This is a genomic window from Pseudoalteromonas sp. NZS71, assembly GCF_015864715.1.
Lineage (GTDB): Bacteria > Pseudomonadota > Gammaproteobacteria > Enterobacterales > Alteromonadaceae > Pseudoalteromonas > Pseudoalteromonas arctica.
On the sequence record NZ_JADYWS010000024.1, the window covers coordinates 1 to 57,671 of the forward strand.

At 39.4% G+C, this 57,671-nt stretch carries 45 protein-coding genes and 1 pseudogene (1 of these 46 running past the window's edge); 25 read left to right on the plus strand and 21 right to left on the minus strand.

Going from position 1 to position 57,671, the window contains the following annotated elements; all coding sequences use genetic code 11:
- Positions 1–149: 149 nt before the first annotated feature.
- Positions 150–1,370 (minus strand): alkaline phosphatase family protein, encoded by a 1,221-nt coding sequence (locus I6E85_RS15325; protein WP_024591549.1) that lies wholly within the window; start codon positions 1,368–1,370, stop codon positions 150–152.
- A 163-nt stretch (positions 1,371–1,533) separates the two neighbouring features.
- Between I6E85_RS15325 and dgt the strand changes: the two genes are divergently transcribed.
- Entirely contained in the window at positions 1,534–3,000 is a 1,467-nt protein-coding gene (gene dgt / locus I6E85_RS15330) for a dGTPase (RefSeq protein ID WP_101163538.1), read from the plus strand.
- A 70-nt stretch (positions 3,001–3,070) separates the two neighbouring features.
- Positions 3,071–4,738 (plus strand): hypothetical protein, encoded by a 1,668-nt coding sequence (locus I6E85_RS15335; RefSeq protein WP_024591550.1) that lies wholly within the window; start codon positions 3,071–3,073, stop codon positions 4,736–4,738.
- A 317-nt stretch (positions 4,739–5,055) separates the two neighbouring features.
- Here I6E85_RS15335 and I6E85_RS15340 read toward each other — a convergent pair whose 3' ends face one another.
- From I6E85_RS15340 to I6E85_RS15350, 3 genes are all read right to left on the minus strand, one after another.
- Positions 5,056–5,934 carry a bile acid:sodium symporter family protein gene (locus I6E85_RS15340; RefSeq protein WP_024591551.1) on the minus strand — a complete coding sequence of 293 codons (879 nt, stop codon included), beginning with the start codon at positions 5,932–5,934 and terminating at the stop codon, positions 5,056–5,058.
- Positions 5,935–6,191: 257 nt separating this feature from the next.
- Positions 6,192–6,773 (minus strand): uracil-DNA glycosylase family protein, encoded by a 582-nt coding sequence (locus I6E85_RS15345; RefSeq protein WP_024591552.1) that lies wholly within the window; start codon positions 6,771–6,773, stop codon positions 6,192–6,194.
- A 150-nt stretch (positions 6,774–6,923) separates the two neighbouring features.
- Complete coding sequence (locus I6E85_RS15350; protein WP_024591553.1) at positions 6,924–7,280, minus strand: VOC family protein; 357 nt, start codon at positions 7,278–7,280, stop codon at positions 6,924–6,926.
- Between the two features lie 232 nt (positions 7,281–7,512).
- Between I6E85_RS15350 and I6E85_RS15355 the strand changes: the two genes are divergently transcribed.
- The 3 genes from I6E85_RS15355 to I6E85_RS15365 are packed head-to-tail and all read left to right on the plus strand — an operon-like array spanning position 7,513 to position 9,784.
- Positions 7,513–7,854 carry a hypothetical protein gene (locus I6E85_RS15355; protein ID WP_024591554.1) on the plus strand — a complete coding sequence of 114 codons (342 nt, stop codon included), beginning with the start codon at positions 7,513–7,515 and terminating at the stop codon, positions 7,852–7,854.
- Positions 7,851–9,452, plus strand: coding sequence for a PepSY domain-containing protein (locus tag I6E85_RS15360; RefSeq protein WP_024591555.1), 1,602 nt, complete (start codon positions 7,851–7,853; stop codon positions 9,450–9,452). Before I6E85_RS15355 ends, I6E85_RS15360 begins: the two co-directional genes overlap by 4 nt.
- Positions 9,449–9,784, plus strand: coding sequence for a DUF3325 domain-containing protein (locus I6E85_RS15365; RefSeq protein WP_007583595.1), 336 nt, complete (start codon positions 9,449–9,451; stop codon positions 9,782–9,784). Before I6E85_RS15360 ends, I6E85_RS15365 begins: the two co-directional genes overlap by 4 nt.
- Before the next feature lie 222 nt (positions 9,785–10,006).
- Here the strand turns inward: I6E85_RS15365 and I6E85_RS15370 are convergent, their stop codons facing one another.
- Positions 10,007–10,537, minus strand: a complete 531-nt coding sequence (locus I6E85_RS15370) for a lipocalin family protein (protein WP_197237107.1) — start codon at positions 10,535–10,537, stop codon at positions 10,007–10,009.
- Positions 10,538–10,667: 130 nt separating this feature from the next.
- On the opposite strand from I6E85_RS15370, the gene I6E85_RS15375 reads away from it, so the two are divergent.
- The 4 genes and pseudogenes from I6E85_RS15375 to I6E85_RS15390 all read left to right on the plus strand — a co-directional run.
- Positions 10,668–11,123: a YaiI/YqxD family protein gene (locus tag I6E85_RS15375; protein WP_007376692.1), complete on the plus strand. Its 456-nt coding sequence runs from the start codon at positions 10,668–10,670 to the stop codon at positions 11,121–11,123.
- Between the two features lies 1 nt (position 11,124).
- The gene (locus I6E85_RS15380; protein ID WP_197237108.1) at positions 11,125–11,688 is read left to right on the plus strand and encodes a hypothetical protein; all 564 of its coding nucleotides are present in this window, start codon (positions 11,125–11,127) and stop codon (positions 11,686–11,688) included.
- A gap of 19 nt (positions 11,689–11,707) precedes the next feature.
- On the plus strand, positions 11,708–12,100 hold the full coding sequence (locus I6E85_RS15385) for an ACT domain-containing protein (protein ID WP_197237109.1): 393 nt from the start codon (positions 11,708–11,710) through the stop codon (positions 12,098–12,100).
- A 140-nt stretch (positions 12,101–12,240) separates the two neighbouring features.
- Positions 12,241–13,614, plus strand: a pseudogene (locus I6E85_RS15390) (P-loop NTPase fold protein); the annotation flags it as partial.
- Between the two features lie 213 nt (positions 13,615–13,827).
- Here I6E85_RS15390 and I6E85_RS15395 read toward each other — a convergent pair.
- The 4 genes from I6E85_RS15395 to I6E85_RS15410 form a co-directional block, all read right to left on the minus strand.
- The gene (locus tag I6E85_RS15395) at positions 13,828–14,484 is read right to left on the minus strand and encodes a class I SAM-dependent methyltransferase (protein WP_010552879.1); all 657 of its coding nucleotides are present in this window, start codon (positions 14,482–14,484) and stop codon (positions 13,828–13,830) included.
- Between the two features lie 28 nt (positions 14,485–14,512).
- On the minus strand, positions 14,513–18,163 hold the full coding sequence (locus tag I6E85_RS15400) for an AAA family ATPase (RefSeq protein WP_197237110.1): 3,651 nt from the start codon (positions 18,161–18,163) through the stop codon (positions 14,513–14,515).
- On the minus strand, positions 18,160–19,407 hold the full coding sequence (locus I6E85_RS15405; RefSeq protein ID WP_197237111.1) for an exonuclease SbcCD subunit D C-terminal domain-containing protein: 1,248 nt from the start codon (positions 19,405–19,407) through the stop codon (positions 18,160–18,162). Before I6E85_RS15405 ends, I6E85_RS15400 begins: the two co-directional genes overlap by 4 nt.
- Before the next feature lie 78 nt (positions 19,408–19,485).
- Entirely contained in the window at positions 19,486–19,722 is a 237-nt protein-coding gene (locus tag I6E85_RS15410; RefSeq protein WP_002959190.1) for a hypothetical protein, read from the minus strand.
- 579 nt (positions 19,723–20,301) lie between these two features.
- Between I6E85_RS15410 and I6E85_RS15415 the strand changes: the two genes are divergently transcribed.
- The 4 genes from I6E85_RS15415 to I6E85_RS15430 all read left to right on the plus strand — a co-directional run bounded on the left by I6E85_RS15415 (position 20,302) and on the right by I6E85_RS15430 (position 25,053).
- Entirely contained in the window at positions 20,302–22,749 is a 2,448-nt protein-coding gene (locus I6E85_RS15415) for a M1 family metallopeptidase (RefSeq protein WP_197173468.1), read from the plus strand.
- On the plus strand, positions 22,749–23,243 hold the full coding sequence (locus tag I6E85_RS15420; protein WP_165721981.1) for a DUF6702 family protein: 495 nt from the start codon (positions 22,749–22,751) through the stop codon (positions 23,241–23,243). Before I6E85_RS15415 ends, I6E85_RS15420 begins: the two co-directional genes overlap by 1 nt.
- 322 nt (positions 23,244–23,565) lie before the next feature.
- Complete coding sequence (locus I6E85_RS15425) at positions 23,566–24,183, plus strand: HAD family hydrolase (RefSeq protein WP_007583617.1); 618 nt, start codon at positions 23,566–23,568, stop codon at positions 24,181–24,183.
- Between the two features lie 144 nt (positions 24,184–24,327).
- Positions 24,328–25,053, plus strand: a complete 726-nt coding sequence (locus I6E85_RS15430; protein ID WP_101216042.1) for a YebC/PmpR family DNA-binding transcriptional regulator — start codon at positions 24,328–24,330, stop codon at positions 25,051–25,053.
- Between the two features lie 199 nt (positions 25,054–25,252).
- On the opposite strand, the gene I6E85_RS15435 is transcribed toward I6E85_RS15430, so the two are convergent.
- The gene (locus I6E85_RS15435; protein ID WP_197237112.1) at positions 25,253–27,442 is read right to left on the minus strand and encodes a malate synthase G; all 2,190 of its coding nucleotides are present in this window, start codon (positions 27,440–27,442) and stop codon (positions 25,253–25,255) included.
- A 241-nt stretch (positions 27,443–27,683) separates the two neighbouring features.
- Here I6E85_RS15435 and I6E85_RS15440 point away from each other — a divergent pair, with 241 nt between their 5' ends.
- The gene (locus I6E85_RS15440; RefSeq protein ID WP_007583624.1) at positions 27,684–29,285 is read left to right on the plus strand and encodes an isocitrate lyase; all 1,602 of its coding nucleotides are present in this window, start codon (positions 27,684–27,686) and stop codon (positions 29,283–29,285) included.
- A gap of 815 nt (positions 29,286–30,100) precedes the next feature.
- Here I6E85_RS15440 and I6E85_RS15445 read toward each other — a convergent pair.
- The 4 genes from I6E85_RS15445 to I6E85_RS15460 form a co-directional block, all read right to left on the minus strand.
- Complete coding sequence (locus I6E85_RS15445) at positions 30,101–32,119, minus strand: S9 family peptidase (RefSeq protein WP_197237113.1); 2,019 nt, start codon at positions 32,117–32,119, stop codon at positions 30,101–30,103.
- 153 nt (positions 32,120–32,272) lie between these two features.
- On the minus strand, positions 32,273–33,007 hold the full coding sequence (locus I6E85_RS15450; RefSeq protein WP_165721985.1) for a 5-oxoprolinase subunit PxpA: 735 nt from the start codon (positions 33,005–33,007) through the stop codon (positions 32,273–32,275).
- Position 33,008: 1 nt separating this feature from the next.
- Positions 33,009–34,820, minus strand: coding sequence for a glycoside hydrolase family 3 protein (locus I6E85_RS15455; protein WP_197237114.1), 1,812 nt, complete (start codon positions 34,818–34,820; stop codon positions 33,009–33,011).
- 812 nt (positions 34,821–35,632) lie between these two features.
- The gene (locus I6E85_RS15460; protein ID WP_197237115.1) at positions 35,633–36,157 is read right to left on the minus strand and encodes a hypothetical protein; all 525 of its coding nucleotides are present in this window, start codon (positions 36,155–36,157) and stop codon (positions 35,633–35,635) included.
- Between the two features lie 149 nt (positions 36,158–36,306).
- Between I6E85_RS15460 and I6E85_RS15465 the strand changes: the two genes are divergently transcribed.
- Positions 36,307–40,329: a rhombosortase-dependent M36 family metallopeptidase gene (locus tag I6E85_RS15465; RefSeq protein WP_197237116.1), complete on the plus strand. Its 4,023-nt coding sequence runs from the start codon at positions 36,307–36,309 to the stop codon at positions 40,327–40,329.
- Positions 40,330–40,788: 459 nt separating this feature from the next.
- On the plus strand, positions 40,789–42,312 hold the full coding sequence (locus I6E85_RS15470; RefSeq protein ID WP_197237117.1) for a sensor domain-containing diguanylate cyclase: 1,524 nt from the start codon (positions 40,789–40,791) through the stop codon (positions 42,310–42,312).
- Between the two features lie 676 nt (positions 42,313–42,988).
- On the opposite strand, the gene I6E85_RS15475 is transcribed toward I6E85_RS15470, so the two are convergent.
- Positions 42,989–45,070, minus strand: a complete 2,082-nt coding sequence (locus I6E85_RS15475; RefSeq protein ID WP_024591572.1) for a TonB-dependent hemoglobin/transferrin/lactoferrin family receptor — start codon at positions 45,068–45,070, stop codon at positions 42,989–42,991.
- A gap of 140 nt (positions 45,071–45,210) precedes the next feature.
- Between I6E85_RS15475 and I6E85_RS15480 the strand changes: the two genes are divergently transcribed.
- The 4 genes from I6E85_RS15480 to I6E85_RS15495 are packed head-to-tail and all read left to right on the plus strand — an operon-like array spanning position 45,211 to position 48,570.
- Positions 45,211–46,020 carry a hemin ABC transporter substrate-binding protein gene (locus I6E85_RS15480; protein ID WP_024591573.1) on the plus strand — a complete coding sequence of 270 codons (810 nt, stop codon included), beginning with the start codon at positions 45,211–45,213 and terminating at the stop codon, positions 46,018–46,020.
- Positions 46,017–47,069 carry an iron ABC transporter permease gene (locus tag I6E85_RS15485; protein WP_197237118.1) on the plus strand — a complete coding sequence of 351 codons (1,053 nt, stop codon included), beginning with the start codon at positions 46,017–46,019 and terminating at the stop codon, positions 47,067–47,069. The genes I6E85_RS15480 and I6E85_RS15485 overlap by 4 nt, the downstream gene beginning before the upstream one ends.
- Complete coding sequence (locus tag I6E85_RS15490) at positions 47,066–47,854, plus strand: ATP-binding cassette domain-containing protein (RefSeq protein WP_010552894.1); 789 nt, start codon at positions 47,066–47,068, stop codon at positions 47,852–47,854. Before I6E85_RS15485 ends, I6E85_RS15490 begins: the two co-directional genes overlap by 4 nt.
- A complete protein-coding gene (locus I6E85_RS15495) occupies positions 47,851–48,570 on the plus strand; it encodes a HugZ family protein (protein ID WP_197237119.1) in 720 nt (239 codons plus the stop codon). The genes I6E85_RS15490 and I6E85_RS15495 overlap by 4 nt, the downstream gene beginning before the upstream one ends.
- Positions 48,571–48,636: 66 nt before the next feature.
- On the opposite strand, the gene I6E85_RS15500 is transcribed toward I6E85_RS15495, so the two are convergent.
- Positions 48,637–49,569, minus strand: a complete 933-nt coding sequence (locus I6E85_RS15500) for a ChaN family lipoprotein (RefSeq protein WP_197237120.1) — start codon at positions 49,567–49,569, stop codon at positions 48,637–48,639.
- Between the two features lie 281 nt (positions 49,570–49,850).
- Between I6E85_RS15500 and I6E85_RS15505 the strand changes: the two genes are divergently transcribed.
- Together I6E85_RS15505 and I6E85_RS15510 are read left to right on the plus strand one after the other, a co-directional pair.
- Positions 49,851–50,651: a TIR domain-containing protein gene (locus I6E85_RS15505; RefSeq protein WP_024591578.1), complete on the plus strand. Its 801-nt coding sequence runs from the start codon at positions 49,851–49,853 to the stop codon at positions 50,649–50,651.
- Between the two features lie 56 nt (positions 50,652–50,707).
- The gene (locus tag I6E85_RS15510) at positions 50,708–51,088 is read left to right on the plus strand and encodes a hypothetical protein (RefSeq protein ID WP_024591579.1); all 381 of its coding nucleotides are present in this window, start codon (positions 50,708–50,710) and stop codon (positions 51,086–51,088) included.
- 226 nt (positions 51,089–51,314) lie between these two features.
- On the opposite strand, the gene I6E85_RS15515 is transcribed toward I6E85_RS15510, so the two are convergent.
- Entirely contained in the window at positions 51,315–51,815 is a 501-nt protein-coding gene (locus I6E85_RS15515; protein ID WP_007583656.1) for a lactoylglutathione lyase family protein, read from the minus strand.
- A gap of 102 nt (positions 51,816–51,917) precedes the next feature.
- Between I6E85_RS15515 and I6E85_RS15520 the strand changes: the two genes are divergently transcribed.
- The gene (locus I6E85_RS15520) at positions 51,918–52,793 is read left to right on the plus strand and encodes a LysR family transcriptional regulator (RefSeq protein WP_197116924.1); all 876 of its coding nucleotides are present in this window, start codon (positions 51,918–51,920) and stop codon (positions 52,791–52,793) included.
- Positions 52,794–52,854: 61 nt separating this feature from the next.
- On the opposite strand, the gene I6E85_RS15525 is transcribed toward I6E85_RS15520, so the two are convergent.
- A complete protein-coding gene (locus I6E85_RS15525; RefSeq protein ID WP_002959247.1) occupies positions 52,855–53,532 on the minus strand; it encodes a haloacid dehalogenase type II in 678 nt (225 codons plus the stop codon).
- A gap of 80 nt (positions 53,533–53,612) precedes the next feature.
- Positions 53,613–54,389 (minus strand): class III extradiol ring-cleavage dioxygenase, encoded by a 777-nt coding sequence (locus I6E85_RS15530; protein ID WP_024609280.1) that lies wholly within the window; start codon positions 54,387–54,389, stop codon positions 53,613–53,615.
- A 106-nt stretch (positions 54,390–54,495) separates the two neighbouring features.
- On the opposite strand from I6E85_RS15530, the gene I6E85_RS15535 reads away from it, so the two are divergent.
- Positions 54,496–55,398: a LysR family transcriptional regulator gene (locus I6E85_RS15535; RefSeq protein WP_197237121.1), complete on the plus strand. Its 903-nt coding sequence runs from the start codon at positions 54,496–54,498 to the stop codon at positions 55,396–55,398.
- 36 nt (positions 55,399–55,434) lie between these two features.
- On the opposite strand, the gene I6E85_RS15540 is transcribed toward I6E85_RS15535, so the two are convergent.
- A complete protein-coding gene (locus tag I6E85_RS15540; protein WP_007583664.1) occupies positions 55,435–56,316 on the minus strand; it encodes a LysR family transcriptional regulator in 882 nt (293 codons plus the stop codon).
- Between the two features lie 90 nt (positions 56,317–56,406).
- Here I6E85_RS15540 and I6E85_RS15545 point away from each other — a divergent pair, with 90 nt between their 5' ends.
- Positions 56,407–56,835, plus strand: coding sequence for a PACE efflux transporter (locus I6E85_RS15545; protein ID WP_101163556.1), 429 nt, complete (start codon positions 56,407–56,409; stop codon positions 56,833–56,835).
- A 790-nt stretch (positions 56,836–57,625) separates the two neighbouring features.
- Here I6E85_RS15545 and I6E85_RS15550 read toward each other — a convergent pair.
- Positions 57,626–57,671 carry the final stretch of an aldo/keto reductase gene (locus tag I6E85_RS15550; protein ID WP_197237122.1) on the minus strand. The gene runs 1,121 nt beyond the window's last position, so the window shows 46 of its 1,167 coding nt (coding positions 1,122–1,167); its start codon lies off the right edge, out of view — the gene reads right to left on this strand; it ends in the stop codon at positions 57,626–57,628.

Sequence of the window (57,671 nt, forward strand, 5' to 3'; positions counted from 1 at the left end):
TAAATTCAGAAGCCTTTATAAACTAACCAGAAGATCGGTCAATGGATCGTTAAATATTTCTTAACTGATCGGCATTAGGCTAAATAGCCCACTTTAAAGTTTTAACATGTTCTTCCCTGCAGAGCGCTTACGCGCTCTTTTAGATTAAGCTAATGCACAACGATTTTTTGCTTAATTGCTGGCATTAATGTTTTACCATTGCCATCTACTTTGTTTAACAATTTAAGTCCCATCACTTTTGCCAGTACTGGGTAAATATCAAGATTATTTACTTCTTTAAGGCTTACACCTTGTTTAAATGCAGGGCCTACAGCAATAAATGATGCTGCCATATCCTCGGTATATGCATAACCGTGAGTCCCTAAATAGGTTGGTTTTTTACCATTGGTAAATACCGCTGGCGCTGTAGTTTGCACCACAATATCGCCTACGCGAGTGCCTTTATTGTAATGATACGCTGCTAATTGCTCGTCAGTTAATACTGTATAACGACCGTTTGACGCATCTCGTAAACGTGCTTTGTAACCTTCAATATCAGCGTTTTTAGCATCAGGCTGAGTATAAATAAGTAAACGTGGACCAGTATTTTTAACTAAAAAGTTTTCATCTTGAGGCAGTGTGGTTACATCAATGCTTTTATCTGGATCTATACTCGTCATACCATGATCCGACACAATAACTAAGTTTACCTCTTGCTCTAATTTACTTAAGCGAGTTTGTAATTGCCCCATTAATTCATCAAGCTGTTTAACTGCATCACGCGTTTGTGGTGCGTCTGGCCCAAATTCATGGCCCATGCTATCAACTAGCGAAAAGTAACTCGCAATAAAACGTGGGCGCTGTGCTTTTGGTAAACTTAACCACTGAATAATTTGATCAACACGGCTTTGGTAATCGCTGTATTTAGAATAGTGATAAAAGTAATCTGGTGTCATGCCGTTAAATAATGCATCTGACTCAGGCCAAAAATAAGTAGCCGATTTAAGCCCCTGCATTTTTGCTAAATTCCAAAGCGGAATACCCTTTACCCATGTGCTATCGCCTAATGCTTTGCCCATGCTGTAACAGTCGTTCTTACGCGCTTTATCACAAAAGCTATTATCAACAATGCCATGGTTTACCGGCAGTAAGCCCGTAATAATAGAAATATGATTAGGAAACGTTTTAGTTGGATAAACAGGTATTAGCTTTTGTGCGCGAACACCGCGCTCGGCCATTGCTTTTAAATTTGGCGCGCCGTGTTTTTCAATATAATCCCAACGCAGGCCATCAATTGATACAAGCACCACAGTTTGCTCTTTTGCAGCAAATGCGCTGTTCATTCCTAACATTAGGCAAATTGATACTGCCTTTAAAATCCACTGTTTCATTATAAACACCTATAAATGCACAACAATTACTCAAAAAATTATTTTAAAGCAAGTTGTTACTTTATGATACAAACTGATAGATTAAACCCTGTATATTAAAGACAAATGACTATGTGCTAAAAACTATGCCAGTCATCAATTGTAAAAAAGGACAAGTATAAAGATGACCATAGATTTTAGTAAAAAAATAACGCCAGCACGAATGTACCGCACAACCTCTAACTTACAGATGGCGCTAGAAAGCGACCGTGGACGTATTATTAACAGTGCCGCTATTCGCAGGCTGCAGCAAAAAACACAAGTGTTTCCGCTTGAGCGCAACGCAGCTGTGCGCTCTCGCCTTACCCATTCGCTTGAAGTACAACAGGTTGGTCGTTTTATAGTGCAACGTATTTTTGCTAATTTAAGCTATGAGCAACAAAAAGATTACGGCTTAACCGACCTAGAGCGCCCACTAGAAAGCTTAGTAGAAATGGCCTGCCTAATGCACGACATAGGCAACCCACCGTTTGGACATTTTGGCGAAGCGGCTATTAACCACTGGTTTAATAACAACCTAGCAAGCGTAACACCCGAACGCTGTAAAGAACCAAACACCGGTATAGGTGTTGTTTTTAAACACCTTGCGCTCGATATTTGTAACTTTGAGGGCAACGCTCAAGGCATACGTATAATTCATTCTTTGCAAACGCTTAATTTAACCTACAGCCAGAGTGCTGGTATTTTAAAATACACTCGCCCTGCTGGGCTTGATGTAAAAGACACTCCGCAAAATAAAAACTATTTAATGAAAAAAGTAGGTTACTACTACAGCGAAAAAAACTTTGTTGAAGCGCTACAAAAAGAGCTCACTATTGAGCCTTACTGCCGCCATCCTGCAAGTTACATAATGGAAGCCGCCGACGACATTTCGTATTGCCTAGCCGACATAGAAGACGCCGTAGAAAAAGACATAATAAGCACTGAGTTGCTGTGCGAAAAACTTAAAAGTAGTTACAAAAAAGTATTAATAAATCTATTAATCGACGACGCTCAACATCAAAATTTTGTAGACAAAGCCGTAGACTACGCACTAGAGCGTGCACAAGCACAACCCTATAATTTTAATAGTGAATTTTTTATATACCTGCGGGTTGCATTGCTACATCCGCTAGTAAATCACGCCGCAAAACGCTTTATCGAAAATATAGAACCTATTTACCATGGCGATTTTAACCAAGCGCTTTTAGAAGATAGAAGCCATCTACATGCAGTAACTAAAACACTAAAGCAGGTAGCGCTTGAGCATGTATTTTCAAACAAAGAAGTCGAAAAATTAGAGCTACAAGGGTATCGCATAATTAATGGTTTGCTCGATTGCTATAAACCATTACTGCTACTAAACAAGGATGACTTTAAGCGTGCACTAAATGGCGATTCACGTTTATTAATAGAGTCGCGACTTATTAAAAAGCTCTCTAAAAAGCACTTAAATAGTTACCAACACGCAATAGATGCGATGCAAGAAGAGCCCGATCACTTTGCGGCATACGAGTTTTATTATCGTTGTAGATTAATCCAAGATTATATAAGCGGTATGACCGACCAATTTGCTTACGATGAATATCGCAGCCTTATGGTTATTGATTAGTTGTATTACTCTGGATAATTTTTAATTTTGCGCTTAAAATCAAACTATTAATATTTAAGCGCATAACTTCATGATATCAAAACTAATTAGATTTACCCTTTGCTTTGCCTTATTTTATAGTGCGCAAAGTGCTGCATACAACGAAGCTATGTGCATTTTAATTAAACAAGAAATGCAGCAAAATAGTAATAATAAAGCGAGTCAAAAATATCGTAAAGCTGCGCGTGATTACAAAAACAACTGTAATAAGCCAAAAGAAATTCAAGCACAACCTAAGCCTCAAATAATAGAGCCTGAGCCGACTATTATTACTCAGCCACAACCTAAAATTGTTGAACCTGCCCCTGTAATTAAACCTACTGAAGAAGCTGTTAAAGAAAGCATCAACGAGCAAACCCTTAATTTAACTAATGATCAAAAACAACAAATAAACGATCAGCTAAATACCAACAGTAACGAAATAGTAATTGATGCAGAGCCAACAAAAGCAGCACCCGAGCAAGTAGTTACAGAGCAAAAAAACGAAGCTGTGATAGAGCAAGTAAAACCGGCGACGCCAGAGCAAAGCGTTCAACCTGCGTCTGAAAAGCCTGTACTTGTAAAACCAGCACCGGTGTTAACTAAACCAGCGCCTGTAATTGCGCCGCAACCTGTAGCACAAAGCCCAAGCTCGTTACTTTTACCCACTTTAATACTTGTTATAGTGGTACTTATTGGCGCTATGGTAGTCGTGCGCCTGCGCCGTGCAAAACAAAGTAAAACGATGGCAGAACCGACTATAGCGGCTCCACCTGAAGTTAAATCAGAAAAAATTGCTACGCCAGCTAAACCTGAAATTAAAGCAACAAAGCCAGTACAAACAACAAAAGAGCCAAAGATTGAGCCTGTCGTCATTAACGAAGCAACTCAAAATAATAAAGCAGTTGAGAGCAGCGTAGCGACAAATGAAGAGTCAGTGGAACCTACTAACACAGCGCAAAATACTGATATTGAACATACAACAACGCAGATCTCAGATGAGCAAAACAACGTAGTTACTCCATCGCAAACAAGTGAAATTGAGTCTGCACAAATGGAGCCAGCAGATACTTTAGAGCAAACAAGTACCGCTACGTTTAACGAAGTAAAACAAAAACCAGAGCCTAATACCGCCGAGTTTGAAGCCGCCGCTAAAACAACCTTAGAGCGCATTAAAAATGCCAGCAGCTTTAATGAGCCAGAGGTACGCGACTTTGACCCAGATGCAAAGCCAGTAAAAAAACAACGTAAGCACTATACAGCGCAAGTAACGGAATCTTCGCCAATAGAAGCCGAACATAACACTGTAGAGCCGGTTATTACTACTCCTGAGTCAGTAACAGCGAGTGAGCCGGTTATAGATTTACACGCTCCAGAGCAAATATCTGACGCTCAATCGACTACGTATACAACCGAGCAAGACTTTAAAGAACCAGAGGTGCGTACATTTAACCCAGATGCCCCGTTACCTGGTGAAAAGCCGATGCCTAAAAAAGAAGACGCGATACCTGAGCAAGCACAAACAACACCGCTAGTTAATGAGCCAGTAATTGAGCCTAAAAAAGCGGACAGTAACAATCCATTTGCTAACTTATCGTTGGACTCAAGCTGGGATCCTGACTCGGCTGAAAAGCCCAAAATAGAAGAGAAAAAACGCGCCCCTAAATCACAAGCATTAATAGATGCAGAAGAACGCGCTAAAAACATGCAAACCAAATAGTAAGTTTTAAAGTAGCGCATCATATTTGAGGCGCTGTTTTAGTAACCAAATAATTAACTGTTTTTCACCGTATTACTTACACTCTTATCCCATCCTAAAATGCGCCTTAGTAATTAGAAGCTTCACTCCTCGCGCAAACAAGCTCAGCCCCTAGTGCAATATTCAAGCTTGAGAGTCTTTTGTGAGCCTACAATTTGTTGACGCGATGGGTGCTGAGCATACATTTAACAGGTGGTATTTTTAGACTGGAGTTTACGGCTACGTTATCCGCAGCCATAAATTAAAGTAACTTGGTCAACATGCCCTAATTAAAAGTCCTAGTTAACAGCCCTAGCGGTACGTTTATTTTTAAGCTTTAACCCGCCAATTAATAGCAGTGGCCCTATAAACATAGCAAGGCCATACACGCCACCGGTAACCGCGTATTCTGGTTTATTCAAAAAGCTAATAGCAATTAAAATAGCTAACGATGCATTTTGAATTCCAACCTCAATTGAAAGCGTCAGCGAATCAGTTAAATTTAATTTTGAACACTTAGCAATTAACCAACCAACAACCATTGAACCAATATTAAGTGCTATGCACGCCCAAAATACATCGTTAAATGAGCTAACTAATAAATCGCGCTCTTTTATTACTAGTGCGGCAATCATCATAAGCATAAAAAACAACGAGAAGCGTCTAAAAAACGGCTCTGCTTTAATGGCAAAATCACTTTTAAAGTGACGTAACCAAATGCCTATAGCAACTGGCACTAAGGTAATAAAAAATAGCCCTAATGAAGTAGTTAAAATAGAAAAAGTAGCATCGTCTGCTGGGGCAAACTGACTCATAGCAAAGCCAATAATAAACGGTGTGGTTATTATACTAATTGCGGTAGAGGCAGCGGTTAAACTTACCGAAAGCGCTAAATTAGCTTTAGCAAGCTGGCTTACTACATTTGACATAGTACCGCCTGGGCAGGCAGCTAATATCATTAAACCAATAGCGATAGGCGTTGGTAGGTTAAGTAAATAACACAGCCCTAATGCTAATAAAGGCATTGCTACAAGTTGGCCTATTAAACCCATAACAATGGCAAGCGGGCTTTTAAATAGACGAGTAAAATCGTTTGTTGTGAGCCCAAGACCCATACCAAACATAATAAGTGCAAGAGCGAGCGGAAGTATTACTTCAGTTAATATAGATGCATTCAAATTAAACAGCCTCGTTTGTTATTGTTTTTAATTGGAGTGTTAATTTTTAAGTTAACTGTATACCAATTCGCTTAATTAAGTGATCTATTTTGAGGATGGAAAAACGTGTTGATAGCTAGGCAAAAAATTCGCTATTTAGTTGTTCTAAATGAGAATTTTTTAACACAGGTAGCGACACGTTTAGCCCCGCAAAATGATTAAGTATTATTGCGGATTGGTATAACGCCCCTTTACAATAAATCCTAATGCTAGAAGCATTACTTATTTAAAATAGTAGCAATGCGTTTACCCAGTTCTGGAAGTACATCTTGCTCAAACCATGGATTCTTTTTAAGCCATATATTATTACGCGGACTGGGGTGTGGAAGCACTAAATAATTTGGCCAATACTCACGCCACGATTTTACTAACTCCGTAAGTGGCATTTTTTTAGTCTCCGGTAAGTGATACGCCTGCGCGTATTTACCTAATACTATTGTCAGCTCAATATTTGGTAGTGCAGCCAATAATTGCTCGCGCCATGCTGGGGCACATTCTTTTCTCGGTGGTAAATCACCCGACTTCCCCCTACCCGGGTAGCAAAAGCCCATAGGTAAAATTGCTATATTATTAGCGTCGTAAAATTCATCACGTGTTAGTCCAAGCCATTCTCGTAGGCGGTTTCCGCTTGCATCGTTAAACGGCACGCCTGTTTCGTGAACTTTTATACCCGGTGCTTGGCCTGCGATTAAAATACGTGCGTTTGGGTTAAATTGTATTACAGGTCGAGCCCCTAAAGGTAAATGAGGATCACAGATCACGCATTTACTAACTTGGTCTATTAATTGGTGACTATTCATGTTTATTTGGCCTTAAATGCTTAATTTTCATCCTAAATGGCCATTTAGGATAAATGAGTTGGTAAAAAATCGGTTTATTTTATCTAAAATGGCGATTAGTTAGTAAAATCCTGATCTTTAAGCCTAAATGCCCTACAGCCCTTATAGTACCTAGTGTTCTTTCGCCCATACCGCAAATTCGTTACCACTTGGTTCTGTAAAGTGAAACCGACAACCGCCAGGAAACTCAAAAATAGGTTTTAATATTACTCCGCCAAATGTCTCTACTTTTTTAAAGGTTGCGTGTATGTCGTCGCTATAAAAAATAAGTAATGCTGCCCCATGCTGAGTTAGTGATTTTAATGGAGCCTGAAAAATCCCACCATCTAACCCCTGCTCACTAAACGCCGTGTATTCTGGGCCGTAGTCAGTAAACTGCCAATTAAATACATGACTAAAAAAGGCCTTAGTTGCGGGTAAGTCGCATGCAGGAAACTCTACGTAATTTAGTTTTTCGTGATCGCTCATCGTTATTTCACTCTTTATTTTTACTCAGTTTATTAACCTTAAGCTTTACATACAGCCTGTGCAATATCATTAAACAATAACAGATCAGTATTTTACTAAGTAATTAAGTAAGTAAGCATAATTTACTTAAAAGTTAATGACTACAAATGAGAATAGCTATCTTTTGTATTTGTAACATATATAATAGCGCCTTTGTTTTATCCTCAGCTTTAAATAAAGGGATTAATTAACTATGCAGGCACCTTTGCACAGTGCGCCATTCGATAAGGTTAACGTAATTGCGCTTATAGTAAAAAGCGTAAGCAGTTATCGAGTTTTGGTATTTTTACGTTTTTTTATTGCCATAATTGGTGGCTATGCCTTTACCTCTGCAAGTATTGCGTTATTAAGTTTTGTATTGCCAATAGCTAAGCAAGACGCTGTACTGTTTAGTGTTTCAATCAGCATTTTAATTTATGCCGTAGTATTTATTTATGCCTTTAGCGTTAAATCATTAAGAAAAGTGTGGATCAGTATTTTACTAAGTACAGGTGCGTTTATCGGATTGCTTGTATTACTAAAGGGTTGGGTATGAAAGACAGCTTTTTTAGATCGATGACTTGGTTACACACTTGGGTAGGGTTACTCGTTTGTTGGTTATTATATTTAATATTTTTTGCGGGAACACTTAGCTTTTTTAGAGATGAAATAACGCTGTGGAATCAACCTGCCATACATAATGTACAAGCCCAAACACAGCGTATAGAAGCGCAAAAGCAGCAAATAATTACAGGGTTCGATTACCTAGCTAGCCATGGTGCTAGCTCACCAAACTGGCGTATTACTCTGCCTGAGCCGCGTATTCCTTATTTAATTTATGGTTATGCAAAGCCAAAAGAGCCAGGCCAGCGCCGCAGCCAGTTTAAAAACACACAGTTAAACCCTAATACCATGAAAGAGCTTGAGCCCTTTGTAGATACTAAAGGTGGTAACTTTTTTTATCGGCTGCACTATGATTTACATTACATGGATGCAATAACCGCACGCTGGATTGTGTGCTTTGCTAGCTTTTTTATGCTAATTGCCATTATATCGGGTGTGGTTATTCATAAGCGTATTTTTAAAGATATGTTTAGTTTTAGACGTAATAAAGGTAGCCGTACATGGTTAGATGCCCACAATTTAAGCTCTGTGCTTGCCCTGCCTTTTCATTTAATGATTACTTACACGGGCATGATTACGCTCATATTTATGTTGTTTCCCTACCCTGCGCAAACGTCTTACGATAACGGCATGCGTGGCTTTTTTAACGATGTAACCCCTCGCAACACCATGACCGATAAAGCCGAAGGCGAATCATCAATGGTGCCGATTCAAAGCATTTTGGATCAGGTTTATACTAAGTGGCCTCATGCAGATATTACTCGCGTACAAGTTAACCAACCAAATATGGCAGCTTCAACAATTACCGTATTGGTAAGCGCAGGTAAAACACTGCGTGACCAAGCACCACGCTTAATATTTAGTGGTGCTACAGGGCAAATGGTTGCTAAAACTGATGACGAGCTAACTAGCAGCAAAGCGCTTTACGAATCACTTAATTCAATGCATACAGGGCGTTTAGCTACGTGGTTACTGCGTTGGTTATACGTATTAGGCGGTATTGCAGGCTGTGTAATGATTGGCTCTGGCTGTATTATGTGGGCTAAGCGAATTCGCGAGCGAACTAAAAATAACGTTAAACCTTCGTTTGGTTTAAAACTAGTTGAAGGGTTAAACCTAGCCACTATTATGGGACTTCCACTGGCAACGTGTGCATTTTTTATTGCTAACAGACTACTTAGCCCAACTACCGCAGAGCGCGCCGATAAAGAAATACTCGCGTTCTTTTTAACATGGCTAGCGGTTGCTCTTTTAGCACTTATAAAGCGCGACACACTGCAATGGCGAGTTATGGCAGCTATAAATGCTGTTGCATGTTTAAGCGTACCGGTTATTAATGCACTTACAACTAACGGTAATATAGTTAGCTATTTGATGCACAAACAGTGGGCTTTATTTACTTTTGATGCACTGTTTTTGTTATTTAGTATATTATTTTTTATACAAACCGAAAAATTACGTACTGCTAAAAACAACTCAAAAATAATCAGCCCTAGTCAATCTAATAACCTTAAAAGGCAAAAACCATGATTGATTTACTTGGGTTTAGCCTATGCCTGCTCAGTTTTAACTGTTTTGCGCTGGCTAAGTATAATCATTTTAAAGATGTATTTAAAAAACGCCCTACAGAATCCCAACGTAAAAAGCTGCTATTAGCTGCTTGGATCAGTATTTTACTAAGCTTGGTGCTTTGTATAGTTACTCAAGGTGGATATGGAACATTACTATTTTGCGGGTTTATGAGCCTAAGTGTCTTAATTATAATGGTTTTTTATAATTTTTTAGTAGGCTACGTAAAGTGGTTTAGTGTTTTAAATAGCGTGTTAGTTGTACTAAGTGGGTTGTTTTTAGCGTTAAACTAGCCTTAGTTAGTAAAAACGTGATCCGTTATTTTCTCATATATTAGGCAAAAAAAATGGCAAGCTATATAGCTTGCCAACAATAGGGGATATTCAGTGTTTCTAATACTTGCTGTCTCACGGCAAGTGCATACAATATAACCATAATATATGTAAGTTACTTTACAGTTAAATTACTCTTTTATTACTACTTTAAAAACGTATATAACTAACTGTAAACCCCCTTTACATAGTCTCTTGGTTTACCCAAATTATTTCATCGGTAGCAAAGCCCAACTCTTTAGCTTTAGTTAAAAAGTGTTCTTTAAGCTCTTTGCTAACCGTTGGTGTACGCGATAAAAACCACAAGTAATCTTTGTTGTAACTGGTTATAAATGCATATTGATAATCGGGTTGGTCAAGTTCAAAAATCACGTAAGCGCCATAAAATGGACCAAAAAACGAGACTTTAAAATGTCCGGTGTCAGTGCCCTCAACAAACTTGGCTAATCCTTCGGCGTCATTCCATTTTTTATCATCCGTTAAATACCCTTTGTTAAGGACCTTTACTGTGCCGTCGTCGTTAATTGAATAAGTAGCGGTAACTTGCTCCATACCTTCTTCAAACGAGTGATTAAGACGCGCTATTTCAAACCATTTGCCTTTATATTTTTGTATATCAAAGTTTTTAACGGGTGTTATTCCCTCAGGAGGGCTGGTGCAAGCACTAAGAAAAAATAGCCCTGTAATAAGTAAACCGTATTTAATAGCCTTCATGTAAGCTCCTTTTTAAATTACATAAATAGTACGTATTATCTAAATATAGATGGATATAAAGTTTGCTAGCCGATTAAAAAATTTTGCTATAGGATCATATTAATTCTAAAGCAATAAAAATGACCATAGCATGAAAATTTGGGTAGATGCAGACGCGTGTCCTGTTGTTATAAAAGAAATACTTTTTAGAGCTGCAGAGCGTATGAAAATCGAGACTATTTTAGTGGCTAATCACGCAATGCGTATTCCGCCGTCAAAATACATAAGCCGCGTTCAAGTATCGTCGGGGTTTGATGTAGCCGACGACGAAATAGTAAAACGTATTGAAAAAGGCGATTTAGTTATTACGGGCGATATTCCGCTAGCAAGTGAAGTAATTGATAACGGCGGGCAAGCACTCAACCCGCGTGGCGAGCTTTATACCACCGAGAATATCCGCTCAATACTTAACGTGCGAGACTTTATGGATACCATGCGCTCAAGTGGCGTAGAAATGAGTGGTGGGCCGCCGCCACTTAGCCAAACCGATCGCCAAAACTTTGCAAATAACCTCGACCGTATTTTAGCGCAAAACAAGGCTAACTAACTTGAATACCCAATTAGTTGGCTTAGGTGATACGCAATTTAGCGTGGCGGTATACGTAGCAAAAGCGCCGCCAATGCCGTTTTTTGAAACACTTGAATGCCTAGAACCGGTTATAAATGAGCAAATAAATACCATAAACCAGCACTGTGGTAATGGTTGGCGCAAAGTGTTTAACGTGTACGCAAAAGTGCTATTTGCCCTGCCAAGTGAGTATTACTCATTTGCTAAACAAGCCCCTACTTGGCAACAATATCGCGATGAGTATTTACTGCAAAAAAATAGTAAAAACGCCCTGCTATTTAGCGCGCCCAACATTACTATTACGTGTGCAAATAAAGCTACTAGCAATAAAAACCAGTTACACATAATTGCCGGTCGTACGCACGCTAAAAACTTATTACAACAAGGTAAGTTACATGCACAATTTGATTGGCTCGACGACGAGTTTGCAATAGACACCAGTAACAACATTATTGTGTGCCCATATTTTGATTATAGACAGTTAAGTAATGTAAAAATTGCGAGATTAAGCGAGCTAGTCGCGCAGCTAAAAGTCACTAAATAACACATAGTAGGGAACGACCATGGCCGGAATTTTAGAGTTAAACGAATTATTAAAATCAATGCAGCCAGAGCTTAAGCAAGGCGAGTATATTTTTTGTTGCTTAGCAGGAAAATTGGCTGATTATGTTCATTTAGAGCCACTTGCCACTTACGTTGAAGAAGAAGGGCTAACCCTTATTTTAAAAGCTGAAACTGCCGATAAAGCAGGTATTACTTACGAGGGTAAATATAATTTAATTACCCTTAACGTACATTCAAGCTTAGAGGCCGTTGGGTTAACGGCTGCGGTATCTGCAAAGCTGACTGAGCATAATATAAGTGCTAATGTGGTCGCTGCGTTTTATCACGACCATATTTTTGTACAAACAGATAAAGCACAAGCTGCAATGAAAGCGCTTGGAGAGATTGGTTAGGTTTTTTGTAAGCTATAGATACTATTTAAAAATATACGGAAAAATATATGGATGTTTCAAATCACGCTAGCAAGTTTAATCAATGGAAAGACACGTATAATTGAAATACATGTAAAACGAATAGAAAAGAATATGGTCAGTTCATAGCCCAGTTTTTAACTTCAGAAAGCCGGGTGCTCAATCTGAATGGTATTTATGGCTCTGGTAAAACAGAATTTATTAGACGCTTGTATGTAGAGCTTGCTCAACGTAACCATCCTGTTGTATACATTGATGTTTGGGAAAGTGACTTTTCAAATAATCCTCTTGCTGTTATTTGCAGTGAATTATTACAGCAAATTGAGTATGTTTTTAAGGAAAAGGATCCCACCGGAAAAGCTGTCGAGATCGGGAAAGCAAAAACCATATTTAATAAGTTAAAAAGTAAGTTAGGTATATGCTTAAAGTACGCTGAGCCAGCGACAGCTTTTACGGGGGATCCCTCTTTAATTTCAGGGGTGAAAGCTATCTCTAAAATTGTAGAGGTTACACCGGACTTAAACGACTCTAAGCAATTTCAGAAGTACACTGAAACGATTCAAAAAAACCATATAGAATCTATTCAGGCAGTTAAAGACATAAAAGAATATTTAACCTATTTATCTGAACTAATTGAAATCATTTATGCGTTGAATATACCAATAGTTATTTTGATCGATGAACTAGATAGGTGCCGTCCAAATTATGCTATTGAAATTTTGGAGGTTATTAAGCACTTTTTTGAAACAGAGGGGTTTACCTTTTTAGTTGCTACAAATACAGAAGTCCTAGAACATTCAGTGAAGTCAATATATGGGATTGACTTTGACGCACAACTTTATTTACGTCGATTTTTTGACCGAAAAATCACCTTACCCCAAGTGTCTATGATGAATTACTTAACTTCGAAAAATTTAGATTTTGATAAATATAAAAATAAGAAAGTACTTCTTTATCCATTTATTGATGATCAAACTATCAATCTAAGTGTGTTTGCGAGCTTATTTGAAAGTAACAAAATTGAGCTAAGGGGTATTGAACAAATATTAAATAGATTTTTTGTAAGCTTAGATTATGCGGTAAATCAACGAAAATCATCGGAAACCTTAATAAACACAGCTGTACTTATGCTTGGGTTAATAGAGCAGCATTTAGACAAAGTAGAGCAAGTTGAAAGAACGAATGCAGAAAAAGCTTATTTTTCAGTTGCAATTGAGCGCCCTATTAAAGATTTGATTGAGAGTATGTTTAACTGTGTAACGATTACTCAAGCTCTTCGATGCCATTCTAATGGCGGAAGAGTTACAGAGTTTGTACACCCGCAGACTATGCTTATTGTTGAATCAAGTAACTTTTCAAAAGTGAAGTCAACAAATCATCAGAGCTTAGAATCAGCAATTGCAAAAATGATAAGTTATTTTAATGATGATAATTTTAATTATTGGATGTGGGAAGACTACCAAAAAATAATTCTATTATCTGGTCATATTGAATAATAAAAAGTTCATCAGGTTAAACCGATTAGGTGCGGACTGATATAACAACAATCTGAGTAATATTAACATAAGCCCGTCGTGTAGCGCTTCGCTTAAACGACTTACGCTTAGAAAAAATGCCGAGCGTAGAGGGGTTTATATAAAAACACCGAGTTTGTTCACTCGGTGTTTTTATTGGTGCTGAATCGCGGGTGCTTGTTCAGCTTGTAAAACTTAAACTACATACCCACTAAAACCTAGCGCTTTAAAATACAGCTTCGGAATGCCAAATTTGCACTCATTTAGCAGTTCGCTAAAGCGCATTCTATCTAGCGGGTAAAACTCATTTTCTAAGTCGTGCCCTGTTTGTGTTTTACCTGTTTCGGTTAAACCCAATTGCGCGCACGTTGTAAGCTGGGCTTCGCGCTCAAATGAAGTTTCAGGGCGCATTAAATCTGCAATATAAAGGTTGGCGTCTTTTTTAAGGCTTCCTTTAATCGCTTTTAATAACTCTTTTTTATCGCCATTATCTTGTACAAAATGCATTACCAATAAACATAAAACGGCATCGGCTTTAACCGATAATTTATTAACAGGTCCGTTGTGAATATTGACGCGGCTTGCTATGCCTTGCTCATCAAATTGCTGCTTCGCGATAGCAAGCATATCGGCTGATGTATCTTGCGCGGTAAATTGCCATGTAGGGTTTAATGCAGCCAGTGCAAGTACTTCTTTGCCTGTGCCTGCCCCTACTACTAAAATATGCGCATTATCGCTTAGCGTTGCTTTTAGCTGTGCGTTAGTGAGCTGATGTAATAATTCATAACCAGGAACTAAACGGGTTATACGGCTATCGTATTGTGTTGCTTGCTCGCCTGTAAACGTTGGCATTGTATCTCCTTGTTTTCAGTAATGTTGCTTATAAAACTTCAACTGTGGAATATCCACCTGGCTTTTTGGCTACATGCACTTGAGTGGCTACACGCTCGCTCATTTGTGTTACGTGCGATATAACGCCTACTTTTCTGCCTTGTGCTTGCAAAGAATCCAAAGCGTCCATTGCAATGCTTAGGGTTTCGCTGTCTAACGTACCAAACCCTTCGTCAATAAACAAAGAATTGATTTGTACTTTGTTTGACGAAAGCGATGCTAAACCAAGTGCAAGTGCGAGCGATACTAAAAATGACTCCCCGCCTGAGAGTGTATTAACAGAGCGTTGCTCGTCGGCCATGTCGCGGTCAATAATTGCAATGTCGAGTGTTTGCGCTATGGCGGTTAATTCGTAGCGTTTATTGAGCGTTTTTAAATGGCTGTTGGCATAATGCAGTAATATTTTTAACGTTTGTGTTTGCGCTAAGTTACGCATGGTTTTACCCGTTGCATCACCCAAGACTTTATTAAGCAAATGCCACTGTTCAACCAGCGTTTTAAGTTTAGTTAACTCAGCCTGCTTACCTTCAAGCGCTTTTGCGTTTTGGTTGTGTTGCTCAATAGCGGTATTAGTTGCTAGTAATGAATTTTGCAGCTGCGTTTGTTGCTCGTTTAAGCTGCTTAGTTGCGTACTTAAAGCCTCTGCACTTTGCGTTGGTTTATCGCTACTGTTGTGTTTTTCAAGCGTAAGTTGCTGCTGTTTTAATGCGGCGTTTGCATCTGTTAGGGCTTGAGTTAACTGCTCGTGCTGAGTTAAATGCGCTTTAATAGTCTCGCTACTAAGCGTTAGTAAAATTTTGACCTGTTCGTGCGTTGCATTGCTATATTGCGCTTTAAAGTCAGTAAACCACTGGTTATAACGTGCCTCAAGCGTTGCTAGCTCTTGGCTGTTTTCAAGTAAGCGTTGCTCTACATTTTTAAGCGTTATGGCGTGCTCATCTCGTTGTTTTATCGCGTCGTCATATGCTTTTTGACTCGCTTGAACCTGCGATTGCAGTTGCTCTTGCGCACTTGTAAGTTTTGCTTGGTAGTCGTCTGCACTTATTTGCTCGTTATTAAATAAAGCTAAGCGCTCACTTTGTACAGTGCTTAGTAAATTTTTAGCTTTTACAAGCTCTTCATTAAGTGCTTTTAACGACTGCTCGTTGTTACTTATAAGCGGTGTGAGCTGCTTTATTTGTTCATTAGCTGTGTCTTGACGTTTTTGGCTTTGCTCAAGTTGCGTTTGAGTTTGCTGATACTGCGTAACCTGCTCGTGCAGCTCGCTAAGTTCAAGCGTATTGGCTTGTAGTTGCTGCCAAAAATCACTGTTTTCAAATTGATTATTGAGCGTTGTACCAAGCTCGTTAATTTGCACACTAAGTTCGCTATGCTTACTCGTTAACTGGTTTTGCTGATGTGTAAACTCAAGGTGTTTATTACTAAGTTGCTGCTGTACTTGCTGCTCTGCTTTAAGTGCTGCTAGTAGCTCATTTACTTTAGTTTGCAGTGTACGCTGGCGTTTTTGCTGCTCAAAGTATTGCGCTTTTTGCTCCGTTAACTGCTTATAAGTTACTTCAAGCTGATCAGGCGTTAAGTCGTTAAGCTCTGTGCGTGCGCCTTGCATGGTATTTTTAATGTCGAGCTGTTTAGCTTTTGCCGTTTGTATTACTTGCTCAAGTTGCCCGTGTTCAGCAGTTAATACGGCATGTTGAGTTTGGTGCTTATGCAGCTCGCTTTGTGCATGGTCAAATTGCTTTTTAGCTATATTAAAATCATTTTCAAAATCAGTAATTAAGTTATTTAATTGCTGATTTTGATTTACCGCATACGGGTGCTCAGTTGCACCGCACACTAAACAAGGTTCATTAGGGCGAAGCTCAGTGCGTAAATGCTCTACGTTCTCGCTGGCTCTTAAGCGCGCTTGGTTAAGTGCGTACTCGTTGCCTTTAAGCGCTTGCTCGCTGGTTATTAAATGCTGATTAAGTAAAGCATGGGCTTGCTGGCTTTCATTTAACTGCTGATTAAGCACTTGTTGGCGTTGAGTACTTTGTTTTAGTTCTGCGTTAAATTGCCCGTAGCGCTCTCGCTGCTCTTTTAAGTAATCAATACTTTTTAACTGCGCGTCGCAGTGCTCTGCATTAAATTCATTAAGCTGAGTATTTAATACCTGCAAAGCAGACTGCTCGCTCGTAAGTAACGCCTCGCACTGCTGCACTTTATTATTTTGTGTATTTAAACGCTCAGTCTGACTTGCAAGCTCCCTATTAAGAGTTTGGCTTTGTGCAAGGTTTGCGGTTAATTGCTGCTGTGCATTTAAGTAAGTATTAAAGCTTTGCTGATAGTAGCTCCAGTCTTTTGCTAAAACATGCAGCTGTGCATGTTCATTAAGCCATTGCTGGCTTTTAGTTGATTCGGTATTAGCGAGTTCAAGCTCGCTATTGCTTTGTTTAAGCTGCTGTGTGAACTCATCTAATTGAGATTGCTCTTTGGTTATTTGCGACTCAGTACCTTTTACAGCTTGAGTTTGCAACGCAATGCTGCTGTCGAGCTCTCTCGCTTTAGCTATAACGGGCGCTGCATTTTGTTTTTGCTCATTGGCGTTATTAAGCAGCTCGGTATGCTTAGCAAGCGCGGTATTACGCTCGTTAATTACCGCTAAATGATCAACACTTTTAAGCGATGTTATTTGCTGATCCAACGCCGTATTTTGATCGGTTAACAAATTAAAACGGCTGCGGTTATCTTTTATTTCAAGCGCTTGTTTAGCTTGTTTTGCCTGCTCGCTTTGCTCAACGATACTTTCAAGCGCTGAGCTTGCTTGTTGCTGGGTTTGCTGTGCTTGCAGTAAGTTTTGCTCAAGTACTGTAGCTTGCTGATACCAGTTAAGTGCTTTTTCGGTTTTGGATAGCTCTTTTTTAGTGTGTTCGGTTTGCGCTTTTAAATCGGTTAACTTGGTTTGTTGTAGCTCAAGTTCTTCTGGGGTTAACAAAGTATAGCTTTCAAGACCAGCTTTAAGCGCTTCAAGCTTTGCTACTTGCTCTTTATGGCGCTCAAAAATACGCACGCCAATACGGCTAAATTTATCGGTACCTGTTAAGCACTCTAAAAGTTGCGCTCGCTCATCGCCAGTGGCTTTTAAAAACGCAGCAAACTCATGTTGTGCTAAAAGTACGGCACGGGAGAACTGCTCAAAGTTAAGCCCTATTTTACTCTCGACTTCTTTTATTGTGTGGCTTTTGTCAGCTATAAGGGTTTCGTCTGGCAGGGTTACTAAAGTGTGCTCTGCTACTTTAAGTTTGCCTGTTACTTTTTTATGGGTTCGTGCAATTGTATAGCGCGCACGATAAAGCTGTTTATCTTGTCCTAAAAAGTCGACCTCGGCGTAGCCTTCCCATGTACCTCTGCGTAGCAAGTTTCGCGCATCATTAAGCTTAATGCTGTCGCCGTTAAACTCAATTAAGTTACCTTTATCACCGCGCAGCCTCGCTGTTTTTGTATAAAGGGCTAAACAAATGGCATCTAAAAAGGTACTTTTACCAGCGCCAGTATCGCCTGTTATCGCAAACAATCCTGCATCTTTTAATGGGGCTTTAGTAAAATCTATTTCAGCGTCAACTATTGAGGCTAAATTATGAATACGAACTGCGGTTATTTTCATAGTTGTTCTTGCTCCGTAAGCTCGTTTATCACGTCACTTAAAAGTGCTTTTAGCTCATCGGGTACGCTTTGCCCTGCCATGTCTTTATCGTTTGCGAACGCTTGTTCTAATAGGTTTAGTGGATTGAGCATTTCAACTTCGCTTAAATCTTCAAATACGGTGTTGTCGTCATTTTGCGCTGATTGCTCACGTACACGTTCAATACCACAAAATTTAATATGCTTGCCTTCAAGTGCTTGTTCTATTTGTTCTCTGAAAGTGGTGTCGGTATCGCTTGATTTAAGCTTTACCCGTAAATAAGGCGCTATTGTATTTTGTGCGGTGTCGAGCGCTTTAATTTGTTCGCATAGTTCGTTTAATGGTACACACTCCCCTTTTGGTAAAATAATTACATCGGCAGAGCGCGGAATGTAAAGGGGGTTTACAGTTGTACTAATATGTTGTTTTTCATCAATAATAAACTCAACAACATTTACTTGGTGCGTGTAGTTACGTTCTGAAAACGACATAGGGATAGGTGTGCCGCTGTAGCGAATAACATCACTTTTAGCGACTTGTTGCGCTTTGTGTAAGTGCCCAAGGGCAACGTAGTTGGCTTGTTTACCAAATACATTGGCTGAAATAGACTCTTCACCACCTATTACTAAGTTACGCTCAGAATCACTTGAGACATCCCCGCCCTTTGCGTGTAAATGCCCCATAACTATTAATGGTGAGTTTTGCTCATTCTCATTAAGAGCTTGCTTTAGTGCAAGCTCGTAAGCTTTTGAAACGCCTTGAGCATAACTAGGACCGTTTTCGGTTTGGCTAAGTAAACTTACATCACTTGCGCGTAAAAATGGCATAGCGACGATTACAGCGCGTTTACCATTGGTATTTATGGTAATAACAGTTTCATCGGGTGTTGCGACATCAAAGCGCCCTACTACGTGAGTATCAAACTGTGCAAGTAATGGCTGAGCTGCCAAAATACGATTTGCAGAGTCGTGGTTACCCGCAATAATCACTACGTGTAATAGTGGGCATGCTTTTTTGACGTCTTTAATAAATTGATAAAGCTGATTTTCGGCGCTAGCACTTGGTGTCGCTGTATGATAAATATCGCCCGCAACTAAAAGTAAGTCTATTTGTTGTTCAACAAGAGTGGCTAATAACCATGTAAAAAAAGCTTGATGTTCAACACGGCGATCGTGTTCGTAAAATTGTTGGCCAAGGTGCCAATCTGAGGTGTGGAGGACTTTCATGTCGCGCTCTTAATAAAACCGTAAGAGCGCCAATATACCCAAGGCTGTTAAAGATGCAAGCCTAAGGCATGCATTACGTTAGGTTAAACTGTACCAAGCTGAAAAAACAACCGGTAATGCTAAAAGTGCCATTAATAATGGAATTTTTAACGTTTTAGTTTGTTTTGCGTGTAGCGCCTTTAATGCATTAGTTTCGTTGCACGCTGCTACTTTATCGATATAAAAATAACCCGAATCGAGATACTGCTTACAGTTATTCTCACTTGCTGGAATCGCAATTAGTTCTTGTTGTTTTTTTAGGATGTAAAAATCCATAAGCCCACCGCATTTCTTGCTAGTAATCGATATTAATTTGAGGATAAATGTGACGAATTTATTTGCCTCAAATAAAAAGGTTGGCGATTTTAAATATAAACAGCACTAAAGATCAACCTAAAATTACACTATTTGTCATTTATCGTACAAATAGCGAATATTAATGAAGTTCGGCAATATTTGAGCCAATTATTTACTCATTTCACTGTGTTTTTGTTCAGTAGAAAGGGCTTTTAGGCTATTTTACTTGTTGCGCATTAGTAATACTTATACGTAGGATTAATGGTTTACCTGGTAATGCCAAAGCAATACTTTTTTAGCAATATGTATAAAATGAATAATATTTTTTTAAGTTCTGGGACTTTGTATTTAACTGATCAAAACCATTATTAAAACCCAATTTTGTAAACCCCCTTTACAGTTTTTATCTGTTCGTATTTTGTTACAAAATAATTGTATTTTTCAATCTAAAAAACTAAGTGAACATCACCCTAAAAATACGGTACTTGGTCGCTAATTTATTGAAGCTAACTGGTATATTTGTCAAAGTACGCTCACAAAATTATATTAGGACTAACAATGAAAAAAATAGGTCTTACGCTAAGTGCTTTTGTATTGCCGTTCGCAATATCGAGTGCAGCTATGGCGTCTTCGGTTGAGCAAACAAAAGGTTCTTTTGTTGATAAATTTCGTCAATTAGACGAAGCACTTCCTACACCCAATGTATATCGTAGTGCCGCTGGCGAACCAGGTGAAAAATACTGGCAGCAACGTGTAAATTACGATATTGATGTGAAGCTAGATGAAAAAAAGCACCGCATTACCGGTAGCCAAAGCATTGAATATAAAAATAACTCACCACATACGCTTAAATATTTATGGTTACAGTTAGATCAAAATATTTTTAAAAGCGATTCAATTGCCGAAACAACTAAAACATTTAAAAGCACTTTAGAAAGCCTACCAGCTCAAAAGCCCGCTAAATTAAGTTTAGGCGAATTACGTCGTCAGCAATTTATGAGCGACAACGAACTGGGTTATACAATCAGTGGCGTAAAAGATGACGATGGTAAAGAGCTACGCGTAACTGTAGTTGATACCTTAATGCGCATCGATTTAAACGAGCCGTTAAAACCAGGTAAAGAAGTCGAATTTAGCATGAACTTTGCCTTCAACATTGTTGAAGAAGATGCAGTGGGTGCACGTTCTGGTTACGAGCACTTTGAAGAAGACGGCAACGACATATTCTTAATTGCTCAGTGGTTTCCTCGTTTAGCGGCTTATACCGATTACGAAGCATGGACAAACAAGCCGTTTTTAGGCTCTGGTGAGTTTACGCTTGAGTTTGGTGATTACGATGTTGAGATTACTGTTCCGGCAGATCACATTGTATCGGCAACAGGTAAACTTGATAACGCGAGCAAAGTACTTACAAGTACTCAGCGCAAACGTTTAAAGCAAGCCGAAACATCTAAGCGTCCTGTGTTTATTGTTAACGCAGAAGAAGCGCTAGAAAACGAAAAAGAAGGCACCGACAAAACTAAAACGTGGCACTTTAAAGCGCAAAACGTACGTGACTTTGCTTGGGCGTCGTCTCGTAAGTTTATGTGGGATGCAAAGGGTTATCAGCAAGGTGGTGACGTTCAGCCTTTAGTTATGGCAATGTCGTTCTTCCCTAAAGAAGGTGGTGACTTATGGGAGAAGTACTCAACTGAAGCGGTAGTACACACAATGGAAGTGTACTCTAAGTATTCTTTTGACTACCCATACCCAACTGCGCAATCAGTAAATGGCCCTGTTGGCGGTATGGAATACCCAATGATTACCTTTAACGGCCCACGTACTAAGTTACAAGATGATGGTACACGTACTTATTCTCAAGCTGAAAAGCGCTTTTTACTTGGCGTAGTTATTCATGAAGTGGGTCATATTTACTTTCCAATGATTGTTAACTCAGATGAGCGCCAATGGACGTGGATGGATGAAGGCTTAAATAGCTTTTTAGATGGCGTTGCTGGTCGTGAATGGGATCCTACTATTCCTTGGGGTGTTGAGCCTCGCGATATAGTGAGCTACATGAAGTCTGAAAACCAAGTACCTGTTATGACTCAGTCAGACAGTGTATTACGCTTAGGTCCTAATGCTTATACTAAACCTGCAGCAGCCCTTAATATTTTACGTGAAGTAATTTTAGGTCGTGACTTATTCGACTTTGCATTTAAAGAGTATGCTCAGCGCTGGAAATACAAGCGCCCTACTCCAGCTGATTTTTTCCGTACAATGGAAGAAGCCTCTGGTGTTGATTTAGATTGGTTTTGGCGTGGCTGGTTTTACACCACAGACCATGTAGATATCTCTTTAGATAAAGTATATCAACTACGTTTAGACACTAAAAACCCTGATATTGATTACAGCCGTTTACGTGATATTGAAGCAGACAAACCTACTTCATTATTTGTTGAGCGTAACCGCGCACAAGGTAAAAAAACATGGGTTGAGAAAAACTCTGATGTTACCGATTTTTATGACGAAAACGACCGTTTTACTGTAACCAATAAAGAACGTAACTCGTACAATAAGTTTTTAAAAGGCTTAGAGCCGTGGGAGCGTAAAACGCTTAAGCGTGCTTTAGAAGAAGATAAAAACTATTACGTTATGGAATTTTCAAACCTTGGTGGTTTGGTAATGCCTATTTTATTAGAGCTAACATATGAAGATGGCACTAAAGAAGAGCGCTATATTCCTGCTGAAATTTGGCGTCGTAATTATAAAAACGTTCAAAAGCTGATTGTTACCGATAAAAACAAACCGCTTGTATCAGTTACTGTTGACCCAGGCTGGGAAACAGCTGACGTAGATGTTGAAAATAATAACTACCCTCGTCGTATTATTCCTTCACGTATTGAAGTGTTTAAAAAGGAAAAGAGTAAAGCTAAAGTAAGTCGCGATATCATGCAAGATATTAAAACTGAGCTTAAAACTGATGAGAAGAAAGACGAAAAGGATGACGGTGAGGAGCAGCAATAATGCGCTTTTTGCTTATTATTGTTTGCCTTTTAGTTGCTGCGCCAAGTATGGCGCATCAACTAAAGTCGTCAGTTACAACCGTGCTTTTTAATAAACGAACGCATAATGTTGAATTAATGCATCGCTTTTATTTACATGATACCGAACACGCCGTAGGAACATTATTTAAAGGCAAAATTGATATTATTAGTAATAAAGCCGACCAACAACGTTTTGCTAAGTATGTTGAATCGCATGTTGCTCTACAAACGCTAAGTGGTGAACCTTTACCACTTAACTTTGTGGGAGCACAAGTTGATGGTAAGTTTTTTTGGGTTTACCAAGAAGCACCAATTCCTGAAAACATTGAAGGAATTAAAATGAGTAATGGCGCACTTCGTGATTTATGGCCATCTCAGGTAAATATGGTAAACGTTGAGGGCAAAGGTAAGATTAAAACTTTAAACTTTGCTCAAGATGATACTTGGCTCGAAGCCCACTTTGAGCAAAATTAATATTTAAAACTTCCCCAACCGACGCGCACAGCAGTTGTTTATGTGCGCGTTTTCTTCATACGTTTAAACTGCGTTCATGTTTGATCTGTTATTTGTAAATTTACGTAAAATTTGTGAGTTCAATTTGTATATTTACCTTTTTTTGCGCATGATATATCAAGCACTTAAATTACCTTGTTATCAATAGATTGATAATGGTGCGTATTAATATTTAAATATAGTTAGTTTCATTTATCCCTTTGTATTTACCGGCCTAGGGCATAAGCAGTAGAGAATTTTATGTTTAAATTTCATTTAGTAATAACTAAATTCAGGGAATGATATGACTACTCAGGTTGAGGCTATTTTTGGAGTGATTTTTGATTTAGATGGAACATTGGTTTCATCAGAATTAGATTTTGCATTAATAAAGGCCCAAATAGGTTGCCCTTGCGAGCAAGACTTACTTGATTACATTGCTCAGTTGCCCTCACCGTATATGCGTGAAGAGGCAATGAATATAGTTCACCAACACGAATTAATAGATGCACAACATGCCAGTATATTACCTGGTGTGAGTGAAGCTATTCATGCTTTAAAGTCTAAAAATATTCCGATGGCGATTGTTACTCGCAATTTTGATAAAGCAGCGGCAATTAAATTACAAAATAATCCACTCCCTATCAGCACAGTTTTAACGCGAAGCGATGCCCCAGCAAAGCCAGATCCCAGCGCTTTAAATGCCATTGCTACACTTTGGAACATTAACGCCAGAAATTTACTTTATGTAGGCGATTACCTTTACGACATTCAAGCTGCGCACAATGCAAATATGCGCGCGTGTTTATACGCTCCAGAGTCAACGCCTGCTTATGCCGATCAGGCAGATTACGTTTTACATGACTTTGTTGAATTAGTGACATTAGTTGAGAGTTATTCTGAAAAAATAGAGTTATGTTAAATAGCGTGCTATTTCATTTATTCTGAAATGAGTATGTAGTTATAAAAGTTTTTATTAATCAAGTTTGCCCATTGCGGAGCTAGCCCAATACGTTTTGAATTGGTAAAATACCGCAAAACGTAACGTATTCATTAGGGGCACAAAATGGGCAGAGCATTTGTAGTTCGTCAAAGTTCTATGATCAAAACAGCCAATGCAAAAACAAAAGTAAACTCAAAGTATGGTAAAGAGATTTACGTTGCAGCAAAAAGTGGCGATCCCGATCCCGAAGTAAATCAAACACTACGCCGGCTAATCGAAAAAGCTAAAAAAGACCAAGTACCCGCACACGTTATCGATAAAGCAATTGAAAAAGCAGCCGGTGGCGCAGGGGAAGATTACTCTGTTGCCCGTTACGAAGGCTATGGTCCTGGTAATTGCATGGTTATAGTTGACTGTTTAACTGACAATCCGAACCGTACTATCAAAGATGTACGCTTACCGTTTACTAAAACAGACTCAAAAATTGGTACTCCTGGCTGCGTAGCACATATGTTTGATCATTATGCGGTACTTGGCTTTGCAGGCGATGACGACGAAATAGTATTAGAAGCATTAATGATGGCTGATGTTGATGTTAGCGATGTTGAAGCCGAGGACGGTAAAATATCGGTATTTGCACCACCAACAGAATACTTTAAAGCTAAAACAGCCCTTGAAAACGCATTTGAAGGCATTAACTTTGAAGTAGACGAAATTACGTTTATTCCTCAAGTTAATATTGAAATTGAAGACGAAGAAGTTATTGCTAACTTTGATAAGTTTATAAATATGCTTGAAGATTGTGACGATGTACAAAATATTTATCACAATGCCATTGTAAAAAATTAGATTTAATTAGCTAAAGCTTTAAAAAGCGTGTTTTGTGTATGCAAAACACGCTTTTTTACGTTTGAATAAATGTTAGATATTCATGTGTATTATCTATATACCTTTAAAATGCCTTAAAAGTGATGTTATTCTAATTTTAGGCGATAAAAAACCAGCTTAAAAGCTGGTTTAGCACTTAATCTGAACTTTGCTTAAGCGGTTAAAGCGTATTCGTTTTTTGTGCTTTATATTTTATACGGTAGCTATGTAGCAGTGGTTCAGTGTAACCACTAGGTTGTGTTACCCCCTCCAAAACCAGTGCAAGTGCAGCTTGAAACGCAATGCTGTTATTAAGGGTTTCTTCGTTTATTGCCATGGGTGTATACGCAGTGTCGTGCTCGTTTTGACCATCGACTACTTTGGCCATTTTAGCCATTGTTGATTTTATTTGCGCTTGTGAGCACACGCCATTTAGCAACCAATTAGCCATATGCTGGCTTGAAATACGCAGTGTTGCTCTGTCTTCCATTAGCCCGATATGGTTAATGTCGGGTACTTTTGAGCAGCCAACGCCTTGATCAATCCAACGTACAACGTAACCTAAAATGCCTTGTGCGTTGTTTTCAAGCTCGCTTTGAATATCTTCTTTTGAAAGCCTTTTAGGGTCTGTCATTAGCGGCGGTGTAAGCAGGTCATTAAGGCTCGCAATAGTTCGCTTAGCTATACTTTGCTGCTCGGTAAATACGTTTATATCGTGATAATGCATTGCGTGCAGGGTAGCGGCTGTAGGGGAGGGCACCCATGCTGTATTAGCGCCTGATTTAGGGTGAGCTTGTTTTTGCTCCATCATTAATGCCATTTTATCTGGCATTGGCCACATGCCTTTACCTATTTGTGCTTTATGACTTAAGCCACAAGCAAGGCCAATATCGACGTTGCGATCCTCATAAGCTTGTATCCATGGTTGCTGCTTAATCTGTGCTTTTGGAAGCACAACACCCGCTTGCATAGAGGTATGAATTTCATCGCCTGTGCGGTCTAAAAATCCAGTATTTATAAATACAACACGCTCTTTAGCTGCATAAATACAGGCTCTTAGGTTTACAGAAGTACGGCGTTCTTCATCCATAATACCCATTTTAAGCGTGTTTTTAGGTAAGCTTAGCGCTTCCTCTACTAAGCTAAATAAAGTGTTAGTAAACGCCACCTCTTCAGGGCCATGCATTTTTGGTTTTACTATATTAATACTTTGCGCGCTTGAGTTTTTTATACCTGTTTTTTTATTTAGGTCATGCAATGCCGCAGTTGCAGTAAACATGGCGTCCATAATGCCTTCAAATACCGGTTGATTGTACACATCGGTAATAGCAGGGTTCGTCATTAAATGGCCAACGTTTCTAACAAACATCATGCTACGGCCTTTTAAAGTAACGGTGCCGCCATCGAGTGCGGTGTATGTTTTATCACTTTGCAGAGTACGCTCTACAGTTTTATCGCCTTTTTTAAACGATTCAACTAGGTTACCTTGCATCAAACCAAGCCAATTTTTATAAACTTGTACTTTATCTTCTGCATCTACCGCAGCTACAGAATCTTCACAATCCATAATGGTTGTAAGCGCGGCCTCTAACACTACATCTTTTAAGCCTGCTTTATCTGCTTGGCCAATAATGTGGTGGTGATCGATATGTAGCTCTATATGTAAATCATTGTTTTTTAATAACACTACGGTTGGGTTTTGTGCTTCACCTTGATAGCCAATAAGCTGAGATGGGTCAGCTAATGTGGTTTGAGAGCTATCACGTAACGTAATTAAAAGTGCGCCATCTACTACTGAATAATTAGTACTTTCTATATGCGAGCCATTAGTGAGCGGCAATGCTTTATCTAAAAACTGGCGAGCGTAGGCCATTACCTTAAAACCACGAACAGGATTGTAGCTATTGCCTTTTTCGGCTCCATCGTCTTCGCTTAACACATCTGTACCGTATAAAGCGTCGTATAACGAACCCCAACGTGCGTTAGCGGCATTAAGTGCAAAGCGTGCGTTACTGACAGGCACAACCAACTGAGGACCTGCTGTAAGGGCTACTTCGGGTTCTACATTTTGGGTTTCAATTTCAAAGTTGGTAGGCTCTTTAACTAAATAGCCAATATCTTGCAAAAAGGCATGGTACTTAACGCTATCCCACGTTTTATTAGCAAGATGGTAGTCATCTATTTGCTGTTGAAGCAATTCTCGCTTTTCAAGCAGTGCCTTATTTGTAGGGGTAAGTGTTTGAACTATATGTGCAAAGCTTTGCCAAAATTGATGCTCACTTAAGTGAGTGCCTGGTAGTAATTGATTTTTAACAAAATCAGCGAGTTGTGTGTCTACGCTGAGTCCTGAATGTGTGAGAGTGTGGGACATAATTGCCTTCCTTAAACGGTCGCGATATTGTTGTGTGCTTGTGCGTTAAGGCAACAATAACTCAAAAAGGCAATGTTGAGTGCTTTTTAGCCATTCACAAAATGTATAGCCACAATAACAACTATAAATTTACTAAATCTAGAAAAGGAGCCTAATGTTGAATCAAGCGAAACGGAGCACACACTCCTAGCCACTCTCACAACATTAAAATAATTTACACACTCGTTCGAAGGATTTTATTATGACAACATATCAACGCGAAACAGACACACTCTCTACTCTTTGCCAATCACAAGGCAGCGCATGGAAAGCTATTAACCCTGAATACGCAAGCCGTATGCGTTTACAAAACCGTTTTCGTACAGGGATTGAAATTGCGCAATACACAGCAGACGTAATGCGTGAAGATATGGCTGCATATGACGCCGACACAAGCCTGTACACCCAATCTTTAGGGTGTTGGCATGGCTTTACTGCCCAACAAATGATGATGGCTATTAAGCGCCATCAAAAAACAACTAAACGCAGCTATGTATACTTAAGTGGCTGGATGGTTGCAGCACTTCGCTCTGCATTTGGTCCGCTGCCAGATCAAAGCATGCACGAAAAAACATCGGTACCTGCATTAATTGAAGAAATTTACACATTTTTAAAGCAAGCTGATGCACGTGAACTAGACCACTTGTTTAACGACCTAGATGCAGCAAAAGCGAATGGCGGTGACGTTCAAGCTGTTATTGATAAAATAGACAACTTTGAAACTCATGTTGTGCCAATTATTGCTGATATTGACGCAGGTTTTGGTAACGAAGAAGCAACTTACTTACTGGCTAAAAAAATGATTGAAGCCGGTGCGTGTGCCATTCAAATAGAAAACCAAGTATCTGACGCCAAACAATGTGGTCACCAAGCGGGTAAAGTGACCGTTCCACACGAAGACTTTTTAGCAAAGATTAACGCAGTACGTTACGCCTTTTTAGAACTTGGTATTGATAACGGTATTATTGTGGCACGAACAGATTCATTAGGTGCAAGCCTTACTCAAAAAGTACCTGTGTCGCAAACACCAGGTGACTTAGCAAGCCAATACAATGCATTTTTAGAAACGACGCCAATTAACGGTGTCGATGACTTAAATGAAGGCGACACAGCAATGAAAATTAATGGCCAGTTATGTAAACCAACTCGCCTAGATAATGGTTTATTTCAATTTCGCGAAGGCACTGAAAAAGACCGCGTAGTACTAGATTGTATTACGAGCTTGCAGTCGGGCGCTGATTTACTGTGGATTGAAACAGAAAAACCTCATGTTAAGCAAATTGCAGAACTGGTAAATCGTGTAAAAGAACACGTGCCAAATGCAAAACTGGTATACAACAACTCGCCTTCGTTTAACTGGACGCTTAAGTTTCGTGAGCAAGTGTATCAAGAGTGGGAAGAAGCAGGCCGTGACCTTAGTGCTTACCCAAGCCTTGGCGACAATAAAGGCCTTATGGCACCAGAAATGGATGCAACAGAACTTGCGCAAGCAGCCGATTTACTAGTGCAAAACTTCCAGCGCGATGGCGCACGTGAAGCAGGTATTTTCCATCACTTAATTACTCTGCCTACGTACCATACAGCTGCGCTAAGCACTGATATTTTATCAGAAGGTTACTTTGGCGATATGGGTATGCTGGCTTATGTACGTGATGTACAACGCCAAGAAATTCGCCGTGAGCAAGCTTCTGTTAAGCACCAAGACCTAGCAGGGTCTAACATGGGCGATACGCACAAAGAATACTTCTCTGGTGATAACGCGCTAAAAGCCGGTGGTGAAGACAACACCATGAACCAGTTTTAATTCCTAACTAGATAGTGTTACTCAAGGGCCAATAGGCCCTTTTTTATTGCTTTAAGTAAAGTTAGAACATTGAAGCATAATTACAGATCAGACTTTAACTAGGGCGTCTTGATCTTTGTGGATTGAAATTTGTTCAATCTAGGGGCGATTAAATCGCGGCGCGAGGTTTGTAACCTAGTGGGCTAAGTAAAAACCGAGCAACAAAGAGTTTATCGCCCCTAGAAAGAACCCAAAGGGCAGCGCATGTTTGGTATTTATGCTACGTTATCGCCTATTCATGGGGAATAACCACACTACATAAGCTCCGCCTTGCCTAAAAACCAAACATACTGCTGCAAATTAACCCACCAAAGTTCAACACGCCCTTGCCAAATCATGTTGGATCACTATTTAACTACCTGAGTGGATTTACAGATCAGAGTTTAACTAACCTTTCATAAAACGGCATATTTGGGGTGATTTTCTGTAAAAAGCGTTTACAACAACTTTAAAAGGCAGGTAAGTGACTGATTTTTGCTTTAATAGGCAAACTTAGCGAATTTATAAACCGATTTTTTACTAACTTCTCTGTGCTATAAAACAAAATTTTACTAACTGATAGGCTATAAACAGTGACTCAAACCGATTTTTTACCAACTCAAGTTACAAAAAATGCTATAAACCGAAATTTTACTAACTGAAGTTTTAACTAAGTCCGATATTTAACTGTCACAGAAGTGTAAAGGGGGTTTACAGTTTGAATACTAAGGCGGTAAATACAAAAGCCACTTATTTGAAGTGGCTTTTATTTGAGCTATAAATTTATTACCCAGAGTTTATTTAGTGTGTTTATCAAACCACCATTGAATATAAGCTACTTTAGTCATTAAGTTTGATGGGCGAGCTGTAATACCATGCGATGCATTAGGAATGCGCACCATTGCAGTATCAACGCCTTGTAGTTTTAATGCCTGATAAAACTGCTCAGTTTCTGATATTGGTGTACGGTAGTCAGATTCGCCAGTGAGCAACATAGTAGGAGTTTTAACGTTTCCAACATAACTAATAGGCGAGCGCTTCATGTAATGCTCGATGTGATCCCACGGTTTACCCGGAAACCAGTAATCAGCAAAAAACGGGTAAAAATCGGCAGTTAGTACAAAGCTGATCCAATTAATAACAGGCTTAGCAACTACAGCCGCAGCAAAGCGATCGGTATGACCTACAATCCAAGCTGTTAATACACCACCGCCAGAGCCACCGGTTACAAACAATTTAGACTCGTCAATAAAGCCTTTCGCTATTAGCGCATCAACGCCAGTCATTAAATCATCAAAATCGTTACTTGGATAATTATGATGAATAGTTTGTGCAAACTCTTTACCGTATGAATCACTACCACGTGGGTTCATGTATAAAACGACATTTCCTTTGGCTGCAAACAGCTGAATTTCAGCGCTAAAGTGTGGACCGTAATTAGCTACTGGACCGCCATGTATTTCTAGTATTAGCGGATATTTTTTGCTGCTGTCAAATTCTGGTGGGTAAGCAATCCATCCTTGAATAGGTAACTCATCGTGACTTGATTTAATCCAAATTTCTTCCACTTTAGCCAAAGCTTTGTCGCCCAATGCATCTGCATTAAGGGTAGTTAAATGCTGCGCTTTACCGCGTTTAATTGTTGCTATATCAGCAGGGCGCTGAGTATCGGCAAGGGTAAAGGCTACTTCGCCATCTTCGCTTACATCAAAGTCACCACCAGAATAAGGGCGACCAAAGGCAACACTGCCAATTTGAGTTGTTATTATTTTACGCTTGCCGCTGCGTGGTTGATAGGCGAGGGCAGTTTGACCTTTATCTGCATAGCTAAAGTATATGCCTTTGGAGTTTGCACTCCATTTTATTTGACCTACGCTACGGTCAAAATTTGGCGTTAAGCTTGTTGTGTTACCTGTTTTTAAATCACGAATATAAAGCTGAGCGTTTTCGTAGTTAGTGCGTTTATCATCGTAACCTGTGTACGCTAAGTAACGACCATCGGGCGATACTTTAGGCTGCTCGTCAGGTCCGTTTCGGTCAGTAATTTTAGTTATATTTTGTGTGGCTAACTCGAGTTGATAGATTTCACTGTTTGTGGGTTTTAGCTGGTTGTTTGTGTGCCTATTTGCAGAAAAATAAAGCGACTTACCATCGTTACTAAAGCTTACATCGCCCGCGTTATCAAACTCATCATGAGTGAGTTGTTTGGCATTACCACCGTTAGCGTCTATGGAAAATAATTGGCTAAAACCTTTTTGCGTATAACCGCCACCATCTGAACGATAATAAACATCATCGATGAATTTAGCGGGCTCTGCCCACGTTGCATCTTTTGGTTTGCCTGGTAAGCTCACTGGCGCTGAATTAGCGCTTGGAACAAACATACTAAATATTAATTGACTAGAATCAGGGCTCCATGTAACCGCACGTGGGCTATTAGTCAGATTACTAATTTTTGCCATAGCACCTGTTTTAAGCCATTTAATATATATTTGGCTGCTACCATCGCGAGTTGATATAAACGCAAGGCGCTGACCATCAGGAGAGAGTACTGGCGAATAGTCCATATGCACGCCAGAGGTTAATGGCTGCATTTGTTTAGTTTTGTAATCAACAGACCAAATATTACCAACTTTGCGGTCGGTTTTTATATCCATGCGGTTACGCACAAAATAAACAGTTTTACCGTCTTCGGTTATATCTATTTGATTGGCATATTCTAAATTAAACACATCTTGCAGTTGTAGTGTATTTGTTTCAGCGTAGGCTAAATTGCTACAACCTAAAACGAGGCTAAGTGTTAAAAGCTTTTTCATTTTTATCCCTGTTGTTACTTTTTTTAATTTTCTAAGTAGTTATATGTTAGGGATTATTAAATTAACAGTAGGATGCGATGAAGCTCTTATTTAACTCTATGAGTTAAAGCTGTAAAGGGGGTTTACAGCTTCTATTTGAGGTTGTGTAAAAGTTTAGTTAGCTGAGTTACAAAGGGCTTTTATATCTTTTATAAGCGCTATGCCATCAGCGTTGTCGCCATGTACGCATAAGCTATGGGCGTTGAGCGTTAGTTTTTTTCCAGTTCGTGTTGTCACGCTGCCATCGGATAAAAGCTGAGTTACTTGTTTTAGTAATGCAGCTTTGTTGTGAACGCTACCCTCAAGTGTTCGTGACACTAAATGCCCGTCGTCGGTGTACTGTCTGTCGGCAAATGCCTCGAGTACTAAATCAACTCCTGAGCTTTTAGCTATTTGAATGTGCTTATTGGCATTTTTAGTCGCTAAAACCATTAGTTTCAAATCTATTGGGTACCTGGCAATTGCATTTATAACGGTTTGTAATATTTTATCATCAGCCATCATGTCGTTATAAAGTGCGCCATGCGGTTTAACATAGCTAAGTGTTAAACCTTGTACTTTTGCCATGCCCTCAATAGCGGCTATTTGATAATGCAGGCAATTTGTAAGCTCTTTTTCGCTAAGTACCATTGAGCGCCGACCAAAGCCTTGCTTATCTGGGTAGCTTGGGTGAGCACCAATTTGTACGTTATGTTGCTTGGCAAGTACAAGAGTGTTTGTCATTACGTCGGCATCACCTGCATGGAACCCACACGCAATATTAGCCATATCAATATGTGGCATAACGTCATCGTCTAGCCCCATTTTCCACGCGCCAAAGCTTTCGCCTAAATCACAATTGAGTTTCATATTAGTGCGCCTTTTGCGGTTTTATTGTGACAGGTAATACGCCGTTAGCCGGTGCTTCTCCTAGTAACACTTTTGCAAGTGCGGTAAAAGCGGGACCAGACACAATATCGTTTTTATCTACATCAATATTATATGCGTAAGATGCAAGTACAGCATTTGCATAATTGCCAAATTTAGCAATGTCGTAAGGCGCTCTTAGGCTTATAAAAACAGTGCTTTTGTTTTCCTCTTTTGCCATATTTAATAATGACTCAAGTGCTTTTGGTTGCTCTGCATTATTAAGTGCAAAATTAGGATCGTCTTTTAAATCATCCATACCGCCAATTTCTACCGCACTTTGATTAGGCGTTGCATTGCCGGCTATAACTACATCAGCAGCGTGTATTTGTGTTTTAGCTTGTGCAGGGTTAAACCCTTGTAGGCTGCTACAGCTATAGTTTAGTTTTTGCTGGCTGATAGCTTCAATCGCTTGCTGCATTGCCATACATTTACGCGTGTCGGGCATAATAATATGAACATTACTTCCTGCTTTTAAATTAAGCGGCAAAGTACTGTTATTATTTTTAACCTGCGTTATTGCCTCTACAGCAAGCTGCGCTTCTATTTCGCGATGTGCTGCACTGCCGATTGTTTGCTTTGCATTTATGAGCGCGGTAATAGGGTCAAAATTAGTGCTTAATCTAAATTTATTTTTAAGCGTAATTATACGCATCGCAGATTGTGCTATTTCTTGCTCATCAAGTTGGTTTGATTTAACCGCTGCAACAAGCTCTTTAATAAGGTCATCGAGCTTGTTTAAATCATCCGGTGTTCTAATTTCAACGGGCATTAGGGCAATGTCAGCCCCAGCCGCAAACGTATTTATTACCGCTTGAGTTGGTGTGAAAAAGTTACTAATGCCAGCCATATCAAGCGCATCAGTTACTACAACACCTTGGTAATTAAGCTCACCACGTAAAATATCAGTAATGATTGCGCGCGACATTGTTGCCGGTTTTATCATCGTTTTGCCATTAACACTTACAAACGTCGTACTATCGAGGGCAGGGTATTGAATATGCGCCGTCATTATCATGCCTGGGTTTTGCTTGGCGATAATGTGTTTAAAAGGTGCTAGGTCTTGCTCGTAAATAACTTCTTTTGCATGGTTTACTTTAGGCAAACCTGTATGGCTATCTACGTTTGTATCGCCGTGGCCCGGGAAGTGCTTTAACGAGGTAATAACGCCGTTGTTCTCAAATCCTGCAACCTGTGCGGCGCCTAATTTACTCACTAATGCAGGGTTTTCACCAAACGAGCGTACGTTAATAACAGGGTTATCGGGGTTCATGTTTACATCAACCGTAGGCGCGTAGTTTACATTTATACCCAGCGAATTTAGCTCTTTAGCTATAACAGTTGCTGTTTTTGTCGCAAAGCTCGTACCGTGTTTTTTGTAGGTTGCGCCAATCGACATATTACCGGTAAATGAGGTGGCAACATCGCGTGGTAAACGCGCTACACGTCCGCCTTCTTGATCTATCGATATAAATAGCGGCAGCTTACTACTGGATTTACTTGCAGCTGTTTGCAATTGGCTATTAAGCGTAATTGTTTGCTCTATCGATTGGGTATTTTCAGAAAATAAAATAACTCCACCAATATCGTATTTAGCAATAACGGTAGCAAGCTCATTAGGTAACTCGGTCATTGGAGTTCGGCATTTATTACTTGCTCCTTGCTGGCAAAAGTAGCGAAAGTCGAGTATTAACTTTTGCCCAAGTTGTTGTTCAAGAGAAAGCACGGGTTTAGCAAACGAGGATTGTAATGGCATTAAACACCCAGATAAAAAAACGATAGACGGTACAATACACTTATTTAGCAAAACACACTCCAAGGCTAAAAAGTAGATAAATGTATGCAGCTTAACTACTTTTTAAAGTAACTGCAAAAGAAGGTTTTCTTTACAAAAACCATTAACGTATTGTAAAAATTGAAGAAAAATTATAGCTTTGAACTTAGTGAAAAGTTATATTTTTTCTGGCTTTATTGATATTAGGTAATAAATTTTTAATAGGGTGTAATTGCAGGCTTTATGCTCAATTATAGGTGCAAGTATTGAATGCCTAATACTTAGGATGGCATTCATTTTCGAAATGAATTATTAATAGCCTTAATCTTCGATTTCTTATTTTTCATTTAACGATTACAGCCTTTATTAGTACTTTAGTAAGTCGCTTTTATTCTACCTACCAAGCACAAAAGGAGCAGTTAAAAACGTACACTAAAAATAACTATGCCTACGCTAATAAACTAGCATCAACAACTTATACTCTTTAGAATCAGCAATGCAATAACCTGCCTATTCAACTAAAAATCATCTTGAAAAGACAATATTGTGGCGCGTTTAGGTAGAGAAGAGTTTGTATTTTTTACCTAATAACAGCAAAGTGCGCGCAAACATAGCAGAGCGATTACGTCAAACCGTTGAGTCTATAAATACGTAAACTATTGAATTTATAATAATTCCTATTGGCATTGCAACTTGGTCTGAGCGTAGTAACGAAATAGACCAAGTTTACAAATGTGCTGACAAAGCACTTTACCATGTTAATAATATGGTAGTGATAAGTGCATTGTTACTGATTAAAAGTGTGTTTCGATAGGTGAGTAATCAATTGCAACTTCTACATTGCTCACTGAGCTGTAATTGTTTAGAGCTTTAGATAATCCTGCAATATCAACATCCTTTTCAACAAGTAATGTGTAATTGTGAGCTGTCGACTTGACTAACTCATAATTATTTTTTAACTCATCAGGCAAAGAATCGGTATTTAATGTAATGGTAAGAGTACCTGTTACTACACCTTTTTGCTTTAAGTTCTGATTATAAATAACGTCGCCTTTAAATAACTGCTCAGAGTTAAAAATAAGCTTATCACCAGATGAATTTATGCTTTTAGATGCTTTTTTCATAATACTTTGACTGCTTTCTTTTTTAGGAAAAATAGTGTCAGTTTTCTGGTTCTTAGATGGTTCTTTTATAATGATTTCTGCTGTTTTAGGTAGCGTCTGAGAGTTGTTAACCTCTGTTTTTTCACTGTTATTACATGCAGATAGTAATAAAGCTGCAATTATTGGCACTGAGCTTGTAAAAATTATTTTTTGCATTCGTTTACCTTTGTTTACTTTTCTCTAAATTTAAAGCTATTCAGCTTCATTCAAGTATGTATATTAACAACTTAACTATGCGTTTACATAAAATAATCAATTAAAAAACATTAAGTGTTTTAATATAATAAATACAAACAGGTGGATACATGTCTCAATTTAAATTAACAACTATTGCCATAGTTGTAGCATCAACATTAGCAGCAGGTGAGCTAACGGCCGCTGAACAAACTCGATTTTATGATGTAAGTGCTACAAATGCAGTTACTCAGGGTACTTCTTTAGCTGCTGTTCAGCAGAGAACCTTAGCCGAACGCGCCACTGTATCGGGTCAAAAATCTATTTACGATGCACAAATGGGTAAAGCAACATTTTTATGGCAAGCAATAGGTCAGCGTAAGCCTGACATGGCTTTAATCGCAGCTGATAACCGTAATCAATATGCTGCTGACTTTTATATTGAAACTTTAACAGGTATTAGTAACCGTAAAGCAACAGCATCTTCTGCTGTTATGGTTGATTTATCAGAGCAAAAACGTGGTTCTATTAGTGCTAAATATAAACAACAAGTAAACGGTGTAGAAGTTTTTAACCGCGAATACAACTTGTTAATGGATAAAGAGTACAACCTAGTAGCAAGCTCGGGTTATTTTGCTGATACGTCGTCATCTAAAAATAAACTTGCTGCATTAACGGGTTTTGTAAGCTCTGAGCAAAGTATAAAAAAAGCATTTAGTGAATTAGCAAATATTAATGTCTCACTTCGTAAAATTGGTAATGAAGGTGGATATGCAAAATATGAGGCTAAATCATTAGATGACTCTAAGATTGTTTTAGGTACACCACGTGCAAAAGAAGTGTTTTTTGAAGTTGCAGGTGAGCTTAAATCTGCTTACTACATTGAAGTAGAAGTAGCAGAAGTTGGCTCTTTAGAAAGTGACTACTTTAGTTATGTAGTAGATTCGAATAACAGCAAAGTATATTTTGCGAAAGATTTGAAATCTCATGCAGCTGACTTTAATTACCGTGTTTACGCTAACCAAGATGGCTACCCAATGGAAAGCCCGCACGGTGACGTAATTCCTGCAGATGGCCCAGGGCAAGTAGACGAGACTGAGATTTTAGACGCGCCAATGGTATCTCTATCTTACTACAGTAAACTAAGCACAATGGACCCATGGTTAGCTGATGATGCAACGACAACATCAGGTAATAACGTATTTGCTTACGCAGATGTGGTTGCACCTCAAGACTTTAGTGAAGGTGACTTTACCGCTGAAACAACAGCAGACTTCACATTTGACTACCCTTATAAAGTAGATGAAGTTGCAAATAGCTACGCAAACCGTAAAGCGGCTATTGTTAACTTGTTTTATATGAATAACTTTTTACATGATTTTTTCTATGATCATGGTTTTGATGAAACGTCAAATGTAGCTCAAGTATCTAACTTTGGTCGTGGCGGCGTAGAAGGTGACCCGATTGAAGCACAGGCTCAAGATAACTCAGGTCGTAATAACGCAAATATGTCTACGCCAGCTGATGGTGCTAGCCCACGTATGCAAATGTACTTGTACAACAGTAAAGATGCCGTTGTTGGTGTAGATTTTGGTATTACAGTAACTTCACATGACTCTTTAGGCCTTTTAGCTTCAACAAAAGAATCTGGCTTTGGTAAATACCAATTCAGTGATGTGGCTGCAGAAGTTGTTCGTTTAGATGATGGAAATACAGTAGATTCAACAAGTGTGAATGATGGTTGTGAGCCTGCTATAAATGCAGCTGAACTAGCGGGTAAAATTGCAATTGTAGACCGTGGCTCATGCTCATTTACAATTAAAGTAAAAAATGCACAAGATGCAGGTGCAATAGCAACTATCGTTGTTAATAATGACCCAGATACGGCAGAACCGGCACCAATGGGCGGTGAAGACGATACTGTAACTATTCCAAATATGGGTTTAAATTACGCTGATGGTCATGCAATGTATGACCTAATTGATGCTCGTGAAGTTGTTACTGTAAACATGTTTACCAAAGCAACATTAAAAGATGGTACGTTTGATAATGGTATTATTGCTCATGAATGGGGTCACTACATTAGTAACCGCTTAGTCGGTAATTCATCAGGCCTTATTAACTTCCAAGGCCGCGCAATGGGCGAAGGCTGGGGCGATTTCCACTCATTAATGTTTATCGCTAAAGAAAGCGATATAAATATCACAGGTAACGATAAGTTCCAAAAAGCATATGGTAGCGGCACATTTGTAGAAGACTTCTACTTCGGTATTCGTCGTCTTCCTTATTCAACTGATACAGATGTAAATGCATTATCGTTCCGACATATTACTGAAAATGCTGGTGCTGATATTGGTATTTCACCAACAAGCGTGGCTTCTCCTCATGCTGCCGGCGAAATTTGGGCAACTGTATTATGGGAAAACTACGTAACGCTTATTAACGAGCATGGCTTTAATGAAGCACAAACTCGAATGGCAGATTACTTAGTTGCAGGTTACAAATTAACACCTATAGCACCAACCTACACTGAAGCACGTGATGCTATTTTAGCTGCTGCCTATGCAGTAGACCCTGCTGATTACAAGTTAATGGTAGGCGCATTTGCTAAACGTGGTATGGGTCTTGGCGCAGTATCGCCAGATCGTTTCAGTGAAGACCTTACTGGTGTAGTTGAATCAGATAAAACACAGCTTTCTAGCTATGCTTTTGCAAGTGCTGACTTAAACAACATGTACAATGGTACAGAGCTTGGTTTTTGTACTAACGACAATATTTTAGATAAAGGCGAAACGAGTACGGTTAGCGTAACAATTACTAACCGTGGTAGTGAAGTACTTAGTGGTACAACAGCACAACTGACAGTTATAAGCGATCATGATGTAACATTTGAAAATGATGGGCTACTTACTTTTGGTGAAGTTCAACCGTACGAAGCAATAACTAGTAACGATATTAAAGTTACTTTGAACGAAGCGGGTACAGCTGAAACACTAGAAATTGAAGTCACATTCCCTGAAATTGAAACGGATGATGATATCGTTGAAGCGCTTGATCAAACACTTACGTTTGAAGTAAATATGGGCTTTAAATCAGAAACGCCTGTTGGAGCTGCAGTTTCAGATGATATGGAAGTAGCAAGTTCATCACTATTAGATTTAAAAGAAAACGTAATGTTTGGTGGTGATTTAGCTGCTGGCACTCAAGTAATGGATAATAGTAGTAATATTGCATTCTTTGAACAAGGTGGCTTTGGGCTAGGCACACAAGCAATGCGCCTTGTAAATAATGGCTTCCAATCGGATGTAGCAGTAGAGAGCAAGTCATTCGAAGTCGGTTACTCTGGCGACTTTGAAATTTCATTCTGGCATTTCTATAGTATCGAGGAAAACTGGGATGGTGGTGTTGTAGAAGTTAGTGTTAATGGTGGTGACTGGGTTGATGCTACTGAAATTGGCGGCACATTTGATGTTGGCTATGACGCTATTCTAATCGAAAACGATTCTCAAGAGCTTCAAGAACGTGAAACATACACAGGTAATAACGTACAAGATAGTGGCGCGTATGGTAATTATGAAACTATCAACTTTGGTGATGCTCTAAACGGCAACTTAGTAAAAGTACGTTTTAGAATTTCATCAGATGGCGCAGTAAGTGATTTAGGTTGGTGGATTGATAACCTAACTATGTCTAACGTTTTATCTCCTGTATTTTCAGAACTTGTAGCGGGTGATTCACTAGCATGTGATAACGCAGCTCCACTTGTTTTAGTCGAAAGCGCTTCAGCGGAAATCACTGAATCTGCTACAGGAACAATTACAGCAACAGCGTCAGATCGCAATGGTCAAACACTAACTTATGCTTGGACTCAGGTTAGCGGTAGTGATGCTACGCTCACTGGTACTGATACAGCAACTTTGAGCTTCACACCTGCAGCTATTACTGCAGATGAAGAGCTTGTTTTTGAAGTTGCCGTAAGTGATGGTGTAACAACTGTGACTCAACAAAGTACTGTAATGGTAAAAAATGAAGCGGTAGCAACAGTGCCTGTAACAGAAGCAAAATCTAGCGGTGGTGGTAGTTTTGGCTTTATAGCTTTATTACTTACTCCATTAGTATGGTTTAATAGACGTCGTAAAAACGTTAGTAAATAAGTTTAAATAACATCCCGTCGTCTCTAAACACATGACGGCTTTAATGAAAGGCCAGTAGCTTTTGCTTCTGGCCTTTTTTATAAACTTAGTGTGATGTTTTTAGTCCTGACCTCATATTAACTTTTTCATGGCCATACACTTTGACTTATCTATTAGTCATATTGCCTTTTTATACGACATCAACAACTTATATCTTAAAGCTTAATAAATAACCTCGGGGCGTTCACTTAGTTGGCTAGAGTTTTACTGATTAAAGGATAAAAAATGGCAATGCTGGAATATATTATTTATCACGCCATACCCTAACGCATAGTCGCTAAATTGAACAAACCAACTTAATTAAAAACACTTAAACGGGTATAATACCTAACTTCGTATAATACGCGCTGAATTTGAGTGCTTTGGAATGCAGCTTTGCTATATAAATTACTACCCGCTTTAAATTTAAGATTTCTTATATTGCTACTCGCATTCTCTGCAGCACTGAGCACATTGGTAGGGAGTTTTTATTCTACCTATCAGGTTCAAAAAGAGCAGTTAACATCATATACGCTAAAAAGTAATTTAGCCTATGCACAAAAATTAGCCTCCGCAACTGATAACTTTTTAAAGTCTGCGCTTCAGCAGCTTGAATACTCAGCTAAAATTATTGAGCAATCACCAAATAACTCCAAATTATTAAACGATGAAGCCATTCGTTTAAATCATCAAACGGATAGCTTTAACTCTGTTGTGATTAATTTACATGGCGTAGTTGCAGCGACGTCGCCTCACTTTGAAAGTTTAATAGGCCAAAAAATACAGTCTCCAGGAGCAATAGAAGCACTAAAAGAAAAACGCCCATTAATTAGTGAGCCTTATTTATCGGCAGCTGATAATTTAATTGTTTTTATATCGCACCCGCTATTTGATTCTGAAGATAAGTATTTAGGTTATATTGGGGGCTCTCTTTATTTAAAAGAGAAAAATATTTTAAATGAGCTTTTAGAACAACATTACTACAAAGGTGGTTCGTACCTTTATGTTGTTAGCTCAAATAAGCGCATTTTATATCACCCAGAACCTGCCAGAATCGGCAACGTTATTGCTAACAATGCTGTGATTGACGCTGTTATAGATGGCGAAATAGGCACCTCAACGGTTATTAATAGCTTAAATAAGCCGATGCTCGCAGGCTACGCACCCATTACTTTATCTAAATGGGGAATAGTGGCGCAAAGACCATTAGAATCAACGCTCTCTTCGCTAGATACATTAACTATTGAAGTCATTGAACAAACAATACCTATGGCATTAGTCACATTTATTTTTATTGGTTTATTTGCACACTTTATAGCAAGGCCGCTAAAGCGCTTAGCCGATAACGCAAATACACTCGACGATCCTTCAAGCTTAGAAAAGCTTAAAAATGTGAAGTCGTGGTATTTTGAAAGTCAAAAACTAAAATTAGCAATGTTAAGAGAAGTAACTTTATTACAAGCTAAAATTGGTGTGTTACGCCATGACTCACAAACAGATCCCTTAACAGATACGCATAACAGAAGAAGCTTAAACGGCTTACTTAACCAGCTTATGCTAAAGCAAACCCCGTTCGCTATATTAGAAATTGATATCGACTTTTTTAAACGTGTTAACGATACTTTTGGGCATGACAAAGGTGACGAAACTTTAGTTTCGCTAACCAATATAATTAAAAAACTATCAAGAAGAGACGACATAGTATCAAGAATCGGCGGTGAAGAATTTGTTCTTGTGCTACCAAATGAAAACAGCCAAAGTGCCTATAAAATAGCAGAGCGTTTACGTAAAACAGTAGAATCGACAGAAATAAACACCATTGGAACAATCACTATTTCTATAGGTATTGCAACCTGGCCTGAGCATAGTACTGATATTGCCCAAGTATATAAATGTGCCGATAAGGCGCTATACCATGCTAAAGAGCATGGTCGTAACCGATGCGTAGTGGCCGATATTAGCTAACCACAGCTTTGTTAAGTAATACTCTGTATTACCTTAAATTGATAAATACTTTACACAGAGTGCATGAGTTTATTAAGCCAGCCATCTGCTTTTGATGGCTTGTAAATCATTGCTATGCCTTTGCTATAGTGACTGTTAACCCCCTTTACAGTTATTTTGTAAGCCCTAAATCGTCAATAACAAAATTTGGTAAATACGCTAATCCCAAAGCAGTTTTACTACCAAACTAACCTTTTAAAATCCGTTATATGTTGAAAAGCAAACGACAAATAAAACACAAAAAATGCATTTTCATTAGTAAAACTAACGCAGCAACAAGGCTTGGTAATTCATAAAATACAAAGTAATCGTTAAGCTTAGTGCCGCTTACTAGGGGGAAGTATAACGGGTAATTAGAGTGCGACAGCGCAATAAATACAACGCTTGCAAGTAAGCTAACGGCATGTTTTAAAAACGCCCCCAGCTATTTAGAAACCCAAGACTTTGCGATTAATTAATTTATAAATAACGGCGATTTTGGCTTTAAAAGTGCTGTTTATATTAAGTGTTAATGGGCATTAAGTATGTAGAGGTGTACCTGAATATACTCACCATTAAGTAATTTGACTTGGGTAAATATGTGGCAGGCAAACGCTGCATACCCATGCAGCGTTTATTGCCATTTGTTTAGCCCTAATTAAAACTGATAGCTTACCCTTGCTGAAAAGTTACGCCCAGGTTGGGTGTATTGGCTAAAATCAGCACTTTGCGATTGACCTGCAATCAACTCAAAAGGTACATATTCTTTATCGAGCAAGTTAAGTACACCTACATTTAGCTGCCACGCTTGCCATTCGTAGTTTGCGTATAAATCAACAACGCCGTAGCCATACCCTTGCGTAGTTTTATCATCGTTTGCATCAAGTACTACATCCGATTGCGATTTAGCTAAACGCAACGCAGCGGTCCAGTTAATATTACCCAGCTCTGTACTTAACAATATTGAGCCATTTAACGGGCTAATGCTGGTAAGTGGCTGATCGGTTTCTTTATTTTCACCATCAACGTAGGCCACATTTGCCTCAAGCAGAATATTTTCAGCAACATACACGGCAATCCCTGCTTCTACACCGCTTATTTGTGTTTCGCTAATATTTTGATACTGATACAGAGTTTTGTTTACATTAGGAATGTACGTTGGCTCAACACCTACTACGGCGGTTTCAATAAAGTCATCGAATGCTGCATAAAAAGCACTTAAATTTACGCTAATATCGCTGCTTGCGTACCTAAGCCCAAGCTCAAATGAGTCGCTGCTTTCTGGGTCTAAATCGGCATTTGGTAGTATTTGATAAAACGGTTCAACGCCGTGGCTTTGATAGGCTTGGTCGTGTGGTGGTATTTTAAAGCCTCGTACGTATTGCCCATACCACGATAAGTTATCATCCACTTGATATATAACACCTAGCTTAGGCGAAAAAGCAGATTCGGTAATATCATCAAGCTGCGCATCGGCATATAGCTCATCACTTTTAGCTTCTAGGGTGTAGTAATCATATCGCACGCCTGCAATAACCGACCATGCGCTGTTTTTAAACGAAATACTGTCTTGCACATAAGCGCCAATTAAAGAGGTATCAGCACCCGGAAACGCTTTTTGTTTTTGGTCTGTAAAATCAACGGTGCCATCAGCTAAAGCACGCGTTTTTAAACGTGGCCGAGTGGTGTCGTATAAATCGATATCAATCCCGTATACCACTTCGTGATCGGCACTCTCTGCGTTAAATCCTTTATTAAATACCGCTTTTAAACCTAAAATATTTTGCTCAAAGCGATAGTCGTTATAATCGGTGTAGGTGCTTGCTGCACTTATTGCATCACTTTGTTGCTCGTAACTACTATAAGACACTTGCCCGTACCATTTATCAAACGCAGCTGTAGCTACCTCTGAATGGTAATCTAGCGCCAGTGACCAACTAGTGTCGTCTTCCTCGGTTTCTTGAACCGCGGGGGTTATTACTTGCTCAGTCGTTTGATTAAAATAATCAAGGGTGTATTTAAGTGTGCGTTTTTCATCAAGCTGTTGTTCAAATTTAACTAATAAAGCGTCCGACTTTGCATCATAACCGGGTAAGTTTTCGTCGTAGTTTTGTACTTCTTCGCTGTCGCGATGGCTATAAACTGCGCTTACTGCAAAGTCGCCTAAGTCTTTTGCACCGGTAATATCAGCAGCAATTTGGTTACTTTGACCTTGATACCCCAGTGCCATTTTTACATAGCTGCTGTTATCTTTTAGATAATCGCTTGGATCTTTCGTGGTTATAACCACAATGCCACCGAGTGCGTCAGAGCCATATAAAGACGATGCAGCACCTTTGGCTACTTCTACTTGTTTTACGCCTGCTACATCAAAGTAATTGCGGCCAACTAAATAGCCCCCTCCGCCTGCATAACCATCGTTGGTGCGTCGGCCATCTTTTATAAATACAACACGGTTACCACCAACACCACGTACAGTAAGTGTTTGCGCGCCTGCACCACTGCCTGTGGTTGCAATGCTTGAATCGTATTTAAACATGGTTTGTAAATCTACAGCTAGCTGGCGCTCTATATCTTGCTCGGTAATAACCGTTACTGAGCCTGTTACATCTTTAAGCTTTTGTTCAAAGCGCGAGCCACTCACAACAATATGATCGTCAATTATGTTTTCGGCAAATGCAGTGTCCGATCCGAGTAATAAGGTTGCTATAGCAGTAAATTTAAATGTAGAGGGGTTCACTTTAACTCCAAATGATAATAGTTATTATTTATGGCGAGGATGTTACAACTAAGTCAAATTAAGATCAATTAATTATGATAATCATTTTCATTTAGATTTAACTGGTTATAATAGCCGAAAAATAAAAGCCGGAGTTTGTAATGAAATACCTATTTATATTGTTTGCTTTAGTCACTCAACCTGTACTTGCACAGGAGCGCGTTATTAGTGCTGGCGGTACCCTTACAGAAATAATTTATGCGCTGGGCAAACAAAGTACCCTTGTAGCGGTTGATCAATCTAGTATGTACCCGCAGCAAGCTACGCAATTACCACAAGTGGGTTATTACCGCGATTTAGCGGCAGAAGGCGTACTTTCAATGCGCCCAACCACCTTGTTAGCGCTTGAAGGCGCAGGGCGAAGCCAAGCACTTAAACAAATTGAGGCAACTGGGATTAAACTAATTCATTATAAAAAACCCACCTCAGTTAATGAGCTACTTGAGCTAATTAAACGCCTTGGTACCGATTTAAACGCCAAGCAAAAAGCGCAATCGCTTATTACGCACATTACAGACTCATTACCTGAAAAAGCAAAACAACAAACGCACAGTGCACTATTTTTACTCTCAGCTAATGAGCGCGGGCTTGTTGCCGCAGGGCAAGAAACCGTCCCTAATTTATTATTTAGCTATGCGGGCATTACTAATATAGGCGCTACACATTCAGGCTTTAAAGTAATTAATACCGAAGTACTTGCTGTAAATCAGCCTGACTTTTTAGTTGCGCCAAAGCATGTTGTACAAAGCATTGGCGGCAAGCAGGCTTTTTGTAAGCAACCGAACCTACGCTTATTAAAAGCTGCGCAAAGCTGTAACTTACTTGTAATGGATAGCCTGCTTTCGCTTGGCATGTCGCCACGTATTGCCACAGCAATTAATGAGCTTAACGAGTATAAAACCCGCTTATGAACACCCTAACATTGAGCCGCTTTGTGCCTATAACACTTAGCCAAACTCATAAATGGATGCTATTAGCCTCTGTTTGTATTTTTGCTTTGGCGCTACTAAGCATTGGGTATGGCCCTGCAGGATGGGATTGGCGTTTAGCTATTGCCTGGCTTGCACCCAAGTACTTTAATCAGTTTGATGCGCTGCAAATTAATGTAGTAATGCAAATACGTTTGCCGCGTTTTGTGCTTGCTGTATTAGTAGGGTTGGTACTTGCCCAAACAGGGGCGGCAACCCAAGCGCTTTGCCGTAACCCGCTGGCAGACCCATCTATTATTGGCATTAGTGCAGGTGCGGCAATGGTTGCAGTGGCGTTTATTGCACTTAGCGCGCAGTTTAATTTTAACGCTCAGTTGTATTTACCTTATGCGTCGTTTTTAGGGGCGCTTGGCGTTACCTCGCTGGTATATTTTATTGCCAAGCAGCAGGGGCAAATTAATATCACCACACTTATATTGGTAGGAGTCGCTATTAACGCGTTAGCATTCGCTGTTATTGGGCTACTGAGTTTTTTTGCCGACGATAGCGCGCTACGATTAATAAATTATTGGACCATGGGCTCATTAGGCGGAGCAAGCTGGAGCACGATTATTCAAGCTGCGCCGTTACTATTTATCAGCCTAATTGGCCTGTGGCGGTTAAAAAAACCCATGAACTTACTCCTTATTGGCGAGTCACAAGCTCAGTACCTAGGAGTAGACACTAATAAGCTTAAATTGTATGTCATTATACTCGTTGCATTAGGGGTAGGTGCGGTTGTAGCGCTTACCGGTTTAATAGGGTTTGTTGGCTTGGTAGTCCCGCATATTGCCCGCTTAATGGTGGGGCCGCATTTACGTAATATGCTGCCGCTTTGTATGCTAATTGGCGTAGTGGTATTGCTACTTTCTGACTGGCTAGCACGTATTGTGATCATGCCATCAGAGCTGCCCATTGGCATTATTACCGCGCTATTGGGTGCGCCATTGTTTATTTATTTAATAGTGAAAAATAAGCGAGGTTGGTCATGATCACGTTTAACAACCTAAGCGTTGGCTTTGATAATCACAGCGTTTTAAACGCTATTAATGGCAGCGCTAAACAAGGGCAACTTGTAGCACTACTTGGTGAAAATGGCGCAGGTAAATCTACCTTGCTGCATACCTTAGCAGGTATGCACGCCTTTACAGGCAGTGTACTTTTTAATGCTAAGCCGCTGGCCTCTCACGCTAAAAAACGCCTAGCCACACAGCGCGCAGTTATGATGCAAGCTAACCACGTAGGGTTTGATTTTAATGTATTTGAGCTTATTGCAATGGGTCGCTATCCGTATGTAGAGTCATTAAAAATGCAAAGCGAAAAAGTACATAAATACGCCGCTATTATGGATTTAAACCAGTATTTAACTCGCCGCGTAAGTGCGCTTTCGGGCGGAGAGCAACAACGAGTGCATATGGCGCGTACTTTAGCGCAGCTCGATGCCTTTACACAATCGGCCGAGCCAAAACTAATGCTACTCGACGAGCCTACATCAGCACTTGATATGCGCCACCAACATGCTTTGCTCAGCTGCGTTAAAACCTTTGTAGAACAAGGCAACAGCGCCATTATTGCAATACACGATCTAAATTTAGCCAGCCTGTATGCAACCGATGCTATTTTACTGCACAACAAAAAAGTGTTGCAAAGTGGGCTTATAAACACCGTATTAACAGAACAAAACTTACAACAAATGTACGCCATGAAACTGCACGTAAATCCTCATCCTTATAACGATGCACCCATGGTTTTTTCTCAACGTCAGGAGTTTTTATGAGAGAGCAAGCATTAAACGATGCACGCACCTTGGTTTACAAAACCAATGCCGGTGTCATGTCGACTATTTCTAATAATTTACGCGGCTACCCGTTTGGCTCAGTAACCCCCTATATGTGCGACGAACAAGGCCGTATTTACTTTTTTATTAGCGATATAGCCCAGCACACTAAAAATCTAAAGCACGACTCTCGTATGAGCCTAACTGTGTTTGATGCCACCGACAGTGGCGATCAAAACGAGCACGGCCGCGTAACGCTCGTAGGTGATGGCTCTGTTGTGCCAAGTGAGCAAGCACACACTTTACTTGATAACTATATTGCCCTATACCCCGAAGCTGCTAGCTATCGCAATGCGCACGACTTTCAATTATGGCAATTAGACGTAATTCGTGTGCGTTACATTGGTGGCTTTGGCAAAATATTTTGGCTTGAGCAAAACGAATGGCAGGATGAGGCAAAAAACTGGGATGAGAACCAGCAGCAAAGCATGATAAGTCACATGAACGATGACCATCAAGATGCTATGTCGCTCATATTAATGCAGCACTACAGCGTAGCTGATAACACCCCAATAATGAGCGGCTTATTACCCACTGGTTTTTATATACAAAGCCAAAAGCGTAATTACTTTATTAATTTTAAAACCCAGTGCAACAGCCCGTTAGAGGTACATAAAGCGCTGGTTGAGCTAACCAACCAAGCCCGAAATAACTAAACTAAATACATGACGACATAGTTAACCTGAGCCCTGGTTAAGAGATTCACTAACTATGTCGTTATTTTATAAGCAAGCTGTTTGCTCGCCTCGTTTGGCTAACGCTTTAAAAGCGGCTTGCTGATGTTCTTTTTGTACATAACGGGGTGGCAAAGGGTTAACTTGCAACTGATATCCTGTTTGGTTAGCTTGCACACTTGTAACCGGCGATATCCACACAACCTTAAGCTCTGGCGCTAAACGCTTAATAACTCGCGCTATACCTTCGCCATTTTTCACATGAAAATCGCCCGCTATATGCATTACCTGCGCATCTTTATGATTATTTAAATAGTTAACGATAGACTCCCCCATGGTTTCATCCCATGTAACTTGCGCAGCATAATAATTCTCGTTTTGACTCGGCGAGCCGTGGTGCATTGAGGTCATAAAACGTTGCTTGTAATCACTGGGAGACGTATCAATAGCGGCTGCAATATAGCTCTGTTGTGTTTCATCAAGCTTATTTAGGTAACTTATGCCTTGCCTGCCAATACAGGTGACTATATTTTTAGGGGCATTTGCAGCTATTACATCACTATTGTTCGTTTTTGCCAGCTCTACCAGCGCACGGTAGTCACTTTTGTAGTTAGGCCACGCTTGGGTGTTATCAATTAAGTATTGCTCACCAATTTCACTCTTAACGTACTGGTTTAAAGTATGCTGATCCGCGCGGCTAAATTGCTCAAGCGACAGGGCTGAGCGTTTATTACTTTTGCTTAATTGCTCAAATAACTCAGCCTGAAATAAATGCACGCCCGGATGTGTATGCAATTCACCCACTAAAACCACATCGGCATTTAATAGCTTGGGCTCTAATAATACAGAGCTAACAGGCTTTGCTTGTGCATTATAAAGCGCAGTGTAATAAAGCGATGAGCTTTTATCAGGCGGCACAGTTGTTGTGCTACAACCACTCAAACCCATAACTAACGCCAGAGTTAACATAGACTTTTTCATACACACCTTCAAAATCCTTTAATGCAAATAATTATCAATATCATATACTTGTAATACCTATTAAGCCAGCCAAACTGCTGCTTACTTACATAATCAAGGAAATGAGCGAAATGCGCATTTGTATGCCTTAACTTTGCTTGTAGATATTAAATAGCTTTTGATAGCAATATCTTAGGTAATTTGTTAAAACTGTGTAAAGTAGAAAATGAGCGTGACAACCGCAGGAATATACGCAAAATTGTTGTGCTTTTAAGTTCTAGATTGAATTATAGGAGATCTAATTGAGTATTGAATTTTTAGAAACGGATTTCGATAAGGTTAGCTACCTTTTGAATTTGCTCACTGCAAGAGCAACTGGACTTGCATCTGACTCAGGTGAATTTGAAGCATTACGCTCTGAATTGCTGAGTAATTCTAATCTTGCACCAATGCTTCCTCAGTGGTTACGACAGCACCGTAATTTAGATTCATTTTGGGGGTTTATTCAGCCAAAATTTAGTAGTTACGTCGAAAGACGTACGTATTTATCTGGTGAGTTCACACAAATATTAGATCAATTGGAGTTCGGGGAACCAACTCAGGGAGTAATGCCAACTACTACAAATACACCAGTGCCTCCAGCTAAAGAAGTTCCTCGTAACAAACGGAAAGTGTTTATTGTTCATGGACATAACAACGAAGTAAAACAAGAAGTAAGTCGCTTTGTCGAGCAACTTGGTTTAGAAGCTATTATCCTGCATGAGCAAGCTAACGCAGGAATGACAATTATTGAAAAAATTGAACATTATTCAAATGATGCTGATTTTGCTCTTGTTTTATATACTCCATGTGATTTAGGGAGAGCTATAACAGAGCCAAACCCTCCAAAAAATAGAGCACGACAAAATGTAGTGTTTGAACATGGTTACCTTATTGCGAAGCTTGGTCGAGAAAATGTCTGCCCTTTAGTTAAAGGGGCTCTTGAAACTCCAAATGATATAAGTGGTGTTTTATATGTCACTATTGATGATCCTGGTGCATGGAAAAACCAAGTAGCAAAAGAGTTAGTTCAATGTGGCTACACTTTAAAATCATTTTTCTAATAAGTATCAAAGACTAACGCTTACACAGGCGCTAGGCACTGGAGAAGGTTTAATAGATGGAACCAAATTATTCAGAATATTCTATTACTGAATTGCAAGAAGCTATCACGTCTATTGATAGGGCTTTGTACCCTGAACGCTTTGAGCTATTAAAAGCCGAACTATTAAATAGAGACGAGGAAGAGCATGATGCTTCTCAATTAGTAAGTCTTTCATCAAAGAACTTACTTATTAAGCTCAGCAATGCATTTTTTGCAATTCCGTTAATGATCTATGTAGGAGTAGATGCACTTAATAGCGGCGAAATACTCTTCAGAAGAGTAGCTATATCAAAAAATGAAAACTTTATATTATTTACATTAAGCGTAATGTTTTGTTTTTTAATCTCAGCGGTACTGACATGTAGCCTGTTTATGGATAAGAGCAAAAGTTCCTGACAAATACATTATGTCGTTCATAAATTCACTAGGACACAGTTCGATTGGTAGTGCTTTTCTGGAGGTTGATAATATTTTCAACTCAGGGCAAAACATGCTGCACAAGCTAAGCAAAAACAAGTTATAGAGAATAAGAAGACGGTGAAGTGTATTTAAAAACTCTATAACTGAAACAAAAAGGCCGCAGTAATAAATACTGCGGTCTTTGTTTTTAGCTAAGTGCTACCTAGTAAGCGCCTGCGCTGTAAATAAGCTCGTAGCTGTGGCTGTAAATCTCAAGGATGTTACCAAACGGGTCTTCCATGTAGATCATGCGGTACGGCTTTTCACCCGGGTAGTAATAACGAGGGGCTTGCATACGTTTTTTACCGCCAGCTTCTACAATACGCTCAGCTAAACCTTCTACATCAGGGTCTTGAACACAAAAATGGAAGATGCCTGTTTTCCAATATTCAAAATTGTCTTTTGGGTTTTCTTGGTTTTTAAATTCGAAAATTTCGACACCAATACGATCCCCTGTAGATAGGTGCGCTATTTTGAATTTTTCCCACTTTTCGCCAAATACTTCTGTACACATTTCGCCAATTGGGCTTTTGTCTTCGGTAATTAAAGTGGGTTCCATTATGGTGTACCAACCCATAACCTTAGTGTAAAACTCGACTGCTTTTTCAACGTCGGGAACCGAAATACCAATGTGCGAAAAACTACGTGGATATGTATGACTCATAATGCTTCCTCTTTAACTTGTGACTAGTTGATGGAGTTAGTTTACGAATCGACCAACATTAAGTAAAATTATCATTAATCATCATTTTGAGTACGTTTTGTAATGATAAATCCAACATGGTTAAATACGTTTTGTACTTTGGTTGAGGTAAATCATTTTACCCAAACAGCTGAGCGCCTTTATATGACCCAATCTGGTGTAAGTCAGCACATTAAAAAGCTAGAGCAACAAGTTAACTGCGCTTTGCTTGAGCGCCATGGTAAGCAGTTTTCTCTTACTCCTCAGGGCCAAAACTTATATCAGCAGGGCAGCCTACTTCTTAAAGATTGGCAGTTTTTAGAACAACAATTAAAAGATGATTCGCCGTACAGCGGAGCGGTAAAGATTCAATCTCCGGGCAGTTGTGGTTTAAAGTTTTATAATCAATTATTAGCACTGCAATCTGAGCATAAAGAACTAATTATTGATTACCGCTTTGCGCCCAATGTAAGTGTTGAACAAGCTGTAGCAAACCATAGTGCCGACATCGGGTTTTTAACTCAAGCTCCAACATTTAGCGAACTAACCAGCCATAAAATAAGCCAAGAGCCACTACTACTTGTAACGCCTGCAGGTATAAACATGCCTAATTGGCAAACCCTGTGTGAGCTAGGGTTTATTGCTCATCCCGATGCAAGCCATCATGCGCAGCTACTACTAAGCGAAAACTACAGTGAGTTTGAGCATATTGACCAAATAAGACGTACGGGATTTTCTAACCAAATTAGTTTAATACTAGAACCAGTAAGTTTAGGGTTGGGCTTTACGGTATTACCTGCTCATGCTGTTGGCGCATTCAATAAGCCCGCGCTTATTAAAACGCATCATTTAGAATGTCCGGTTAGTGAATCTATTTATGTGTGCCATCACCGAAATAGGCCGTTGGCAAAACGTATGAATACAGTGATTGAGCTAATAAAGGCGGGAATAAATAGTTAAAACGTAAACCCCCTTTACACCCACGGCACTTAATACCATAGGCAAAAGGGGGAACAGAAAATTAGTTAACGCTTTCTAATTTTGCTTTTAAATCGAGTAAGTCGGTTGCGATAGTATTTGGCTGTATTTCCCACGGATCGAAAATAGATTCTTTAGATCGTTGAATCCACGCCGCGCGCATGCCGTGCGATATGGCACCGGTTACATCAAACGGGTTACTTGATACAAGCCACGTGTTTGCGCCTGTTGAATTGGTTTCGCGTAAAAAGTGGCTATAAACCCCTGGGTTTGGTTTAAAGGTTTTAACGTCGTCGGCACTTACTACCCCTTCAAAAAGCTCACTAATGCCAGCGGTTTCTAATAAGGTATGAACTGCGTCGGCAGCTCCGTTTGAAAATGCAAACAAACGGTAATCCTTCGCTTTTAATTGCTCAAGGCCTGCTTTTACATCATCGAACGCAGGAAGCGTTTTATAAAGCTCTAGCAGTTGCCCCTTTTGATCTTCACTTAGCTCGGTTTTGTGCGCTAAGCAGGCGTAATCGAGTGCGTGTTTTGTACATAGCGAGAAAGGAATATAATTTTGCATTAATCCACGTCTAAATGAATACTCTAATTGCTTTTCGCGCCATGTATTTGAAAATGCTTGGGCGTTATCGCCAATCATGTCGTCGAGTAAGGACAGTACGCCGTGAGTGTTTATTAGCGTACCGTATACGTCAAATGCAAGTGTAGTTGCCATGTTTGCTCCGCAATAAAATAAATTAAGTTGGTTTTAGAGTACTTGCTTACAGCTTAACTTAATTTGAACGAACGCTCAAATTAATAAAACTTATAAGCATCGAGTGCTAAAATATCCATTTCTATACCTTCATGTATTTTTTTTGCTTTACCGTCACTACTTCCAAGCGCTGCAAAAAGAGGTAAAAAGTGCTCCTGGCTAGGGTGATTAAATAAAGCATGAGGTGCTTCATTTAAATAGTTAAGTAACGCTTGGGTGTTTTGCGCTATTAATTTTTGCTCAACCCAATGAGTAAACTCATTAACCATTTGAACACGATTAGGTGTAGCAGGGCTTTTAAATATTTCACGTAGATTGTGACTAATACCACCGGAGCCAATAATTAATACGTTATCGCTGCGCAGTGGTGCAAGTAACTGTCCGTATTTATACATCGCCTGAGCGCCTAAACGCGTGTTAATAGACACCTGAACAATGGGAATATTAGCTGTTGGGTACATTAAGCGCAGCGGGATCCACACACCATGATCCCACCCTTGATCTGCACTTTTCACCGTTTTAATACCCGCTTTGTAAAAGTACTCACTAATAGTATTAGCAAGCTTAGGGTCTCCTGGTGCTGGGTATTGAATTTCATACAGGGGCTTGGGGAAGTTATAAAAGTCGTGAATAGTATGCGGCGCATCTCCGGATGTAATAACTATATCGTGCGCTTCATCAAAGTGGGCAGAAAACACCACAATAGCACGAGGCTTACTAAGCGTTTGACCTAATGATGCAAGAAAATCTGACGTAGCCGATTGCTGAACAGCCATCATTGGCGAGCCGTGAGATATAAATAAAGCAGGCTGAGTCATACTAAAACCTTAAACAAATAGACGTGTTATAAACACTATATAAGTTTCTATTTTGACGATAAATATGATACTTATTTATACATTATCAACAAAGCATTGTTAAAAAATGGATAAGCTCACCACCATGAAGACCTTTTTAGCCGTTGTGCAAGAAGGATCATTTTCAAAAGCGGCCGATAAACTCGATATTTCGCCGCAGTTAGTCAGCAAATATATTTCTGCGCTGGAAGATAATCTACGCACGCGTTTATTACACCGTACAACGCGAAAAGTAAGTGTTACAGAGGCTGGAAATCAATATTATCAGCGTTGTCAGCAGGTGGTTATTGATATTGAGGACATGGAAAACTCACTAAACAACTTAAGCGAAAATGTATCGGGTGTGCTTAGTATTAGTGCGCCAATGTCGTTTGGTACTAAGCATTTAGCAGGTTTGTTGGTTGATTTTCAAAAGCAGTATCCAAATTTAAAGTTAGACTTACGGCTCACAGACCAATATGTAGACATAGTAGAGCAGGGTATTGATATTGCTCTGCGCATTGGCGTATTAAAAAACTCAACGTTGATAGCTAAAAAAATTGCACCTATACACCTAGCGGTGTTTGCGTCACCCGACTATTTAAAACGCCATGGCACGCCACAAACACTGCTAGATTTACAGTCACATAATTATTTACGCTATTCCCACAGTGAGCCCACAAAACGATTATTTGGGGTTAATGAGTTAAAAAGCGAGCTAAAGCTTGAAAGTAACTTTGTGGCTAACAATGGTGACTTACTACTAAATACAGCCATTGCGGGAGGTGGTATTGCTATGCAGCCCACATTTATTGCTGGCGAAGCACTGGCTCAAGGTAAAGTAGTGCGCATTTTAAATGACTACGAACCCGACCCAATGGGACTGTATATGGTATACGCTAACAGACAGTTTTTACCCAGTAAAGTACGTGCATTTGTTGATTTTACTAGTGGCTATTATGGCGATACACCTTACTGGGATTTAGCGTAATAAAAAGTAAACCGCTTAACAGGCATTATATAAAAGCTAAATTTTTAAAAAATTCCGTAGTAAATTTCTTAGTACTTTAAACACCTCTTGATTACTGTGTTGCTGATGCTGTAATACATCAACATTAGCCAACCAACCCATTTCTTCAAACTCAAGAGGAAGTTTAACCAGCTCACCACTTTGTACTGCATCTACAGCTACATGGTTTGGTAATAAGCACCACCCGTTACCTTGTATTGCTAGCTCGAGTAATACAAAGTAATTATCGGCATACCAAATCTCTGGGCTAATTTTTAGCTGAAAGCTACTTGTTTGCGTATTGCGAGAACGAAGAAGAAGTTGTCGATGTAGCCGAAGGCCATCCATATTTTCACATCTGATCCCCGCTAAAGGGTGCGATTTAGCAACATATAAATCAAATTTTACCGATCCAATACATTCATAGTCTAAGTAGCTCGGTATATTTAATTCACTAAAAATAATACCCGTTATAGGCTTTTCGCTGTTTAGCATGTCAATTATGTCATGGCTGGATGCACTTAAAAACTCAAGCGATACGTAAGGATACTTACTTTGCAGCTTGCTAATAATACTCGCGATAGTTTTAAACGGGATCCCTTCGTCAAGTGCGATAGTGATTTCGGTTGGTGTTTTTTCATTTAGTGCTAATGCAGAGTTTGTTAATCGCTGGTGTTGATTAAGCACGGCTTTAGCCTGGGGGAGTAACTGTTTACCGGCTTCGGTTAATTGTGGATAGCGCCCTGTGCGCTCAAATAATGTCGCATTACAGTCTATTTCTAAATTAATAATATGCTGGCTTATTACCGACTGCGCTTTACTTAAACCGCGCGCAGCAGCTGAAAACGATCCAGCTTCAACGGTAGCCACAAATGCTTGAAGCTGTTCAATACTAAACATATCGCTTTTCCCGATACTAAGTAACTAACACATATCTTTATAATGAATGAAAATACAGCCATCGTCATCAACTTAAGAAGTTATTTATATATGAACACAGCAGAACGTATTTTTCAGGCGCTAATATTTGAGATGATAGCATTATCTTTTGTTATACCTGCATCAGTTTATTTTGGTGGGTTTGCAACAGGAAAAATGGCAATAGTAGGTGTTGGTTTATCAATCTTCGCCATGCTTTGGAATTACATTTACAACATAGTGTTTGATACAATAGCTGGGCATAACCGAATCGAGCGAGGTTTAGTAACCCGCATTACGCATGCATGTGGCTTTGAGCTGGGTATGTTAGTAATAACGCTGCCAATACTTGCTTGGTATTTAAATATTACATGGCTAGCCGCTACAGCATTAGAAGCTGGATTTTTAGTGTTTATACTTATATACACGTATATTTTTAATGTGTTGTACGATAAGTACCAACCTTACAAAAAATGGGTTAATAAATCGCAATGTGCTTGATATTTTTAAGTTTATAAAAGCAAAGTTGTGGGGTATTGAGATCGTTTTGGCAAAAGCGCAATGGCAATAAATAACGGTAAATGTGGTTTTTAATTAAACCAATTAGCACTGCTCAATTGACTAAGTAGTGCTAATTTACTATTTGCCGGCTAACTGTAATGGGGGTTTACAGTAGCTTTTTGCTTTATATATTTAGCTCTTTTAATATGTTCCACACGCTCTCACCACTAGGATGAAGTGCAGCATGATACCGATACGCTTAATAGGTAATAGGCACGTAATAATGCTTTTGGCCAACCACAACTAGACAATCCTCTTTTCACATACTCACTGAGATGTTCATTTGGTTTATAAGGTTACGAGCTGTTATATAAAATATTTTACTGCTTGAGGTAGTGTAATCGGTAGATTTTTCCTACCTATTAGCTCTGCGCCTTGTGTCTATAATTTATCGAGACACAGCATGTAGAGCTTGCTCACGCGAGAAACCAAGCTTTTGACTGCCTAATAACTAATTTTAAAAACTACGTTTTTAAACGCCAGCAAGCTGCACTTATACAAGTTAATTTTAACCACAACGTTAAGTTTTCCGGTAGGCGTAGAGCTTGCTCACGCGAGAAGCAAAGCTTCTAACTACCTAAAAACTAATTTTAAAAACTACGTTTTAAACGCCAGCAAGCTGCGCTTATACAAATGCCCAACAATCAATATACTTACTACTAAGCGCTGCTTAAAAATAAACCATACTGACTATAACGAGGTGTGCCAAGCAAATGGCACACCTATTTTGTTATGCAGGTATGGGGGCGTTTTCTGCAATAAGCTGTTTAGATTTC

Bases quoted from the DNA above. Each gene is read 5' to 3' on its own strand.
- I6E85_RS15325 (WP_024591549.1), bottom strand. From the start codon at position 1,370: ATGAAACAGTGGATTTTAAAGGCAGTATCAATTTGCCTAATGTTAGGA.
- dgt (WP_101163538.1), top strand. From the start codon at position 1,534: ATGACCATAGATTTTAGTAAAAAAATAACGCCAGCACGAATGTACCGC.
- I6E85_RS15335 (WP_024591550.1), top strand. From the start codon at position 3,071: ATGATATCAAAACTAATTAGATTTACCCTTTGCTTTGCCTTATTTTAT.
- I6E85_RS15345 (WP_024591552.1), bottom strand. From the start codon at position 6,773: ATGAATAGTCACCAATTAATAGACCAAGTTAGTAAATGCGTGATCTGT.
- I6E85_RS15350 (WP_024591553.1), bottom strand. From the start codon at position 7,280: ATGAGCGATCACGAAAAACTAAATTACGTAGAGTTTCCTGCATGCGAC.
- I6E85_RS15355 (WP_024591554.1), top strand. From the start codon at position 7,513: ATGCAGGCACCTTTGCACAGTGCGCCATTCGATAAGGTTAACGTAATT.
- I6E85_RS15360 (WP_024591555.1), top strand. From the start codon at position 7,851: ATGAAAGACAGCTTTTTTAGATCGATGACTTGGTTACACACTTGGGTA.
- I6E85_RS15365 (WP_007583595.1), top strand. From the start codon at position 9,449: ATGATTGATTTACTTGGGTTTAGCCTATGCCTGCTCAGTTTTAACTGT.
- I6E85_RS15370 (WP_197237107.1), bottom strand. From the start codon at position 10,537: ATGAAGGCTATTAAATACGGTTTACTTATTACAGGGCTATTTTTTCTT.
- I6E85_RS15375 (WP_007376692.1), top strand. From the start codon at position 10,668: ATGAAAATTTGGGTAGATGCAGACGCGTGTCCTGTTGTTATAAAAGAA.
- I6E85_RS15385 (WP_197237109.1), top strand. From the start codon at position 11,708: ATGGCCGGAATTTTAGAGTTAAACGAATTATTAAAATCAATGCAGCCA.
- I6E85_RS15395 (WP_010552879.1), bottom strand. From the start codon at position 14,484: ATGCCAACGTTTACAGGCGAGCAAGCAACACAATACGATAGCCGTATA.
- I6E85_RS15400 (WP_197237110.1), bottom strand. From the start codon at position 18,163: ATGAAAATAACCGCAGTTCGTATTCATAATTTAGCCTCAATAGTTGAC.
- I6E85_RS15405 (WP_197237111.1), bottom strand. From the start codon at position 19,407: ATGAAAGTCCTCCACACCTCAGATTGGCACCTTGGCCAACAATTTTAC.
- I6E85_RS15410 (WP_002959190.1), bottom strand. From the start codon at position 19,722: ATGGATTTTTACATCCTAAAAAAACAACAAGAACTAATTGCGATTCCA.
- I6E85_RS15415 (WP_197173468.1), top strand. From the start codon at position 20,302: ATGAAAAAAATAGGTCTTACGCTAAGTGCTTTTGTATTGCCGTTCGCA.
- I6E85_RS15420 (WP_165721981.1), top strand. From the start codon at position 22,749: ATGCGCTTTTTGCTTATTATTGTTTGCCTTTTAGTTGCTGCGCCAAGT.
- I6E85_RS15425 (WP_007583617.1), top strand. From the start codon at position 23,566: ATGACTACTCAGGTTGAGGCTATTTTTGGAGTGATTTTTGATTTAGAT.
- I6E85_RS15430 (WP_101216042.1), top strand. From the start codon at position 24,328: ATGGGCAGAGCATTTGTAGTTCGTCAAAGTTCTATGATCAAAACAGCC.
- I6E85_RS15435 (WP_197237112.1), bottom strand. From the start codon at position 27,442: ATGTCCCACACTCTCACACATTCAGGACTCAGCGTAGACACACAACTC.
- I6E85_RS15440 (WP_007583624.1), top strand. From the start codon at position 27,684: ATGACAACATATCAACGCGAAACAGACACACTCTCTACTCTTTGCCAA.
- I6E85_RS15445 (WP_197237113.1), bottom strand. From the start codon at position 32,119: ATGAAAAAGCTTTTAACACTTAGCCTCGTTTTAGGTTGTAGCAATTTA.
- I6E85_RS15450 (WP_165721985.1), bottom strand. From the start codon at position 33,007: ATGAAACTCAATTGTGATTTAGGCGAAAGCTTTGGCGCGTGGAAAATG.
- I6E85_RS15455 (WP_197237114.1), bottom strand. From the start codon at position 34,820: ATGCCATTACAATCCTCGTTTGCTAAACCCGTGCTTTCTCTTGAACAA.
- I6E85_RS15460 (WP_197237115.1), bottom strand. From the start codon at position 36,157: ATGCAAAAAATAATTTTTACAAGCTCAGTGCCAATAATTGCAGCTTTA.
- I6E85_RS15465 (WP_197237116.1), top strand. From the start codon at position 36,307: ATGTCTCAATTTAAATTAACAACTATTGCCATAGTTGTAGCATCAACA.
- I6E85_RS15480 (WP_024591573.1), top strand. From the start codon at position 45,211: ATGAAATACCTATTTATATTGTTTGCTTTAGTCACTCAACCTGTACTT.
- I6E85_RS15485 (WP_197237118.1), top strand. From the start codon at position 46,017: ATGAACACCCTAACATTGAGCCGCTTTGTGCCTATAACACTTAGCCAA.
- I6E85_RS15490 (WP_010552894.1), top strand. From the start codon at position 47,066: ATGATCACGTTTAACAACCTAAGCGTTGGCTTTGATAATCACAGCGTT.
- I6E85_RS15495 (WP_197237119.1), top strand. From the start codon at position 47,851: ATGAGAGAGCAAGCATTAAACGATGCACGCACCTTGGTTTACAAAACC.
- I6E85_RS15500 (WP_197237120.1), bottom strand. From the start codon at position 49,569: ATGAAAAAGTCTATGTTAACTCTGGCGTTAGTTATGGGTTTGAGTGGT.
- I6E85_RS15510 (WP_024591579.1), top strand. From the start codon at position 50,708: ATGGAACCAAATTATTCAGAATATTCTATTACTGAATTGCAAGAAGCT.
- I6E85_RS15515 (WP_007583656.1), bottom strand. From the start codon at position 51,815: ATGAGTCATACATATCCACGTAGTTTTTCGCACATTGGTATTTCGGTT.
- I6E85_RS15520 (WP_197116924.1), top strand. From the start codon at position 51,918: ATGATAAATCCAACATGGTTAAATACGTTTTGTACTTTGGTTGAGGTA.
- I6E85_RS15525 (WP_002959247.1), bottom strand. From the start codon at position 53,532: ATGGCAACTACACTTGCATTTGACGTATACGGTACGCTAATAAACACT.
- I6E85_RS15530 (WP_024609280.1), bottom strand. From the start codon at position 54,389: ATGACTCAGCCTGCTTTATTTATATCTCACGGCTCGCCAATGATGGCT.
- I6E85_RS15535 (WP_197237121.1), top strand. From the start codon at position 54,496: ATGGATAAGCTCACCACCATGAAGACCTTTTTAGCCGTTGTGCAAGAA.
- I6E85_RS15540 (WP_007583664.1), bottom strand. From the start codon at position 56,316: ATGTTTAGTATTGAACAGCTTCAAGCATTTGTGGCTACCGTTGAAGCT.
- I6E85_RS15545 (WP_101163556.1), top strand. From the start codon at position 56,407: ATGAACACAGCAGAACGTATTTTTCAGGCGCTAATATTTGAGATGATA.